This window comes from Buchnera aphidicola (Schlechtendalia chinensis), from assembly GCF_001648115.1.
GTDB lineage: Bacteria > Pseudomonadota > Gammaproteobacteria > Enterobacterales > Enterobacteriaceae > Buchnera_B > Buchnera_B aphidicola_N.
Genome location: NZ_CP011299.1, coordinates 288,358 through 346,028, shown reverse-complemented (window position 1 = coordinate 346,028; position 57,671 = coordinate 288,358). Strand labels below are relative to the sequence as shown.

Here is a 57,671-nt window from a genome sequence, read left to right as displayed (position 1 = left end):
TCTTCTTCTTTAATTAAATCTGTAGTTTTTAAAAATTGTTGTAAAGAATGCAAATCTGCTCCACCTTTTACTAACCAACTGTCTTTCTCAGTAATAATGTCAGGAGTTTCGTCTGCATCTGGAAATTCTCCGGCAATAGCTTCTAAAACATCGAGAGGAGTAATTAATCCTTGAACTACACCAAATTCATTAGTTACAATAACTAAACTTCCTTTGGAACGTCTTAGAACTCCTAATAAATTAATTGGATCAAGAGTATCAGGTATAATTATTGGAGGGGTTGCAGAAGAAAATTTTGCAACATCTATTTCATTTTCGATTTCTACAAGTAACTCTTTAGCTCGAACAATTCCTAACACTTCATCTAACTTTCCTTGGCAAACAGGAAATAGGTTATGAGGTGTATCCAATAATTGATTACGAATTTTAGAAATAGGTTGTTCTACATTTACCCAAGAGATTTCACTTCTCGGGGTCATAATGCTTCTAATAGATCGAACTGCTAATGTTAGGACACCATTGATCATGTATTTTTCTTCTTCTTTGAATTCTCCAATATCTGAAGAAGAAGTATGTTCAGATTTTTTGTATTTAGTATTTTTTGTATTTTTTTTCTTAAAGTTTTTGAATTGATCTCTAACCATCATCCTTAATATAGCTTCTGCAGCTCGTTGTCTCATAGGTCTACGAGATTGATGTCGCATAAAATTTCGGCGAGCAATTTGATTAAATAGTTCTATAATAATAGAAAAGCTAATTGCAGAATACAAGTATCCTTTTGGTATTACAAATCCTAGCGCTTCTGATACTAAACCTATTCCTATTATTAATAGAAAACTTAAGCATAAAACCACTACAGTTTGATGTAAATTAATAAAGTTTATTAAAGGTTTAGATGCTAATAACATTATAACCATAGCAATCACTACTGCCATCATCATGATTGGCAATTTATTTACTATTCCTACAGCAGTAACAATAGAATCTAAAGAAAATACAGCATCTAAAATAATAATTTGAACAACTATAGTCCAAAATCCAGCATAGTTTTTATTATTCTCGTCTTGTTGAACATTATTATCTAATCGTTCGTGTAGTTCTACAGTAGCTTTAAATAATAAAAAAAGTCCACCAGTTAACAATATTAAATCACGTCCTGAAAGAGAAAAATATTTATTACTAATTATTGTTGATGTTAAAGTAGCCATCCATGACATAAACGAAAGTAAACTTAATCTCATTAAAAGAGCTAAACTTAATCCAATTAAACGAGCCTTATCTTGTTTACAGGGTGGTAATTTCTTTGATAAAATTGCTATGAATACTAGGTTATCAATTCCTAATACCACTTCTAGTATAACTAGTGTTAATAGACCTGCCCAGCTTGACGGATCTAAAAAAAGTTCCATTAGAAACTCCGTAAAATAGTAGGACAGAATAAAATGCGCTTTTTTTTAATATTGTTTCGACTAAATTTTTGAAAATGTACTTAAACTTTATTTGTTGATTAAATTTACATATTTTTTACATTACATAAAATTTTTAAAAATAAAGGCCTTGCACAATTATACATGGCCTTTATTAAGCTTTTTAAAAAAATTTAATTTTACAAGAAAATTTTTAGATTTAAAATTTTTAAGAAGCTTTATTACGCTATAAGAATAAGTATTATATATTAAAAATATAAATTAATTAATTTATATTTTTTATTATTTATTTTTTATTACTTTTTATAATAAAATTACAAAAATAATGTAAAATTATTGATATTTATAAAATTAAATAGTTTTTCGCCATTTTTGTTTGTTCATTATGAAGAAAGTTTTTCAGAAACGATATAAATATAGCTATTATTACGGTTGTGATTGAATTATATAATAAATATTTTTTTTTAAAATTTAAAAAAACCACAAATTTTTTTAAATAATTATACACGTTGTACATAGTTTTAATTTTATATATATTCATTGTTATATAGGGCATCAATCCTTTTATCTAATGATGGATGAGACATAAACAAACTTATAAAATTATTAGATTTTCCATTAATGCAAAATGCTATCATACTACTAGATTCTTGTGGTTCATAACTAAGTTTTAATTTTTTTAATGCTGCAATCATTTTTTGCTTTCCTACTAAATTTGCTGAACCAGCATCAGCATAGAATTCGCGATTTCTAGAAAACCACATAGTTATTGTACTAGCGAGTATACCAAAAATTAATTCTAAAATAGTAGCTGTAATTACATATATCCATGTATTTCCATGAGAATTACTATTTTCATTTTTTTCTCCTGAAAAAATATGTGATGCAATATGAGCAACGATTCTAGATGCAAAAATTACAAAAGTGTTAACTATGCCTTGTAACAAAGTCATTGTAATCATGTCACCATTAGATATATGAGTAATTTCATGGGCTAATACTGCTTCAGCTTCATCTTTGCTCATATTGTTTATTAAACCAGTAGAAACAGCAATAAGTGCAGAGTTACGTCGTGCTCCTGTAGCAAATGCATTTATATCAGGAGAACAATATATTGCTACTTCTGGGACATTAAGACCTACTTTTTGAGACTGATTTTTAATAACGTTCATTAACCACATTTCAGTATCATTTCTAGGAATTTCAATTTTTTGTCCATTTACAGATTTTAATGCAATCCATTTTGACATTAGCAACGATATTATAGATCCGCTAAATCCAAATATAGTTGACATAATTAGTAAACCCTTTATACTTTCAGAATTTATTCCTGTAATATTTAAAATTAGACTAAAAATGAGCATTACAGATAAATTAGTTAATAAAAAAAGAACTATACGCATCATAATTTTTTCCTTAACTTTTTTAATATGAATTAGGGCTAAATTTTAAATATTAAAAGTTAAAGTTTAGTTTTCATATTTCGTAACGTATTTTATATATTTTTTTAAAATTTTAATTTTTTACTATTTTTTTTATTTTTTAAAGTTTTTTGTATTCTAAATAGTGACTAACTATAATTTATGTTTTAATTTGATTTGGATCTAGAATTTATAAAATTTTTAGTATGATATTATACATATTAGTAAAATTGTTCTGTAAAGTTAATTACATAAAAATTTTTTATATTTTAAAAAATATATACTATATTATATAGTTGAAATGGATATTTAAAATATTTTTTGTATATTAAATATTAATATTAAGTAATAAGAAAAACGTAGAATGTTATAATTGTGAGCGAGTTTTTTGAATATCTAATTTATGTTATTACAAAATAGTGTTTTAAAATTCATTCCATTTATTTCCATCATAATTTATCATTGAATTTGATAACTCTGGACCCCATGTTCCTGGAGAATATAATATAGGTGACATTTTTCGACCTTTAAAAGAATTAAAAATTGAATCAATCCAAATCCACGACAGTTCTACTTCGTCCCGTCTTACAAACAAAGATCGATTTCCTTTAATTCCCTCTAGTAATAATTTTTCATATGCATCGAATAATATTACTTTTCCAAAATCTTTAGAATAATTAAAATTTAAATTTGCTGTAGTGAGATTATATTTAAGTTCTAATTCTGGAATTTTATTTATAATTTTAATTTGTATTCCTTCGTTTGGTTGAAGAAATATAGTTATTTTATTTTTGTATAAATTGTTGTAATGATTACCGAAAATATTAATAGGAATTGGTTTAAAAAAAATCACTATTTCTGAATATTTTTTAGGAAGTCTTTTCCCTGTTCTTAAGTAAAATGGCACTCCTTTCCATTCCTTAGTATCAATATTTACTTTTATAGACGCAAAAGTTTCAGTATTACTAGGCTCATCACCTATATCTTTAAGATATGAAGAAATTTTTTTTCCTTTCATTATTCCGGAAGAGTATTGTCCCAGTATTACTTTTTTATGTATGTTAACACTATTAAATGGTCGCAATGCTTTTAAAATTTTTATTTTTTCATCTTGAATATTATCCGAACATAAATCGATAGGTTTAGACATTGTAATAATAGATAAAATTTGTAATAGATGACTTTGTACCATGTCTCGAATTTGTCCTGTACTATTAAAGTATTTCTTTCTATCTTCAATACCTATTTCTTCAGCAATAGTTATTTGCATATGATCGATAAATTTATTATTCCAATTGTAATAAAACAAAGAGTTAGCAAATCTGAATGCTAATAGATTTAGTATTGTTTCTTTTCCTAAGTAATGATCTATTCTAAATATTTGGTTTTCTTTAAAATATTTGCTGATTTCATTATTAATTTCTTTAGAAGTTTCTAAAGACAATCCTAACGGTTTTTCTATTATTATGCGATTAGGTTCAAAATTTAAATTCATTTTTCCTAATCCTTTACAAATAGAACTGAATGTATTAGGAGGCATCGCAAAATAATTAATAATTACGCTATTTCTTCTGCATAGAATGTTTTTTAACTTTAAAAAATTATCAGTTTCATTTACGTCAAGATTACAAAAATTTAAGCGAGTAGAAAAAATTTTCCATATGTCTTCTTCAATCTTTTTTTTCATAAATCTTTTTAATGATTTTTGAACTATAGATATATATTCAGTTGTACTCCAATTTGCGCGCCCAACTCCAATTATCCTCATGTTTTTAGATAATTTATTAGATTCTTCTAATTTGTATAGAGAAGGTAAGAGTTTTCTACAAGAAAGATCTCCTTTGGCGCCAAAAATAACTAGATCACATGTCATATCTATATCTTTCACAGTTATTTTCCTTTTTATTTTAAAATATTGACTATTAAAGATTTGTAATTAAACAATTAATTTGATATTGAGATTATAATGTCTTTTTTTAAAGGACATGCTAAAATAGCATTATTATATGCTCGGTACACATTAATTAACATAAGTTATAAAATAAAATTGTTAATGTTTATTTATTAATAGTTATAATATATATTAACATTATACTAAATAAATAAAAAATAAAATTTTTAAGATTTTACATAGATAAAATATAAGATTTTACTTTATCTTTTGAACTTTGTATCTATCTATAATGTCAAAAATTTTTAAACGAGATCAACACAATGATAGATTTTAAAAGAACTAAAATCGTTGCTACTTTGGGCCCTTCTACAGATGACAATAATATTCTTGAGAAAATGATCGAATCAGGAGTGAATGTGGTACGATTAAATTTTTCTCATGGTACTCAAGAAGAACATAAGCGCAGATCTAATAATGTAAAAAATATTATTAAAAAATTAGGCATATATGTTGCACTTCTAGGTGATTTGCAAGGTCCTAAAATCCGGATTGCAAAGTTTAAAAATAGCAAAATAACGTTATGTTCAGGAAATAGATTTACGTTACATTCTTCTTTAAATGTGCAAGTAGGAGATGAACACCAAGTTTGGACAAATTACCAAAAATTATCAGATGACGTTTCTAAAGGAGACATATTATTATTAGATGATGGTAGAATACAATTAAAAGTTATAGATATTAAAGAAAGAAAAATATTGACTGAAGTTATTATAGGTGGAACATTATCCAATAATAAGGGAATAAACAAATTAGGTGGTGGATTATCTGCTGAAACACTAACTGATAAAGATAGAAAAGACATTCAAATTGCATCAGATATTGGAGTAGATTATTTAGCTGTTTCGTTTCCACGTTGTAGTAACGATTTAAAAATTGCTAGAAATTTAGCATTAAAATCTGGAAGTTCAGCAAAAATAGTTGCTAAAATAGAACGAGCTGAAGCAGTAGCTAATAAAAGCATTATTGATGATATTATACTAGCTTCAGATGCCATTATGGTTGCTAGAGGTGATTTAGGTGTAGAAATAGGTGATTCAGAATTAGCAGGAATTCAAAAAATTTTGATTAGAAGGGCTAGGCAACTAAATAAAGTAGTAATAACAGCAACTCAGATGATGGAGTCTATGATTACTAATCCTATGCCCACTCGGGCAGAAGTAATGGATGTTGCTAATGCTGTTTTAGACGGAAGTGATGCTGTTATGTTATCAGCAGAAACAGCTTCTGGAAAACATCCTTTAGAAACGATAAAAGTTACATCTAAAATTTGTAGAGGAGCAGAAAAAGTGCCAAGTATTAATGTTTCTCGTCATAGAATTAACGATAAATTTTATGATATCGAAGAAGCTATTGCTATGTCAGCTATGTATACTGCTAACCATTTAAACGGAATTACTGCAATTGTTACATTAACTGAATCGGGAAAAACAGCTTTAATGACATCTAGGATTACCTCTGGTCTTCCTATTTTTGCATTATCTTCTCATATTAGTACATTAAAATTAACTGCTTTATATCGTGGAGTAACTCCTATACTTTTTGAAAGTAAAAATATAGGAGTATCAGCTGCTAACGATGCAATCGTTTTATTAAAGAAAAGAGGATTTTTAAAAAAAGGGAACTTAGTTATTATTACACAAGGTGACATTATGGGAAAAATTGGAACAACAAATACAAGTAGAATTTTAAAGATATAGTTCTAATTTTTAGTGTTTAAAAAATCTAACAAAAATTTTTAGATATAAGTTAAAGTTTATTAAGATATTCTACTATTTTTTTTGAAAGTTTTAGATAACTCTTTAAAGTTTTTCCTGATAATTGTTCCACGATTGTTATTTTTTCTGGATTAATTACCTTATTTTCTATCCAAATTTCGTAGTGTAAATGTGGTCCAGTAGAACGTCCTGTACTTCCAGACAATCCAATTATTTCTCCCTTATTAACATTATTACCTACATGGACTAATATTTTTTGTAAATGCATATATCTAGTAATACATTTTAAATTGTGTCTAATTTCAATGAATCTTCCAGATACTGAACTAAATTTAGCTTTTATAACTTTTCCATTGCTTATTGATAAGATAGGAGTTCCTATAGGCATAGCTAAATCTACACCTTGATGAGGAGAAAATTTTTTTGTGATTGGATTAAATCTATTTAAATTAAAAGAAGAAGAAACGCGATATTGTTTTAAAGACGGAAATTTTAAAAAAGTTTCCATTAAACTATGTCCTTGAGTATCATAAAATTTACCATTATTAAATAATATTCCATAATAATTTAAATTTTTGTAATATATTTTAAATCCTACAATTTGACTTTGACATTTTTTTTTATCAATCATATTTCTTTTAATTAAAATTCTGAATGAATTATTAATTTTTAATTTGTAATAATCGATTTGGTTCTCTATAATATGCATTATTTTTTTAATTTCATTGACGCTTAATCCATAATTTTTAGAGTTTTGTAAAAAACTTTTATCTAGTTTTCCTTCTATATTTAGATATTTATCATGTTTTTTTGAATAACTCGTAATAATTTTATTAGAATTGTAATTTGCATCTTTTTTTAATATATTATTTACGGATAAAATATTTTTAAAAAATTTACGTAAAACGTGCGTATTACCTTCAACTAAATGAAAAATGCAATTTTTTTTAGAAAAAAATAAATATTTATGGGTGTTATAAAAATTGACAGAATAATTATATATTGGATGATAGATTTTTACACAATAAACATTGTTCTTTAAATTTTTAGATAAACATGCGTTTTTAAGTTTTTTTTTATAATTTTTATAATGAAATAGAGTATTTTTACTGTAATTATCAATAAGATAATTAGATAATGCTATTAACATAAAAATAATTAGCGTGCAGCTAATTAACGACATATAAATTCTTTTTAAAAAATTTAGTAAAATATTTCTATATTTGTTTAACACGTTTTATATTCCTATTTTCTCCTTGTAAATTACATCTTCAATTCTATGATATACATTATTACTTTAAATATTGATTTTATATTCATTATAATTAATTTTATTTTTCAACGTAAATTCAAAATGTTTAATTATTTTTTTAAATACGTTATAAAAATGTTTAATTATCATCAAATTTTACGTTTATGAGTATTTTTAAAAAAAACGATTTTTTATATCAAATTTTTTATTTCAAATAAATGTTAATTTATGATATTATATTTTATTAGTTGTACTATGTACTATTTTAAAATATGTCATTTTGTATTTCTTTAAAAGACATTTCGGTAATTTTTAATAACAAAAAAATACTTTCTAAGATTTCACTAAATTTGATTTCCAATCGTATTTTAACATTAATCGGCCCCAATGGAGCTGGTAAGTCTACTTTAGTAAAAATAATTTTAAAATTATTAAAACCTAGTAAAGGAACAATAACATATAATCAAAATTTGCGTATTGGATATGTACCTCAAAAATTGAATTTCAATTTTACTCTTCCTATAACAGTTCAAAGATTTATGAAGTTATCTAAAAATCAACAGTCTGTTAAAAATGTGTTATTTCGAGTAAGCGCTAATCATTTAAAATATACTTTATTAAGTCGATTGTCTAGTGGAGAAATGCAAAAAATATTATTAGCTCGTGCGTTATTAAACGATCCCCAATTGCTAGTTTTAGATGAACCAACTCAAGGAATGGACATATTAAGTCAAACAACTTTTTACAAATTAGTAACTGAAATTAGGAATGAATTGAAATGTTCTATTGTAATAGTTTCTCATGATTTAAGTTTAGTGATGTCTAATACAGATGAAGTAGTTTGTTTGAATAAACATATTTGTTGTTCAGGATCTCCAAAAATTATATCGAAAGATTCAAGATTTATTGCTATCTTCGGACATTTAAAAAAAAATCATTTAGCCTTATATCATCATAAACACAACCATTATCATGATTTTTAACTTTATTAATTAAAATCAAGAGAACTTAAATAAGTTATGTATAAACCAATTATTTTTGGGTGGTTAGCAAGTGTATTTTTAACTTTTATTACAGGACCCTTGGGATCATTTATAATTTGGCGTCGTATGTCTTCATTTGGTGATACTTTATCTCATTCATCTCTTCTAGGAATTTCATGTGCAATATTTCTAAATGTTCATCCATTTTACACTGTGTTTGTTATAATTTTATGCTTTATAATATTTATTAATTGGATTGAAAATCATTCTTCATTATCTTTAGATACTATTCTCGGAATTATAGGATGTAGTTCATTATCATTGGGAATGATAATAATGAGTATAATTTCAAATGATCAAAAAACACGTTTTGCAAATTATTTATTTGGAAATTTGTTAGAAGTTACTTACGATGATTTGGTTTTTATATTTTTTAGTTGTATTGCGATCAGTATTGTATTATTAAGATATTGGAACAAAATTTTGTTAATCACTGTTAATGCGGATTTAGCTAAAGTAGATGGTGTCGATGTTTGTAAAGTAAATTTCGTTTTATTTTTCTTAGTTTCATTAACTATTAGCATTGCAATAAAATTTTTAGGAACGTTAATTATTATATCACTTTTGTTAATCCCTTCAGCTACTGCTCAAAAATTCTCTAATTCTCCTGAAAGAATGGCTGTTATTTCTACTCTAATAGGAATCGTTTCTTTAACAGGAGGTATAGTATTTTCAATGCTTTTTAATCTTCCTATTAGTCCTTCTATTGTACTATTTGCAACTTTTATATTTTTAGCTAGTAATATTTTGAAATAAATTTCAATAATATTCAAAGTTGCATTTAAAATTTTATCGATATTATATCTTTCTAGTTTTGTAACGATGTAAAATTATCCAAAATGTTATTATTAATAATATTTGGAGCTTCAGTAGTTAAACACGAAGCAGTAGTTGTTTTTGGAAAAGCGATCACATCTCTAATATTATTGTTATTTGTTAATAACATAGTTATTCTATCTAATCCTAAAGCAATTCCAGCGTGTGGAGGGGTACCATAACATAAAGCATCCAAAAAAAATCCAAATCGTTCTTTTTGTTTTTGTTTATTAATTCCTAATATTTCGAATACACTTTTTTGAATATGTTCATTGTGAATACGTACTGATCCACTTCCAATTTCGTATCCGTTTATAACTAAATCATACGAATTTCCGCGAATATTTTCTAAATTTTTTCTTGAAATTAAATCATTTTTGTTTTTAGGGGCTGTAAAAGGATGATGTGTAGAAACGTAGTTATTAAATTCATTTTTTAGAAAAAGTGGAAAATCAACAATCCATACAGGTTTCCAAGAATTTTTATCAATCATGTGTAATTCAGTCCCAATTTTTGTTCTTAATATACTCATAATTTCATTAACTACGTGTTCAGCTTCTGAAACAAAAAATATAATATCTCCATCTTTAGAAAGAGTTCTTTCAAGCAATTTGACTATAAAATTTTTATTGAAGAGATGAATAAATGGGCTGGTAACTTTTTCTTTTTTTATATTATCTACTTTAATAAAAAATAAATTTTGGTTAGTATAATTTTTTACAAATTCTTCATAATGTTTTAATTGTTTATTATTTAAAACAGATCCTCCTGATATGCATAAAGCAATTACTTTGTTTTTTCGCGTTGAATCAATTTTAGGACAAGTCTGAATTTTCGCATCTTGAAAGAGATCTGTAATTTTTGTAAATTTTATAGGGTTTCTCAAATCAGGTTTATCAGTTCCATATTTTTGAATAGCATCGTTGAAAGTTATTGTTGGAAATTTTTGTAAATTAATTTTTAAAACTTTTTTCCATAAATTCTTAATCATTCTTTCTGTAATATTTCGTATTTTATTTCCTGTTGCAAAAGAAGCTTCGATATCGATTTGTGTAAATTCTGGTTGTCTATCAGATCTTAAATCTTCATCCCGAAAACATTTAGCAATTTGGTAATATCTATCTATCCCAGAAATCATCAGTAATTGTTTAAATAATTGTGGAGATTGAGGTAAGGCATAAAATTTATTTTTGTGAATACGACTAGGTACAACATAATCTCGAGCTCCTTCTGGTGTAGATCTAGTTAATAAAGGTGTTTCAACATCTAAAAATTTATTTTTTTTCATAAATAATCTAATTATAGCAGTAATTGTGCTTCTCATTATTACGTTATAAGTCATATTAGGGCATCTGAGGTCTAAATAGCGGAATTTTAATCGTAATTCTTCTAAATTTTTTTTATTTAGATCTAACGGAATGGGTTTTGATGTACTTAGAATAGTTAACTTTAATGCTAAAACTTCTATTTCTCCAGTCAGAATATTATAATTTTTATTTTGTTTATTCCGTTCCTTCACAATTCCTATAATTTGAATACAATATTCGTTTCTTAATTTGATTGCTTTTTGAAACAAATTAGTAGAACGATTTTGAAAAAAAACTTGAACTACACCTTCTCTATCTCGTACATCTAAAAAAAATATTTTTCCTAAATTTCTACATTTATTCACCCATCCGCACAATGTTACTCTTTTATTTACATGACTTAGATTTAATTCTCCACAGTATTTTGTACGCATTTTAAGTTCCTATTTTCTCAGTTTGCAAATGTTTTAATCAAGAATGCAAAAGCGAAAACTTTTAATTTAGACAAAAAAATATTTTTATGTTGTATATTAAAAACGTATTATTTTTTAAAAATTTTTTCAATAAAAAATTAATTTAAATATATTTAAAGATATTGAAAATACTAAGAATATAAGTAAAGTTAATAAAATGTAATGTGATAATACTATATGAAGTCTTAAAATATAAAATTTTAACAACACATTTTAATATTATCTACTTCTAAATGTGATTCTTCCTTTACTTAGATCGTAAGGAGTTAGTTCTAATGTGACTTTGTCTCCAGTAAGAATTCGAATATAATTTTTTCGCATTTTTCCTGAAATATGCGCAATTACAACATGCTTGTTATCTAACTCAACGCGAAACATAGTATTAGGAAGTGTTTCAATTACTGTTCCTTGCATTTCAATATTTTCTTCTTTAATCATTGTTTAAGCCTTCTAAATTTTGTTATCTCATTGCTTTTTAAAATAAGTTTGTTAGCACATAATTATTGACGTTTTGAACATTAAGTAAAACTTTTAAATTTATTAAGATATTTTTCAGCGTCTAAAGCAGCCATACATCCACTTGCAGAAGCAGTAATTGCTTGTTTATAAATATGATCGATTACGTCTCCAGCTGCAAAAATTCCAGGAACACTAGTTTGAGTGTAATTTCCATGAGTTCCAGATTTAATCACGATGTAATTATTTTTTATAGAAAGTTTATTGAGAAATATTTTTGTATTTGGATTATGACCAATAGCTACAAATATTCCGGATACGTTTATATTATTAGAGTCATTTTTAACAATATTGCTTTTTAATGATGTCTTTATTCCAGTTACACCTTTTTCATTTCCTAAAATTTCACGAACTATTCTGTTTTTATGTAATATAATAGTTTTCTCTTTTACTTTTTTTAATAACCTTGAAATTAATATTTTCTCAGAACGAAATTCATCTCTTCTATGAATTACATGAACTATTGATGCTATATTAGATAAATATAATGCTTCTTCTATTGCAGAATTACCTCCTCCAATTACAGCGACAGGCTTATTTTTGTAAAAAAAACCATCACAAATAGCACATGTTGATACACCCTTTCCTTTAAATTTTTCTTCTGAAGGCAAACCTAAATACTTTGCTGAAGCCCCTGTAGCAATAATAACCGAATCACAAGTATATTTTTTATTCGATTCGCTTATTAAAACAAAAGGATTTTTATCAAAAAATACTTCTATAATTTCTTCATGAATAATAGTAGTATTAAATAATTCAGCATGACATTGCATTCTATTCATCAATTCAAATCCAGTTATAGTTTTTGAATCTCCAGGCCAATTCTCAATTGCATTAGTATTTATTAATTGTCCTCCTGGATTTGTCCCAGTGAATAAAACAGGAGACAAATTGGCTCTAGATGCGTAAATAGCTGCAGTATATCCTGCTGGTCCGGATCCGATAATAATTAATTGTTTATGTTGAATGGAATTCATATTTGTTAATGCTTCGCTTTTAACTTTAATATATAATCAATTTTATAAGATATTTTAACATATAAAAAAATTAATGAATTCAAATAACGTTAGTTATTAACATAATTATAATATATATAACTATATTAGTAACATTTTAAAATCTAAAAAATAAATTATTGTATTAAATAAAGTATGAAAAAAATAAAAAGTATTTGTAACATTTCATATATATTTTTTTTAAACTTGAACTACCTGAATATAAATAAAAAATATAAATGTTAAATATATAAATTTTTAAATAAATAATTTTTATTTTTGCTTATAACAAAAATTTTTTTAAAAAGTTTATACGATTTTATTTTTTGTATTGTTTAAGGATCAAAGAAAATTTTAACATACTTTTAAAAATTAGTATTTGATATTATTTTATAAAAAAAATGTAAATTTCATGAGCATCGTAAAGTTCCAATGATTAATGATAAGGTAATAAAAATTATGTTTATTTTTTAAAATTGTTGTAAAAATTTTTTAAAAGAATAATTAAATTAATTTAAATAAAATCAACTTTTCATATTTTTAAAAAGTTTGATCTTAAAACAATAAAAATTTAAAATGTTATAACTATTTTAAATTAGTATGTTATCTATTATACATCGAAATCACATCTGAATAAAAAATTCAAAAATATGCTAAATGTTAAATTGCTACGAAAAGATATTGAATATGTTTCCAAGAAATTGGAAAAAAAAGGTTTTTCTTTAGATATACAATATTTTTCTAATTTAGAAAAAAAACGCAAATTGCTACAAAAAAATACTGAAAATCTTAAATCAAAACACAACATTGTTACGAATCTTATAAAACATAGAAGAAATATTAATCAAGATTTTTCTAATCTTAAAGATGAAGCTAACATAATTATTAAAGAGTTATTACTCTCTCAAAAAGAGTTAAAACATTTGTTAGAAAAAATTAAAACATTTTTAATTCATATTCCAAATCTTCCTGACGATTCTATTCCAAACGGATATAATAGTAAAGACAATATAGAAATTAATAGATGGGGAGAAATACGAAATTTTTCTTTTACAATAAAAGATCATGTAGACATAGGTAATGAACTAGGTGGTTTTGACTGGAAAGCTGCATCTAAAATATCTGGATCAAGATTTGTAGTCATGAAAGGTAAAATTGCTTTATTACATCGTGCATTAGGACAATTTATGATAGACATACATACTATGCATCATGGATATTTAGAAACTTATGTACCTTACTTAGTATCAAAAAAAAGTCTATATGGTACAGGACAATTACCAAAATTTAGCACGGATTTATTTCATATTCAATTGTTATCTCATCAAAATGAAAATGATAATTATGTACTGATACCAACAGCAGAAGTGCCATTAACTAATTTATTTCAAAATTGTTTATTAGAAGAAAGTAAATTACCAATTAAGTTAGTAGCTAATACACCATGTTTTCGTTCAGAATCTTCTTCATATGGAAGTGAAACTAGAGGTTTAATTAGGTTACATCAATTTGAAAAAGTTGAAATAGTGCAAATTGTACATCCAAAAAACTCTATGGAAAAATTAGAACAATTAACAACTCATGCAGAAAAAATTTTGACTTTGTTAGAATTACCATATCGAAAAGTATTATTATGTTCAAGGGACATTGGGTTTGCTTCTTCAAAAACTTATGATTTAGAAGTTTGGTTTCCATCAAAAAATTCTTATCGTGAGGTGTCTTCTTGCTCAAATATGTTAGATTTTCAAGCACGTCGTATACATGCACGATTTCGTTCAAAAATTGATAAAAAAAATTATTTTGTCCACACCATCAATGGATCAGGATTAGCTATTGGAAGAACATTAGCAGCAATTTTAGAAAATTATCAACAATCTGACGGTCGAATAAAAATACCTAAAATTTTACAAGATGATTATATGCATGGATTAAAATTTTTGTAAAAATTAATGGTTAAATTTAGCTTTGGAAAACGTATGGATAAAAATAAAGACGTAGTTTACAATTTTAGTGCAGGCCCGTCTATGTTACCAAAAGAAGTTTTGAAAAAAGTACAAATGGAATTATGTAATTGGAAAAATTCTGGAAAATCTATAATAGAAGTTAGTCATAGAAGTCAAGATTTCGAACTAGTTTTAGAAGAATTAGAATACAATTTTCGATTTTTATTAAATATTCCTAAAAATTATAAAATAATTTTTTGCCATGGTGGGGCAAGAGGACAATTTTCTGCTATACCTTTAAATTTGCTGGGTAATTATACAAATGCAGACTATATTAATAGTGGGCATTGGTCATATGCTGCTGCTGTAGAAAGTAGAAAATATTGTACTCCTAATATCATTAATATAAAAAACAAATGTAATAAAAAAATTCTTATATTTTCAATGAACGATTGGAAAATTAACTCTAAAAGTGCATATCTTCATTATTGTCCTAATGAGACTATCGAAGGAATAGCAATTCATGAAGAACCGAACTTTGAAAATACTGTTATAGTGGGAGACTTTTCATCAACATTGCTTTCTCGTGTTATAGACGTTAGAAAATATGGCGTTATTTATGCTAGTTTTCAAAAAAATATAGGTCCTTCTGGAACAACTGTAATTATTATACGAGAGGATTTATTGCACCGATCTAAAAGTATATGTCCTTCTATTTTAAATTATTCAAAATTATTGCAAAGTAATTCAATGTTTAACACACCTACTACATTTTCTATATATGTATCTAACTTAGTTTTGAAATGGATAAAGAAAAAAGGTGGATTAAAAGAAATTGAAAAAAAAAATCAAGAAAAGGCGAATTTGATATATGAAATGATAGATAATACTGATTTTTACGTTAATAATATAATAGAAAATAATCGTTCTTTTATGAATGTCACTTTTTCTATATCAAATCATAGTCTTAATCATCTATTTTTAAAAGAATCTTACAGTTTTGGATTACATTGTTTAAAAGGACATAGCATTGTTGGCGGATTTCGTGCTTCAATTTATAATTCTATGCCAAAAAAAGGTATAATAAAATTAATAAAATTTATGAAAATTTTTAAAAAAAAATATAAAAAATTTAATAAGACTTAAAAAGTTTTTTACATATTACATAAAATGATTTTAAATTAATTTAATAATTAATTTCAGAGAAATTCATAATGGAATCTATTTTAACATTGAACCCAATTTCACTTATCAACGGAATCATACATTTACCAGGTTCAAAAAGTATTTCTAATCGAATATTGCTATTATCTGCTATGTCACAAGGAACAACATGTTTAAAAAATTTTTTATTAAGTGATGATACTCAACATATGATAAATGCATTAAAAATTTTTGGAATAAATTTCGTTTTATCAGAAAATAATACTTTTTGTAAAGTTGAAGGAAAATCTGAACCACTATACGTAAATAAAAGAATTTCTCTATTTTTAGGAAATTCAGGAACTTCTATGAGATTTTTAGCAGCAATTTTATCATTAAGTAATAATGATGTATTATTAACGGGTGATAAAAGAATGAAGGAAAGGCCAATAGAGCATTTAGTTAACGCTTTACGAAAAGGAGGTGCGAACATTCAATATTCTGAAAAAGAAGGTTGTCCTCCTATTTATGTAAAAGGAGGATTTCTTGGAGGAAATATAACAATTAATGGATCAATTTCCAGTCAATTTTTGACAGCTTTGTTGATTGCATCACCACTTGCTATCTTAGATTCTAAAATTATAATAAAAGGGAAATTAGTATCAAAACCTTACATAGATATGACTCTTCAGTTAATTAGTCAGTTTGGAATTGATATAGTAAATGATTCTTATAATTGTTTTTATGTTCAAGGACGTCAAAAATATAAATCTCCAGGAAATTATCTAATAGAGGGAGATGCTTCTTCTGCTTCTTATTTCCTTGCTGCAGCTGCTATTAAAGGAGGAACAGTGTGCGTCACTGGAATTGATTCAAATAGTATTCAAGGAGATTATAAATTTTCGGAAGTACTTAAAAATATGGGTGCGTTTATTACTACAGGAAAAAATTTTGTTTGTTGTAGAAGAGGAGATTTACATGGAATCGATATGGATTTAAATGATATTCCCGATGCTGCTATGACAATTGCTATAGTTGCCTTATTTTCTACAGGAGATACTGTTATTAGAAATATTTATAATTGGAGAGTAAAAGAAACAGATAGATTGTCAGCAATGTCTGTTGAATTAAGAAAAGTAGGAGCTATTGTAGAAGAAGGTAATGATTATATTCATATTTCTCCGCCAAAAAAGTTTTTACATGCTAATATTAATACTTATAATGATCATAGAATGGCTATGTGTTTTTCTTTAATAGCATTATCTAATTCGAAAGTTACGTTGTTAAATCCTAGTTGTGTGAATAAAACGTTTCCAAATTATTTTAAAAAGTTAAAACATGTTAGTTTTTAATAAGTTGCTTTAAAATTCTGCTAATACTAGAATTAAACATGTTAAAAAATATATTGAAATGTAATTTTTTAGATCAAGGTTTTTAAATGAATGTTCCTGTGATTACTATTGATGGTCCTAGTGGATCTGGAAAAAGTGAATTATGTAAACAACTTTCTAAAAAATTAAATTGGAACTTTTTACAGTCTGGATTGTTATACAGAATTTTAGCGTTACATGTATTGAAGAATCAACATTGCATTAAAAAAAATATAAATATATTATTAAAATCTTTAAATTTTTTTGAAATCATTAATAAAAATATTTCAAACAAAGAAAATTCCAATTCTAATATTCTAAACGTTATTAATAAAGAAGAAATAGGAAATTTCGCTTCTAAATTAGCAAGTTTTTCATACGTCAGGAAATATCTTTTAATTAAGCAAAAAATGTTTCGTCAATTTCCAGGTTTAGTAGCTGATGGAAGAGATATGGGAACTATAGTTTTTCCTGATGCATGTATGAAATTTTTTTTACAAGCTAGTTTAAAAGTTAGAACGAAACGACGTTTATTAGATTTACAAAATACAACAAAGATTAATTTTGATCAATTACTTATTATTATGAAAGAACGAGATTATCGTGATATTAATAGATCAATATCACCTTTGTTTCCTTCAAAAGATTCTATTATAATAGATTCAACTTATATGAATATGTCACAAGTTCTTGATATATGTATTAAACATATAACGACGTTAAAGAACGTTACAATTTTTAATATTTAAAAATGTCTATGATAAAGGAGATATCTTAGAATTTATAAAAAAAACACTATTTTACATGACGTTAACAATAGATGTTTTAAACTAATATTTGAAGATCATAAATATGACTGAATCGTTTGCACAATTGTTTCAAGAATCTCTAAAAACAATAGAAACCAAACCAGGATCAATCATTAAAGGTATTGTCATTGCTATAAACAAAGACACTGTATTAGTAGATGCTGGATTAAAATCTGAATCTACTATTTCTATAGAACAATTTAAAAATACTAAAGGTAATTTAGAAGTTAAGATAGGAGATAAAGTTGATGTTGCTTTAGATGCTATTGAAGATGGTTTTGGTGAAACCATTTTATCTCGTGAAAAAGCAAAACGTTATGAAGCATGGTTAACGTTAGAAAGAGCTTATAAAGATTCTAAAACAGTTATTGGAACGATAAATGGAAAAGTAAAAGGAGGATTCACTGTAGAATTAGAAAATATTCGAGCTTTTTTACCTGGCTCCTTGGTAGATATTCGCCCTGTTAGAGATACAAACTTTTTAGAAGGCAAAGAACTAGAATTTAAAGTTATTAAATTAGATCAAAAAAGAAATAATGTTGTTGTATCTCGTCGAGCTGTTATTGAATCAGAACATAGTATAGAACGCAATTTACTTCTTGAAAATTTACAAGAAGGTATAACATCAGAAGGTATAGTAAAGAACTTGACTGATTACGGAGCTTTTGTAGATTTAGGTGGAGTAGATGGACTACTTCACATCACTGATATGGCTTGGAAAAGAGTTAAACATCCAAGTGAAGTTGTTAATATTGGTGATAAAATAAAAGTAAAAATATTGAAATTTGATCGAGAAAAAATAAGAGTATCTTTAGGACTAAAACAATTAGGCGACGATCCATGGACAAATATTTCTAAAAAATATTTAGAAGGTAAAAAGTTAACTGGAAAAGTTACTAACTTAACTGATTATGGATGTTTTGTAGAAATTGAAGAAGGTGTAGAAGGATTAGTTCATGTCTCAGAAATGGATTGGACTAATAAAAATGTTCATCCATCTAAAATAGTTCATGTCAATTCTATTATTGAAGTTATAGTACTGGACATTGATGAGGAGAAGAGACGTATTTCTTTAGGACTAAAGCAGTGCACAACAAATCCGTGGAAAAAATTTTCAGAGGAAAATGTTCAAGGAACTTGTGTACAAGGAAAAATAAAGTCTATTACTGATTTCGGAATATTCATTGGATTACATGGTGGCATTGACGGATTGGTTCATTTATCTGACATATCTTGGAACTTATCAGGAGAAGAAGCAGTTAAAACATATAAGAAAGGAGATGAAATTTCAGCTATGGTTTTGCAAGTTGATTCTGAAAGAGAAAGAATATCTCTAGGAATTAAACAGTTAACGAATGATCCTTTTGATCAATACGTTTCTAATTATAAAAAGGATGATATAGTTTCTGGAATTGTTGATAAAATAGACAATAAAGTAATTACTGTCCAGTTGTCTAAGCTAATTAAAGGATATATTAAAATTTCTGAACTATCTACTTCTTATAATAATAATTTTTCAAACTTATCCAACTTTGTTATAGGAAAACAAATAGACGTAAAATTTAGTAATATAGATCGAAAAAATAAAATTATTAATTTATCAATTGTTGTATTAGAAAATTTAGAAGATAAAGATAAGATTGATGATCAAAATGCTAATAAAAGTAATGAAAACTTTTCTAATGCTATGACTGAAGCTTTTAAAGCTGCTAAAAATTTAGATTTGACATAGTTTTTAAATTAAAAACATTTTCATAAAGTTTCTAACTATTCAATCATACTGAATATGATATGTTATTACATTGTAATACTTTAAAATTTAATATTACTTTAGACAAAAATTTTTAATAAGATAAATTAAAATATCTAATTCTAAGTTACTAACTAGTAATTTTAAATTAGTAACTTAGTTTAAAATATTACGAAGGAATAAAATGAAAAACAAAATTATTACAGCTAATTGGAAATCTAATGGAGATACAAATTCATTACATAATTTATTGATACCTATAATTGATTTTATAAAAAAAAAAGAAAGTATGTTAAAACTAATTGTTGTTCCTCCGTTTGTATATTTAAATCAAGTTCATAACATAATTATAAATACTAACATCATGTTAGGAGCCCAAAACGTTGATATACATTCTAATGGGGCATTTACTGGAGAAATTTCAGTAGATATGTTGAAAGATGTTCACGTTTGTTATGTTATTATTGGACATTCGGAAAGAAAAATATATCATAAAGAAAGTGATTTATTAATTTCAAAAAAAATTCAAATAGTTCAAAATGCTAAATTAATCCCAATATTTTGTATTGGAGAAACTGAACAAGATTATAAAAACGGTATAACAAATCAAATATGCCAAAAACAAATAGATTCTGTTTTTAATGTCATTGGAGAAAAAGCATTTAATAATATGATTATAGCTTATGAACCTGTTTGGGCTATTGGTTCTGGAAGAACTCCATCAATTGATTTTATACAAGATACTTGTGGTCATATAACAGATTATATTTTAAACATTCAAAATGTAAAAAAGAAATCATTTTTTATTCAATATGGCGGTTCCGTAAATGAAAGTAACATTGAAAAATTATCAAAAGTTATTGAAATAGATGGTTTTTTAATAGGTTCTGCGTCACTGTTCATTTCTCGATTTTTAAAAATATTAACTAAGTATTCTTAATTTATCAACATCTGTCTAAATTAATGATTTATAATATAGTTTTTATATATTTGTAAAAATATACAGAAGTTACAGATCCAAACATCGTTCCTAAAATAGGTGCAATAAAATAATAGATATTTAATCCACCTGTAAATGCTATTTTACCCCAACCAAATAAATATGCAAAAATTCGGGATCCAATGTCATTCGCAGGATTTAATGTAAATGAAGTTAATGGAGAAACAATAATATTTATTATGCATACTATTACTCCTATTAATATAGGAGAAAAAGTAATTTTAAAAAAAAATAAAGATTTATTGTTATTTAAAAAAATAATTATAGACATAAAAATAAAAGAAATTATAAATTCTATTGAAAAAATTTGTATTACACTAATATCCTTATTTGGAAAAAAAGAAAAGATAGAAGCTGAACGCAAACTTTCTAAACTTCCTCTTAAAATTCTATTTTGGCTTTCAAAATTTTTTAACAAATTATAATATAGCTCATATACTGTTACTGAAGAAAAAAAAACACCTAATATTTGAAACGTAATATATGGTACTACCTTTTTGTAATTAAAATTAAAAAACAAAAAAAATGATAAGGTAACAATTGGATTTAGATGTGCTTCAGATACGATTAAACTGATGTAAATAGCTATGCATGTGCTTACTCCTAGTATAATACTAATTTTCCAAGAATCAACAAATTCATCTGTTAATTGAAACGATGCCGTATAACTAGTATTAATAAATGTTATTAATCCTGTACCAAGAAATTCAGAAATACATTCTACTAATAACATGTATTTCTTCCTTAAATTTTTCATTTTAAAATTCCTTTGGTATAGGATTAAATTTGAAGTTAATATAAATTAAATTAATGAGTTAAAATGTTTAAATATCAAAAAATTATTTTTAATACAATTTTTTTGCAGTGATTAACCAATCAAATTTGAATGGTCTTTTCATGTTTTCAAGAGCATCGGAAATATCGTGATGTACTATTTTTTCATTTTTAATGCCAATACATCGTCCTTGATATCCTTTCAGCAATAGTTCTACTGCATACTCTCCCATTCTAGAAGCTAGAATCCTATCAAAAACTCCTGGTGCTCCACCTCTTTGTATATGTCCTAAAATCGTAGCTCTTGTTTCCCTCTTCGTTTCATGTTGAATATATTTCGCTAATTTTTCAACGTCACAAATGTATTCAGTAATAGCAACTATTGCGTGTTTTTTTCCTTTTTTAATTCCGGCTTTTATTTCTTTTATTAAATCTTCTCTTATATATTCGATTTCTGGTAATACTATAAATTCGCAACCTCCTGCTATAGCTGCGGCCAAGGTTAAATCTCCACAATTTCTCCCCATAACTTCTACTATAGAAATTCTTTGATGAGATGAAGATGTATCTCTTAATCTATCAATTGCTTCTACTACTGTTTCTAGCGCTGTAAAGTATCCTATAGTATAATCAGTACCTGCTACATCATTATCTATGGTACCTGGTATACTAATACATGGAAATCCCATCTCTGTTAACTTTTTTGCACCTACATACGATCCGTCACCTCCAATTACTACTAAAACGTCTATATTACGTTTTTTCATATTTTTGATAGCTTTTAATCTCATATTCTCTTGTAAAAATCCAGGGAAACGAGAAGATCCAAGAAAAGTACCACCTTTATTAATTATATCAGAAACGCTATATCGGTCTAAATTAATCATTTTATCTTCATATAATCCAAGATATCCATCATATATCCCGAAAACTTCTAAATTTTTGCTTAATGCAGTTCTTACTACTCCTCGAATTGCTGCATTCATTCCTGGAGAGTCTCCTCCACTAGTTAAGACTCCGATCTTTTTAATCATATTTTTCTCTGACGTTATTACTTAAAAAAAATGCGTAAATACGTAATTTTTAAAATAATATTAAAAAATTAAATTGTTATAAATTATAATTATCTTAGAAAGTTTTAATATGTTATTAAGATATAATTATTTTATACGTTATATTGTTTAACATAATTTAATTAACGAAAATTATAAATAGTAATATTTTATAGGTTCAAAATAATTATTAAATTCATATACCATCGGAATTCCAGTAGCAATATCTAATTTCATAATATCCGCATCATTCATGTTGCTTAAATGCTTAATTAGTGCACGAAGAGAATTTCCATGTGCTACTATAATAATATTTTTTTTTGCTTTTAAATTTGGATAAATGTGAGTTTTCCAAAATGGAATAACTCTTTCAGAAGTATTTTTTAAACTTTCGGATAAAGGAATATCATCAATGTTGATATGAGAATATTTTGGATCTAATGCTAACGTTTTTTTTTCTGATAAGGTAATTTGAGGAAGAGCAACGTCGAACCCTCTTCTCCATTTTTGAACTTGCTCATTACCATATTCTTTTATCACATCATCTTTATTTAATCCTTGTAAAGAACCGTAATGGCGTTCATTTAAATGCCAAGATTTTTTTATTGGAATCCATGATTGATTCAAATGTTTAATTATAGTCCACATAGTATGAATAGATCTTTTTAATACTGAAGTATATGCATAATTAAAATTAAATTCTTTAGATTTTAAAAGTTTAGCACATTCTTTTGCTTCAGAAATTCCTGTTTCAGATAGATCTATATCTTTCCATCCAGTAAATTTATTTAATTTGTTCCATTTACTTTCGCCATGTCGCATCAAAATTAATTTGTATATTTTCATGAAGATATCGCCTCGAAATTGCATATTTTAACGAATATTTTTTAATTTGAAGAATATAATAGTTTTGCCTTTTAAAAGTATCGAATATTTAATATTTCTACTTTATAGTATTTTAATTCTATTCATATTAAGATATTTTGTATATGATAATATTTACTATCTTACTTCCGTTTTTTAAATATTTTAAATACGAAATTTAGATTCTTAAAATGTGTTTTTATTTTATTAAAAAACAGTCATATTTAAAAAAGATATTCTTTTTTAAAATTCTACTAAACATTATTCTTAAGTTTTTTTATATATTTCAAAAGATAAATATTTAAATGTGTTTTATATAAATATATTTAAGAATTAAATAATAGTTTTTCTATTTTCAATTTATTTAAAAAAATTAATATTATAATGTTTATAAAATTATATTATAAAAGATATCTTTAAAAAAAATAGAAAACGTATTATTATTTATAAATATGTGTTATATATTTGAACTTAATCTAAAGATTTAAAATAATAAAAAATATAATTTACTTCATATAAGAGATTTTATCATATAAAAGAATTTTTATGATTTTATTATAGCTAATAAGAATTGCATTTCAGATTACAAAAAATGAAAGTTATTTTATTAAATTTACTTTTGTTTTTTTTGAAAATTTAATATAAGGTCATGTTTAAAAACACTCAATTATAGGACATATGAATGAAATTAAATAAAATAATAAAAATTGTAATTTTAACTATTCCGATCATAACAGCATTTTCGTGTAGTTTTCAGAAAAATAAAGCAGAAAAAAATTCTTACAATCAAAATAGTCCAACTGAAAATGTTCAAATAGATTCAAGTATTCCTGTACAATCAGATGTATCAAAAGAAAAAGGCATCGTTTATTTTGATTTAAACAAGTCCAATATTAATTCAAAATTTTCTCAAATTTTAAATGAAACTGTAACTTTCTTATATGAAAATCCTGAAATTAACGTGGTTATTGAAGGACATGCAGACAAAAGAGGTACGGATAAATATAATATCGAATTAGGAAAACGACGTGCCAATTCAGTAAAATTATATTTAGAAAGTAAAGGAGTACCTTCTAAACAAATTTCTATAATATCTTATGGTTCTACCAAACCCGTTGAAGTTGGAGAAACAGAAGATGCTTATTCAAAAAATCGAAGAGCAGTCATAGTATATTAAAAAATATATTTTCATTTTATTGGTGCTAAGATTTATCATAGCACCAAAAAAATGTTTTTGATCTTTATGACTAATTTGAAAAATATATTATATGTTGAGTATAATTCTGTTAAAGTCTTCTAATAACTCTTTTATTCTTAATACAAATCCTACCGATTCTTGTCCGTCTATTAATCGATGATCATACGTAAGTGCTATATACATCATAGGAAGTACTTTTATACTACCATCAACTACCATTGGTCTTTCTTTAATAGCATGTATTCCTAAAATAGCTGATTGAGGATAATTAATTAATGGAGTAGAAAATAATGATCCAAAAATTCCGCCATTAGTAATGGTAAAGTTTCCACTTTTAAAGTGATCGATGGTTAATGTAGCATTTTTCCCTTTTAATGCTAACATTTGAATTTCTTTTTCAATATCTGACATACTCATTAAATCTACATTTTTTAATATCGGTGCTATTAATCCTCTAGGCGTTGATATAGCAATATTAATATCAAAGTATTTATAATAAATAATATCATCTCCCTCAATTTTAGCATTAATTTTAGGAAATTGTTTTAACGCTTCTACTACTGCTCTTATACAAAAAGACATTAAACCCAACTTAACCTGATATTTTTTCTTGAATAATTCTCCATATTTTTTTCTCAAGTTTAAAATAGATTCCATATTAACTTCATTAAAAGTAGTAAGTGAAGCTAAATTATTTTTTGTTTTTAACAATTTTTCCGAAATTTTTTTCCTTAATGCAGTCATTTTTATACGTTCAATACTACGACTAGAATATTTGTCTTCTTTTACTTTCTCATTTTTGAAATTGTACGTTGTATCTGAAATAGACTTTTCATTTTTTTGTGTTATATGTTTTTTTACATCATCACACGTAACACGACCTTTTACTCCAGTTCCTTGAATATGAGCATTCTTTAAATTATGCGCTAGTACTAACCGTCTGACAGACGGACTAAAATGATTTTTAAAAAAAGATGTTTTTGTTTCTCGTTTTAAATTTATTTCTTTATTTAAATTGTTAATTAATGTATCGTTTTTAGAATCTGTTTTAATTAAAGTTCCTATAGTTTGTCCTGAAATAACTCGTTTACCTTTATTTTCAATAATACTTTTTAATATCCCATCAAATAGTGATGGTATTTCTAATACTATTTTATCAGTTTCAAGATCTACTAATACATCGTTTTCTTTTAAAATATCACCAGGTTTCTTATACCAAGATATAATCGTAGCTTCAGTAACTGATTCTGGAAGGTTAGGAACAAGAATGTTAACTATGTTCATCATATTTCTCTTATTTTAACTTATGTTTAAAGCATCATTTACTAATTGTTGTTGTTGTTTTTTATGAACACTAATATATCCAGTAGCTGTAGATGAAGATTCAGAACGTCCTATATAATTTAAAGAAGAATTTTTAGGCAATATCTTTTTTAAGCAATATTGGCTGTAAAACCACGCTCCTTGATTGAAAGGTTCTTCTTGACACCATATAAAATCTTTAACATGTAAATATGACTGCAAAATTTTCAATAAAATATCGTTAGGAAATGGATACAATTGTTCTATTCGCAAAATAACTATATTATTTTGTCGATTTTCTCGTCTTTGATGTAATAAGTCGTAATATATTTTTCCAGAACATAGAATAATTCTTTTAACTTTCTCAATGTTTATGTCATCGATTTCATCAATAATTTCTTTAAAAATAATTTTTGAAAATTCATGAAGCGGAGAAGAGGCTAATGGATGTCTTAAAAGAGATTTGGGTGTCATAATAATTAAAGGTTTTTGAATATTATTTAATGATTGTCTGCACAATACGTGATACATTTGAGAAGCAGTAGTAGGTATGCAAATTTGTATGTTGTTTTCTGAAGATAGTTGAAGATATCTTTCTATTCTTGAAGAAGAATGCTCTGGACCTTGCCCTTCATATCCATGAGGTAATAGCATAATTAAATTGCATGAAACATCCCATTTTGTTTTGCTAGAACAAATAAATTGATCAATAACAATTTGAGCTCCATTTGCAAAGTCTCCAAATTGAGCTTCCCAAATAGTTAATGTATTTTTTTGATTAATAGAATATCCATATTCAAATGCTAATACTGCTTCTTCAGATAAAGTAGAATTCCAAATATAAAATTTTCCTTGTTTATTATGTATATTTTGTAATGGAATATATATTTTGCCATTTTTTTGATCATATATAGTTGCATGCCTGTGAAAAAATGTTCCTCTTTCAACATCTTCCCCAGATAATCGACAAGAAATTCCTTGATTTAGCAAAGAAGCGTATGCCAAAATTTCTGCTGCACCCCAATCTAGAGGTTTTTCTCCATTTATCATTTTAAGTCTATCTTGATATATTTTTATAACTTTTTTATGAACAACGATATTAGAAGGAATAACGTTGATTTTTCGTCCTAACTCTTGTAATTTTATTTTTTCTATAATTTTTATTTTTTGTGAACATGATGTATGAACATTGTATTTACAGTATGAACTATTTTGAAGATATTCTTTTTGTTTGTACGCTGAATATTGCTCATTTAGCATTTTTTGATATTTTTTAGTCTGCTCATCAAGATAACTACAATCAATTATTTTTTCAGACATTAATTTTGTGTTATAAATTTGGCAAATAGTAGGATGTTTTTTAATTTTTGAATACATCATTGGTTGTGTAACGTATGGATCATCTACTTCGTTATGTCCGTGTCGTCTATAACATACCAAATCTATAAACACATCTTTTTTAAAATTATTTCTAAATTCTAAAGCTAATTGAATTACAAATAGTATTGATTCAGGATCATCTGAATTAACATGAAATATAGGAGATTCAACCATCTTAGCAATATCAGTACAATATTTACTACTTCTTAAATCTTCTAGGTAGGAAGTAGTAAAACCAATTTGATTGTTTAAAACTATATGAAGAGTTCCATTAACTTTATATCCTCTGACCATAGACATGTTTAATGTTTCTTGAACTATACCTTGCCCAGAAATTGCGGCGTCTCCATGCAGTACTACGGCTAAAATATTAGTTTTGTCTTTTGAATGAACATTATCTTGATGTGCTCGAACAGATCCTGCTACTACTGGATTAATAATTTCTAAGTGCGAAGGATTAAATTTTAAGTCTAAATTGACAATTCCTAATTTAGTAACTTTGTTTTTATTGAAACCCATATGATATTTAACATCACCATTTTTTAGTGTTTTCTTATCATATACTTCAGAAAATTCATTAAATATCTCTTTTATAGGTTTGTTCAAAATGTTAATTAATACGTTTAATCTGCCTCGGTGAGACATTCCTAATACTATTTTGTCAATTTTTAATTTAACGTTATAGTTAGAAACTGCTTGCAACAAGGGTATTAAAGATTCAGCGCCTTCTAAAGAAAAGCGTTTTGAACCGGGAAATTTATAACCAAAATATTTTTCTAGTGCTTCTGCTGAAATTAAATCATTTAATAAATTTTTTTTTTCTACATTAGTCAATAAATTCTTTTTAAGGTCACGTTCAATATAATTTTGAATCCATTTTTTTTCATTTTCACAATCAATATGCATATATTCATATCCTATATTACTGCAATATATTTTGTGAAAAATTGAATATAATTTTTTTAAAGTGATTATTTCAAAAGATAATTTTGATAAATGCATTGCAAAATTTGTATTGATAAGTTTAGAATCTATTCCATTTAAAAAAAAATCTATTTCTGGAAAAGATTCACGATTTTGTAAGTTTAACGGGTCTAAGTACGAAAATTTATGTCCATATCTTCGAAAGGTATCGATTAAAGTAGACGATATATATCTTATATGTGTATGAGTATCAAAAATTTTATTTTCGCAAAATTTTGTTTTATCATTACTACTAGTATAAAAAGATTTATTAAAAAAGTATTTCCAAGATTTATCTATAGAATTCGGATTTTCTAAAAATTTTTCATACATATTTTCGAAATAACATCTATTATCATTCATTAACAACAAGAAATTTAACCTGTTTTTAAATTCATCTTCTTTCATAGTTTCCCTTAATACGTAATAATATTTTAAAGATGACATTTAATACTAATATTACTTTAAAATTTTAGAGATCAAGTCAATTCCTAAAATGTATAACGCTTTATTCTTATAATTGAGAAATTTGTACATAAAATGTATACTTTTCTCTTAGTCAAATTTTATTCAAATCAATAATAAAAAATTTTGAAATATCATATACTAATATTTTAACATCACTATTTTCAATAGTAGAAATATTCTATTATCTTAAAAACATATATTTAATAAAAACAACTAAATAAGAAATTTGCAAAATATTTAAAAAACCTCGTAAAATACATTAAATCTTCATATAATAAGACGTTAACAAAATTAAACGGGGTTATAAACATTAATAAAGGTAATGTCTAAATTACTTACGTTTCTAATCCATTCAGTTAGTGCTATTATTCCTCCGCATTCACTAGCATGATGACCAATTGAAAAAAAATGAAAGTTATTTTCTTTAGCAACGTGGATTGTTTCTTCTGATACTTCACCAGTTAAAAATGCATCAATTCCAAATTGTGCAGCTGCATTAATAAAACTTTGTCCCTTTCCACTACACCATGCAACTTTCATAATTTTTTTAGACGCATTACACTCATAATGGAAAGGAATTCTTCCAAATCGTTTTGTTATTGTTGCAATCATTTCTTTTGCAGTAACTTTTTCTTTTAATATACCCCATGGAACTAATGGTAGTATGTATCCTTTTAATTTTATATCTAACATCTTTCCAATTTGAACGTTATTTCCTAATTTTGGATGGTAATCTAAAGGTAAATGCCAACAATATAAATTAATATTGTTTTCGAGTATAGTTTTTATTCTGATTCTAAGCATACCTTTTATAGTTTTTTCGCTATTATTCCAAAAATATCCATGGTGTACTATTACAGCATCTGCTCTCTTTTTAACCGCAATATTTAACAACTCTTGGCATGCTGTTACTCCAGTTATAATTTTTTTAATTTTCTGAGATCCTTCTATTTGTAATCCATTAGGAATACAGTCATTAAATTGTGCAGAATTTAATTTTTTGTTAATTACATTTTCTAATACAGTATTTTTCATATTTTGTATGCATTTATGATGTGAATTTTGCCAATTTAAAAATTTTTATTGCTATTTTTCTGGAACTAATAAGATTGACTATCGGTTCAGGATATTTAATTGTTGCTTTTATGCTATTACTCCATAAATGAGGATCATGAATTATACTTATAGGAACTTTTTTTAATTCAGGAACATATTTTTTAATAAATATTCCCATATTATCAAACTTTTTAGATTGTACTATAGGATTAAAAATACGAAAATATGGAGCACTATCGTTTCCGATAGAAGCAATCCACTGCCAATTTCCATTATTTAATGCTAAATCACCGTCAATAAGTTGCGAAATGAAATATTTTTCTCCATTTCTCCAATTTATTAATAAATTTTTTACTAAAAAACTAGCAGTGATCATACGAATACGATTATGAATCCAACCTATTTTATTGAGTTGTCGCATTCCAGCATCTATAATAGGAAATCCTGTTCTTCCATTTTTCCACGCATGAAAATGTTTCTCATTATTTTTCCATTGTATACGTTTTTCCCAGTTACATAGTACTTGATTCTTGCTTAACAATGGATAAAAATATAGTAAATGTTTAAAAAATTCACGCCAAATCAGTTCATTGATCCAATTACATGTTCCAACCGTATATGTATTTATATTAGAATGATATTTTAAAAAGATAGATAAACATTGTATGGGAGATAGTACTCCAATAGATAAATAAGCAGAAATCATACTAGTGCTATTTAAAGATAAGCAGTTTCGGTTAATGTTGTAACTTTGTATTTTATTTTTAAGAAATAATTTTAATTTTTTTAATATCTTCTTTTCTCCTATTGGAAATAGCTGTTTATAGAATTTTTTAATGGGAAATTGCAATAATGAAATTTTAAAATTGTTTTTTTTTACAAAAATTTTTCGCTTTTTTGGTATTGAATATTCATTAAAATTGTTTTCGGATAACGACATTATACATTTTTTTTTGAAATGACTATATTTTTTATACATTTCTCCTTTTTTATTAACAATTGATCCAGGTTCAAATAGTGTAGAATTATGAAATCCTTTTGATAAAATAAAATTTTTTTTAAGTCTTTTCGCAACTATATTGTCCCTTTTTTTTTCAAAAAATTCGTATTCATAATTATAATATAATTTTTGTACTTTGTTCTTTTTACAAAATGTAATAAGACAATCAATAGATTTTAAAAAGGTAGAAGATTTACAATAATGTAAAAAAATATTTAATTTCATTAACTCCTTTCTTAAAGAAATAACATGTTCATGTATTAAAATAGCTTTTCTATCAGAAATTAAATTTGTCTTCCATTGTTCAAGAACTGAAATAAAAAGAGCTAAAACAACTGATTTTCTATTTTTACATGCAGAAGCAAGCGCTAGATTATTTCGTATACGCAAATCGTTACGAAACCATACAAGATTAATTGTCATTATACTTTTACACTTAATAATAATTAATTAAAATATTAAACTCAAGAATATAATTTTTATATAAATATTTTTATGATATAATTGCACTGTTTTTATGTGAAATACAATTTCATAATTGATTGTTGTTATTTAAAAAAACAAAGTTATAGCGTATTATATTCTAAAATGTCTTTTAAAAGATTTCGTTCAATATAATGTCATGTGTATATGTTCTGATACGCTCAAAATATTATCACAGATATAAATTCAGAATATATAAATACTGTACTCTATCACATGTGTAAATTTTAAAAACTTTTATAGTAAAATAATTTTTACTATATTCAAAGTAAACAAAAGGTTATATATGACAAAAGATATAGGAATTTTTTATGGTAGTGATACAGGTAATACAGAAAAAACAGCGAATAGTATTCAAAAATGTATAGGATATAATATCTCTACTATTTATGACATTGCGAATTCTAAAAAAGAAGATTTAGAAAAACATAGTTGCATTATATTAGGAGTTTCTACATGGTACTATGGAGAACTTCAATGCGATTGGGATGATTTTCTTCCAATTTTAAAAAAAATTAATTTTAATAATAAAACTGTTGCATTTTTTGGATGTGGAGATCAAGAAGATTACTCTGACTATTTTTGCGATGGAGTGGGGATATTATTTAATGCTATAAAAAAATCAAATACTAATTTTATTGGAAAATGGCCTTCTAGTGGTTATTCATTCGAAAGTTCTAAAGCGCTTTATGATAAAAACAATTTTTTAGGGTTGATTATAGATGAGGATCGACAACCAAATAAAAGTCAGGAAAGAATAGAAGAATGGACAAAAAAAATAAAAATAGAATTAAAAATAGAATAAAATTTTGTTACAAAGTAAGCTTTTATAAAGCGCTTTTAAATTATAAAAAATATAACGAATATTTCATATGACATTATGATTATAATGTCAATATGAAATATTTAAATTTTACATGAATAATTATATAAATAATTTGTAATTATTAGCTTATTAGCTCAACTAGATCTAACACTTTACTAGAATATCCATTTTCATTGTCATACCAGGCTATCAATTTTGAAAAATGTTTATTTAAACACAAACCAGCAGAAGCATCAAAAATAGAAGTGAGTTCACTTCCATTAAAATCTGATGATACTACTTTTTCGTCGGTATAACCTATTACATTTTTCATATTAGTTTCAGAAGCTATTTTTATTTTTTGACATATTTCTAAATAAGTAGCTGGTTTTTTAGTACGAATTGTTAAATCTATTACAGAGACATTAGCTGTTGGAACACGAAAAGCAATTCCTGTCAATTTATTATTTAGTTCGGGTAATACTTTTCCTACAGCATTCGCCGCTCCTGTAGTAGAAGGAATAATATTTTGTAAAGCACTTCTTCCTCCTCGCCAGTCTTTAGATGATACTCCATCAACTGTTTTTTGAGTAGCTGTAGTAGCATGAACTGTTGTCATCAATCCTTCTATGATTTCAAATTCATCATTTATAACTTTTGACAAAGGAGCTAAACAATTTGTGGTGCAAGATGCATTCGAAACTATTTTTTGACCTGAATATTTTTCAAAATTAGCTCCTCTTACAAACATAGGAGTATCATCTTTAGATGGACCAGTTATTATCACTTTTTTAGCTCCAGATTTTATGTGTTTGTAAGCTTCTGAGGTAGTCAAAAACACTCCAGTAGATTCTATTACTACATCAATATCTAAATCTCCCCAACATAAATTTTCTGGATCACGTTCATTTGTTACATGTATTTTTCTATTATTTACAATAAGAAAGTCGTTTTTGCTGTTTATAGTTCCATGAAAACTACCGTGTGTAGAATCGTATTTTAACATGTATTCCATATATTTTGTGTCAATAAAATCGTTTATCGCTAATATTTCGATGTTAGAACGCAATTGAGCTAATCTAAACACCATTCTTCCTATTCTTCCAAAACCGTTAATACCTATTTTAATTGTCATATGTTTACCAACTGTTTTTAAAAAAGCGTTTCATAAAAATAAAATTATGTTAAATAAAATAATGTTCTTTAATAAATTTTAAAATTGTACATATTTTTTAAAATTTTTGATAATAGCAATGTTTTATTTTTAATTATAATTTAAATATAATTCATATTTATACAATATAATATTTTATCTTGTTTAAAAAATTCGTATCAAAAAATATTTTTTTAATCTTACGTTCAAAAATAGTATTTCTAAAACGTTGATGAATTTTGCGTTTGTGTTTTTTATAACGCACACTTTTAAGTCTTTTATTAGTTACCTGCATTATTTACCTTAATAAATTTTACATAAAAATTTAGTGAAGCTTTCAATAAGTACTTACAAATTTTAAGTGTGCTTTAATCTTAAATTACATTTCTAATATTTTTTAAAAATTTCATTAAATTAATTTTACTAATATAGTAATGAGAATAGAAACTGATTGTACATTCTATAAAAATATTTTTATAAAAAATTATTAATTTTTAAAACTTTAAGCATAGTAGTACTATTGACATTTTTTAAAATTCTATGAAGGTTATATACTATTAATGAAAATTAATAGTGATTGAAATAATATTTAAGAAATATCAGATACTATTAATGTCTTGATATTATGTGGTATGTATTACTGTAATTTAAATACTAGATCTTTATATAAATATTTCAAGTACGTACAATTATAAATTTATAAAATTTTAGTTATTTAAATAAATGTCTAAAAAAGATTTCTATTTTTGAAATGTTTTTATTTCATATTGAGATATTTTTGAAAATTTATTATAAAGTTATAAACAACGTCATATCTATGTTATTTATTTTAAAAAAATACTTTTAAAGAAGCATTTCTAGAAATCGATATTTTAAAATTGCAATTACTGATAATAATTAAATTTATTATTTTTTTTAGTGAGAAAGATGTTTTTATAATTTTTTGAAATTTAATTCAATTTCTAATGGTATATTTTAAAAAAAAGTAAAACTATATACGACTATTGTAAACATTGTTTTACATTTTAAATTAAATTTTAGAATTAATTTTAAAAATTTTTTAAAACTCTTTGTATTCATATCTAATATAGATCCATTAAAATAACCGAATTAGATTTTATAACAAATTTTATAACATTAATATTTCTTATTAGTTGGTTACTAATTTATTTAAACAACGTTTTCGCATTTAAATGTCTTGCAAAAACTGATGTATATATTTAAATTTTCATAATTTTTTCTTGATTAAAGTAAATAAGAAACGAATTGCACTTTAGTTATATTAAAATTTAATAATTAATACAATTAATATATAAATTCTAAGTATCTATTTTAAAAAATGAATTAGATTTGGTTTTATTTAAAAATTATACATATTATTACTTAAAAATGTTACTAAATTGAGATAATCTAACTACTTTTATAATGTAGGTAACAAAATCGTTTTATCTAATTTAGAAAATTGATTATAGATTATATCTTGTGATTTTTCATGAGAATAGAAAGATATTTTCTAAAATATTGTTTTGACCTTTTTTATTAATTTAAAATTTATATATACGCTTTAAATGTCAATAAACAAATTTTAATTATACACTGATTTTTTTAATAAATATATTGTAGTTATTTTACGATAAAGACAAAAAATAAAAAATATGTTATAGAAAATGTGTTAAAAAATTACTATAAGACAGTAAAATAGAAAAATAGAAAGTTTAAAAAATATTTTTAAAATTAGTAGTAATCATAAATATTTATATATAATTATAAAATTATAGAAAATATCTGTAAACATTTTTGTGTACAGTTAAATAAATCTTAAAATTTAAAAATTAGTATAGTATTAAATTTGAATATTACTAACATTTGAAATACAAGAACATATTTTTAAATTTATAATATACAAATTAGTAAAGACAACTGAATTAAAGTAAAAATTGTAATAATCTAATAAAATAATAACTTTTTTATGTATTTTCTACGTATATAGATTTTAATAATTCACATTATTTGCATTTTAGTTTTTGCTTTAAAATTTTTGAAATAATTATAATGTCTAATAAATTTTAAGTCACAATGCAATTTTTATAGTATGATTCTTAAAATTACGTAAAAATTGAAATAAACTTTTTAATTTTATAAAATTTAAAAAATTTCACTTTTATTATTTACAAAAAGTGTCTACCAATTTAAATATGTTATTTTTAAAAGAAAATATTTGAATGTTGAAAGTTAATTAAAACTTATGCTCTTTTTTTTAAAAATATTATAAATATCAACGTATTTTTTTAATTTTTCAAATGATTGATTACATAATAGTTTTTAATTTCTGATAATATATAATTATTATGATTTTCTGAGTAAAAGTTAGATAAATCGTTTTCCAAATTTATAGATAATATTAGCACAATACAAATTTTAATGCGGATTTAAATAATAACGCAACTAAAATAATTTCAGAAATTTTATGTGTTATTTTAGAAAATTTTAAAATTGAATCTTAATAGACATTAGTTCATAAATTTAAGTATAGGATTTAAACTCAATAATTTATATGATCTATATCATTTCTCGAGATTTTTCAAAGAATCATATTAATATTAATAAAAATTATTTTAAAAAGTACAAATTTTAAAATAATAAACAATTTTTAATTGTAAAATTAAACAAGAACTAAACTTACACTTTTTCAATAAAAGTAATTTAAATTTTCAATCAAAAATTTTAGCTCTTTCTCAAAAAAACAAACTATATATATCGTATAAACAAAAAATAATAATATGAAAGTTTTAAAAGATGTTTACAATGTTAATATTCATCACGATCTTAGAATCTTTCAAAAAAAATTATAATTAAGCATACGAATAAAAATATGAACATTTTTTTAATTATGTTTTAAATGTTTTAAAAATTTTGAGAAAATATAATTTTTATATTAGAAATTTCATATTTCATTACCATTGAATAAATAGTAATTAGTATTGTATTTTTTATAGTAAAAATACAAAGTAAGAAAAATTTTACGTCAAATTAAAATTTGATTTTTTTTAAATGAGATTTAAAACAATATGAAAAATATAGTTTATGTTTCTAGCGCAAATAGTCAACAAATCGAAGTATGGGAGTTAAACCCAGATTCGTCTTTATATTTAATTCAAATATTAAAATTAAAAGGTGAACCTCAACCCATCTTAATTTCAAGTGATAAGAAGCGTTTATATGTAGGTATACGTCCAAAATTTCGAATTTGTTCACACATAATTAATTCGAATGGAACGTTAGAAGAAATTGGATATTCTAATATTTCATTCAGTGTTAATCATTTTTCTATCAATGAATCTGAAACGCATCTGTTTTCTAGTTCTTATCATTACAATTGTATTAATGTTTCTCCAATTGACTCATCTGGATTTATACATCCAGTAATACAAACAATAAATGAAATAAAAGGTTGTCATTCATCTCTAGTCTATAACAAAAACGTATTTGTATCATCTTTAAAAGACAATCGAATATATTTGTATAATTTCACAAAAGAAGGAATTCTCGTAGAACATAAAAAAAAGTTTATATCTTTCAAAAAAAACTGTGGACCAAGACATATTATTTTTCAAAAAAATATGAATCGATTATTTAGTATCAATGAAATTGATGGAACTTTAAGTATTCTAAACGTTAGTTCATTATGTAATCGAATTACCTTTAAAAAAAATATTGATATTATCCCTAATAAAAATCAGAAACCCGCATGGTCTTCAGACATTCATATATCTCCATGTACAAAATTTTTGTATGCGTCTGATAGAGGAAATAATAGTATAACAATTTTAAAAAATCACAGCGATATCAATTCTATAAAAATACTAGGATATGTTCAAACAGAAGTACAACCAAGATCATTCGACATTAGTAAAAATGGGAAAAACTTAATTGTTGCTGGAGAATTATCTAATAGTATTAGTGTGTATGATCGCAATAAGGTGACAGGATTCTTAAAACTTAAAAATAGGTATCCAACAGGAAATAGACCTGTATGGATATCTATTCATGAAATTTCTTAGGACAATAAAAAGTTCTAGAAATAATATTTTTAAAAAAATAAAATTCAACGTTATCTTAAAAAGGAATATTCGTAATTTAATGCAATAGAAATACAATAGATAAGTTTTTTAAGAGATTTCATATCAATAATATATGGTGGAATTAAATAAATTACTTTCTTAAATGGTCGAATCCAAACATTATTTTTTACGAAAAATTTTTGAATATTTGCAATATCTATAAATTTTATACATTCAACAACACCAATAGCGCCTAAAACTCGTATGTTTTTTACCTCTGGATGATTTAGTAATGGAAATAAATTTAATTTTAAGCACTGTTCAATGTCATTAACTTGTTTTTTCCATTTGTTTTCTTGTAACATTTTTATATTTTCATTTGCTACTGCGCATGCTAGTGGATTAGCCATAAAAGTAGGTCCGTGCATAAAACATCCCGATGAACTATTACTAATAGTTTTCGAAATTTTTCTTGTAGTTAATGTTGCAGATAATGTTATAGTTCCTCCTGTCATAGCTTTTCCGATACAAAGAATATCTGGAACAACATTAGAATGTTCAAAAGCAAAAAGTTTTCCAGTTCTTCCAAATCCTGTAGCAATTTCATCTAAAATTAGTGGAATTTCAAATTTATCGCATAAATATCTAACTTTTTTTAAAAATGTAGGATGATAAAAATGCATTCCTCCAACACTTTGCACAATAGATTCTAAAATTACAGCAGCAATATCATTTTGATATTTTTCAATTAAAATTTTAAACGAATGTATGTCTTGTTCATCCCATTTACTATAAAATGAGCATCTAGGAGAATCGGAAAATAAATTAGTTGGAATAAAATTTTTATACAAATTATGGAAAGAATTATCTGGATCACATACAGAGATAGCAGAAAATGTATCACCATGATAGCCATTTTTAATAGTTAAAAATAATACTTTATTTTTTCCTAATGATTCCCAATATTGTAATGCCATTTTCATTGCTACTTCAATAGAAATAGATCCAGAATCTGAAAGAAAAATACATTCTAAATTTTTCGGTGTAATTTGTATTAATCTTTTACATAATAAAATTGCTGGACAATGCGTTATACCACCAAACATGACATGCGACATTTGATTAATTTGTTTTTTTAAAGCATAATTTAATCTAGGATGATTATATCCATGAATTACTGCCCACCACGAAGACATACCATCAATTAATTTCTGTCCATTCTGTAAATTCAAAAAAATTCCTTTAGCTGACTTTATTAAATAACAAGGAAATGGACGAATCATCGAACTATAAGGATGCCAAATGTATTTTTGATCAAACGCTAGTTTAGATTTACTCATAATATGTTTTATTAAAAAATTAAACGATCATTATAAACCTTTATGTATTTAAATAAATAATTAATTTTTGGAATTAAAAATGAGAAAACAATGGAATTTTAGCCAAGTAAAATCGTTATTTGATTTGCCTCTTTTTGATGTTTTATTTACTGCTCAAACTGTTCATAGAAAAAACTTTAAGAAAAATGAAATTCAAATTAGTACTCTGCTATCTATAAAAACTGGTTCATGTCCAGAAGATTGTAAATATTGTCCGCAAAGCTTTAAATATAAAACTCATGTGAAGAAAGAAAAATTATTAGATATACAGAAAATATTAAGCTACGCTAAAAAAGCTAAAAAAATTGGATCTGAACGATTTTGTATGGGAGCAGCTTGGAAAAATGTTAAAGATAAAGATATACCATATTTAGAAACAATAATTAAAGAAATAAAAAAAATGGGATTAGAAACATGTATGACTTTAGGAACTTTAAATAAATATCAAGCAGAAAAATTATCAAAAGCAGGATTAGATTTTTATAATCATAATTTGGATACCTCAATGAATTTTTACAAAAATATTGTAACAACTAGAAACTACCAGGATCGTTTAAATACTCTAGAAATTGTAAGAAAATCTGGAATAAAAGTTTGTTCAGGGGGAATAATAGGATTGGGAGAACAAGTTAATGATAGAATAGAGTTATTATTACAGTTGTCTAATTTGTCTGAAGTTCCAGAAAGCATACCAATAAATATGTTAGTAAGAATTAAAGGAACTCCTATGGAAAATAATCGAGAGGTAGATGTGTTTGATTTTATAAGAACTGTTGCAGTAACTCGAATAATGATGCCTAAATCATATATACGATTGTCAGCCGGAAGAGAAAACATGAATGAACAAACTCAAGCTATGTGTTTTATGGCGGGTGCTAATTCTATTTTTTATGGGTGTAAATTGCTTACAACATCTAATCCTGAACAAACAAGTGATTTAAATTTATTTAAAAAATTAGGATTACATTCGAAAAATAATCAAATTGATTTTAAAAATTACGAAAATTTAAATAACGTTCCACAAAAAAATGAAACGATTTCTAATAAAAATTATTATAATGCAGGAATACTGTAACATATAAAATGTTATGCGATAAATATTTTCTCTGAAAAGTTTAAAATACAAATTGAATTTTTTTAAAAACTGAAATCAGTGATTTTATTTTTTTAAATAATATTTTTTATTGAAAAAATAAACATAATAAATTTTTGCAAATTTTGAATTTGCTAATGTGAAATTGGATCTAAATAGATCTAATTTCATGATCTAACGTAATATTATTAAATTTATCTAAAAAATTAATTTATTTTTTAAGAAAAATTTTTATAATAATTAAATTATCAAGTATTATTTTTTGGAAGAATGTTTATGAATAATTGTTGGTTTGTTACTGGCACAGATACTAATGTTGGGAAAACAATTTGTAGTATATTTTTATTAAAATTAGCACGTCAATACGGATATAATACATCTGGATATAAACCTATTGCTTCTGGAACTAAAAATCATAGTTATAAAAATGACGATGCAATTTTTTTACAGAGGTTTAGCACTGTAAAATTAAGTTACAAAGAAGTTAATCCATTTTCTTTTCTAGAATTTACTAGCCCAAATATTTCTAGTAAAAAAAATTTTATGCCTATTTGTACTAATGTATTATCTTTGGGCTTAAAAAATTTAAAGAAAAAATCTAATTATATATTAATAGAAGGAGCAGGAGGATGGTTTACTCCACTATCAAAAAAAAAACTTTAGCTGATTGGGTTGTAAAAGAACAATTAAATATTATTTTAGTAGTTGGAATAAAGTTGGGATGTATAAATCATGCTATTTTAACACAAAAAGCTATACTGGATTCAGGTTTAACATTTTCTGGTTGGATTGCAAATCACATACACCCCAAGAACGAATATGACTTTGAATATGTTGACACTTTAAAAAACTTTTTAAAATCTCAATTTTTGGGTTGCGTAAAATATTTTCGTTATCCAAAAACGTTCTATAATTCAAAAATTACGATATCATTACCAAATACTTTTTAAAAAGTAATTTTTGTTATTTACAAAAGTTGTACTAATTTAGTGTAAGTGTATATAAAAAATTTATACTACTGATAAATTATAAAAAATATAAATTTTATAAAATTCAAATCATTGTGATTTGTAAACAGGAAATGATTTGCACAAATCCAAAATTTTACTTTTTATTTTTAGAATTTTATGAGTATTTTTAACATCGTCTAATATATCACTAATCCAATGCGATAATTTATATACTTCCTTTTCTTTTAAACCTCTTCGAGTGATTGCTGGAGTACCTATTCGAATTCCTGAAGTAATCAATGGACTTCTAGGATCGTTTGGTATACTATTTTTATTTACTATAATATTTGCCATATTTAATGCATCTTCTGCTTTTTTACCTGTTAAATTTTTTTTAGAAAGATCTAAAAGTAACAAATGATTAAATGTATTTTCTGAAATTACTACATGCTCTCGATCTTTAAAAATTTTTGTCATAAGTTTAGCATTTTTTATTACCTGACTTTGATACTCTTTAAAAGAAGGGTCCATAGCTTCTTTAAAAGCAACTGCTTTAGCTGCAATAATATGCATTAATGGCCCACCCTGGCTATAAGGAAAAACTGAGGAGTCTAATTTATTATGCAAAAATGTGTTTGTATCTCCCTTGGATAGTATCAATCCACCTCTTGGTCCAGAAAGAGTTTTATGTGTAGTAGCAGTAACAACATGAGCATGCTTTAACGGGCTAGGATACAAATTTGCGGCTACTAATCCTGCAACATGCGCCATATCTACGAAAAGATATGCTTTTACCGTATTTGCAATTTTTCTGAGTAATTTCCAATTACAAATACCAGAATAAGCAGAAAAGCCTCCAATAATCATTTTTGGTTTATGAATATTAGTTAAACTTTCTATTTGAGAATAATCAATATTTCCATTACAATCTAATCCATAAGTAATCGCGTTATATAACTTTCCAGAAAAATTCACTTGCGACCCATGTGTTAAATGTCCACCATGAGAAAGACTCATACCTAATATAGTATCTCCTGGATTTAATAATGCACTATATACAGCAAAATTAGCTTGTGATCCAGAGTGGGGTTGTACATTAGCATAGTCTGCATCAAACAAAACTTTTGCTCGTTTAATAGCTAATTGTTCTACCATATCAACATATTTGCAACCTCCATAATATCTTTTTCCAGGATATCCTTCGGCATATTTATTCGTTAATTTAGATCCTTGTGCTTCCATAACACACGGACTAGCATAATTTTCTGAAGCAATTAATGCAATATGATTCTCTTGACGATTTTCTTCTTTTTTCATAATTTCCCATAAATCTGAATCATATTTCTTAATATTTTTAGAAACGTCGAACATAAACATATCCTTTTTTAAATTTATAATTATTTAAAAATGTATTTTCAATTTAAAGTTTAGACATTTCATCAAAATTATTTTTACCAGTACTCGTGGCAAAAAAAAGTATTGAAATTTTATAGATAATGTTTTTCAAAAAATAACTTTAATTCATGAATTACATTTTCAAATAAAGATATTTTCTGTTTTTTAAACTTTAAATCTTTTATTAATATTGTTTTATTTTTTTCTTCTATAGATCCTAAAAGTAGTACTATTCGAGCTCCTAATTTATTTGCTTTTCTAAACTGTTTATTTATGCTACTTTGTGAAAAGTTTACTTGAACCTTTTTACAAGGTAATTCTGTACGTATATTTTCAGACAACTGTATTGCACGTAATTCTATACTCTTTTTTAAAAATATAATGAAAATGTCTACAACATTTTTTATTTCTAAAAATTTATTATATGATTTTAAAACCATTATTAAACGTTCCATGCCAATAGCGCAACCAACAGCAGGAACAGAAGGAATTTTTAAAAAATTTGATAAATAATCGTATCTACCACCAGCACAAATAGTACTTTTTGATTTTAATGTATCTATTGTCCATTCAAAAACTGTGTTATTATAATAGTCTAATCCTCGAACTAATTGATAGTTAGTTATGTAAGATATTCCAACTTCATCCATATACTTACACAACTTTTCAAAATGTTTTAAAGAATCGTCATCGATGTAATTTATTAAAGAAGGAGCACAATTAATAAGTTCTTGTATATTACTATTCTTACTGTCCAAAATTCTCAACGGATTTGTATACAATCGACGCTTACAGTCTGTGTCTAATAAAGATTCATGTCTTTTGAAATATAAATATAATAATTTTTTATAATGAGATCGAGTATTAATTGACCCTATAGTATTTAATTCCAATTTAACAAAATGAGAAATTTTTAAGACTTTCCAAATTCTTTGAATTAACATAACAATTTCTAGATCAGCATGAGGACTAGACAAACCAAAATACTCAATTCCCAATTGATGAAATTGCCTATATCTCCCAAATTGGGGTTTTTCGTAACGAAACATTGGACCTAAATACCATAATTTTTGCTCAGAATTTCTTAGTAATCCATTTTTAATACAAGAACGCATACATCCCACTGTTCCTTCTGGTCGAAGTGTAAGACTATTACTGTTTTTATCTTTAAAAGAATACATTTCTTTTTCAATTATATCAGTAATACTTCCAATTCCATGCTTAAATAATTCTGTTCTTTCTATAATAGGAAAGCGAATTTCTTGATAATTATAACTATCTAGTATATTAAATAAAATTTTCTCTACGCATTGCCAAATATTAACATCTTTTGGGACATAATCATGCATACCTTTTACAGACTGAATTATTTGATTCAATGTATTTTACCTTTCTAAAAAATTTGAGTATTAAAATATACAATTCATAATTTAAAATAGATATATTTTAAATTCAAACTTTATCTTAACTTGAAATTAATTATGTTGAGAGTATTAACTCTCTAGATTTTTTTCGTATTTTGTGTTCTAACTCGTCAATTATTTCATCATTATTAATACGTTTTAATTGACGTATTCCATCTTCATATAGAACGCTATTCTTTCTATAACCAGTAATACCTATAGTAGAAGTAAGTGCCTCTCCTAAACCGTTTACGATACATCCAATAATGGAAACGTTCATTGGAGTGTTTATGTCTTCTAATCTCTTCTCAAGTATCTTAACTACCTTTATAACATCAAATTCTTGACGAGAACAAGTTGGACAAGCAATAAAATTAATACCTTTTAAACGAATATGCAAAGCTCTAAGAATATCAAACCCTACTTTTACTTCTTCAATGGGATTTTCTGCTAATGATACCCTAATAGTGTCTCCAATTCCGTCTAATAAGAGCAATCCAATTCCTATTGAAGATTTTACTGTACCATTTCGAAAACCACCAGACTCAGTTATACCTACATGCAACGGTTGACTAATTTTTTCTGCTAACATTTTATAAGATTTGACGGCTATAGATATATCAGATGATTTTATGCTAACTTTAAATTTATCAAAATTAAAATTATCAAGATAATTAATATGTCTCATAGCCGATTCTAATAACGCTTCAGATGTTGGGAATTTATATTTTTCTAGTATATCTTTTTCTAATGATCCTGAATTAATTCCAATTCTAATTGGTATATTATTATATTTTGCACAATCTATTACTTGTTTAATTCTATTTTTATTTCCGATGTTTCCAGGATTTATTCTTAAACAATCTGCACCATCATTTAATACTTTTATTGCAATTTTGTAATTAAAATGCACATCCGCAATTAATGGAATATCTACTTGTTTTTTAATTTTTTTAAAAGCTTCCGCAGCTTCTAATGTAGGAACAGAAATTCTTACAATATCTGCTCCAACATTTTTTAATTTAATAATTTGGGATACTGTAGAAGAAATGTCAGTAGTCTCAGTATTCGTCATTGTTTGAACAGAAATAGGTGCATTATTCCCAATTGGAACATTTCCAACATTAATTCGATCTGATGTTCGTCTTTGAATATGCTCTTTCATATTTTTTTTATCCGTTTCCATATAAAAGTGTTCTATTAAATGATTGCATTTTTATAGCTTCCATATACATATTGTTATTTTCCGCAATATAGTAATTTTTTAAAAGCAACCATAACAAAATATATTATTTCAAATAATCCTATAATTTTTTAATATCAATTAAATGTCCTGTTAGTTGACCACAAGCAGCATTAATGTCATCACCTCTTGTTTTTCTAACTTTAGTAATATAGCCTTTTTTAATTAAAGTATTAGAAAAATTTTGTATATTATCTTTATTACTAGGACTATAAGAACTATTTGGGAAAACGTTCCAAGGAATTAAGTTGATTTTACTAGGAATATCTTTCAATAAATTAGCTAGTTCTATTGCATGATGTAATTTATCATTTACATCATGTAGCATAACATATTCTATTGTCACTTTTCCTCTATTAGCAGAAGAAGTTTGAAGATATGATTTTACTGAATGCAACAAAGATTTAATATTATATTTTTTATTAATTGGCATTAACATGCTTCTAATTATATCATTAGGTGCGTGTAAAGAAATAGCTAATGAAACATCAATCATGTTTTTTAATTTTTCTAACGCAGGAACAATTCCTGCAGTAGAGACAGTTACACGATTTTTCGAATAATTAAATCCTAAATCATCCATTATAATAGACAAAGAATTAACGACATTATTTAAATTTAACAATGGTTCTCCCATTCCCATCATGACTATATTAGTAATTTTACGTAAATTTTTTAATTTTTTTTTGTATATTAGTTTTCCAATGTACCAAATTTGCCCTATTATCTCTGACGTAGTTAAATTTCTATTAAACTTCTGTCTTCCAGTAAAACAAAATTTACAAGATAAAGCGCATCCTGATTGAGATGAAATACATAGTGTTGCACGCTTTTTTTGAGGAATATATACTGTTTCTATAAAATTGTTATCAATAGATACGTACCATTTTATTAATCCATCAATCGAATTAATTTGATTACAAAAAGTAGGAGGAGCTATACAACATAATTGTGACAATTTTTTTTTTAAACTCTTACCTATATTTGACATTCTTTCAAAATCATCACAATAATGTTTGTATATCCATTGCATAACTTGATTAGCACAAAATTTTGGTTCCCCTATTGATGAAAAAAAGTTACGCATCTGAACTAAATTGAGATTTAACAAATTTATTTTAAAATTATTAGAAATATTAAAAGAATTTTTCATAAATTATCCTTATTTAATGTTTTTTAAACAATTTATTAAAAAATGTGAATTTTTTTTGCAATTTAATATATTTGATTGAGTACAATATTTAAATTTTAAAGTGTAAAGTTCTAAAATTTAGTTTTGAAATTAAATTGTGCGCTGCTTCGAAATTTTTTTAAAAAATAAATATATTAACTTGTAATATAAAAGACAAAATTATAAATTCATTATATAATTAATTTTTACCTTAAAATAAGAAAAAGTTATGCATCCTATTCTCAATATTGCCATTCGTGCAGCCAGAAAAGGTGGTAACATACTCATCCAAAACTATGATAAACAAAAAGTTAATCATGAAAAACAAATTGAAAAAAGATACGCCATTTCAAAAATAATTAAAATATCAGAAACGTATATGACTGATATAATTCAGAAATCTTATCCAAAACATATCATTATTACTACAAGAAATACAAATTTAGATTTTAAAATGTCAGAGATAATATGGTTTATTAATGCATTAGATGGAATTGATAATTTTTCGAAAAACTTACCGCACTTTTGTGTTTCTATCGCTATTATAATACGAAATATCACTGAAATATCTGTAATATATGATCCTCTTAAAAATGAACTATTTACTTCTGTTAAAGGACAAGGAGCACAATTGAACGGATATCGGATGCGATGTAGTAATGTTAACTTTTTGAGTGATAGCTTAATTGGAATAACTCTTTCACATAAAAAATCAAATTTTGATAATAACATTTTTGAAATTGTTAATATATTTTTATCAGAACGCGTTAAAATAAGATCTACGGGTTGCATAAATTTAGATTTAAGTTATATTGCTATTGGAAGATTAGACTTTTTATTCAATTTCTGTGCAAATCCATTTTCTATTGCAGCTGGATCATTACAAGTGAGAGAATCAGGAGGATTAATTAGTGATTTTAACGGAGGGAACAATTATTTTACATTAGGATCTGCATTAATTGGAAATCCAAAACTAATGCGAATTATTCTTGTAAAAATTCGAAAATTTTTTAATAATTAAAATTAAGATTTCAAAGATGTTGATTTAATAATGTCTTAATTTATTTTAATGCATGAAATTTTGCATTTTTAAATATATAATGCACCATGATTATGATATAAGTATTTTAATAAATTTCAATAATTAAACTTTCAATTTTTCAAAATTTCAATATATACTATCAATTTTTTAATATTGTTATTTTAAAGTTTGAAGTAAAAATTTGTTTTTAGAATTTAATGTTTTTTTAAATATTTACGTTTCTAAAATTTTGAATACTACGTTTTTCACATAGTTTTCTATTTTTAGCAAAAAAGAATCTAACATTGTTTTGTTAACACTATATTTAATTTTTAATACGGAAAATTTGTGTATTCTAGATATAATAAAATCATCACTAGTCTCAATTTTATCTATTAGTTTTTTTTCAAGAGCTGTAGTTCCAAACCAATGTTCTCCAGTAGAAACTTCATCTATATTTAATGACGGTCTCATGCTATGAACAAATTCTTTAAATAAAACATGAGTAAAATTAAGGTCTTTGCAAAATTTCTCGCGTGCTTCTTTCGTATTTTCTCCAAAAACAGTCAATGTTCTTTTATATAAACCAGATGTATGTAGTTCCATATCAACATTATTTTTTTTTAACAGTTTATTAAAGTTAGGTATTTGAGCCACTACTCCAATAGAACCAATAACAGAAAATGGAGCAGCAATAATATAATTAGCTACACAAGCCATCATATATCCTCCACTAGCTGCAATTTTGTCTACAGAAACTGTTAATCGTATGTTTTTTTCTCTTAATCGAGACAATTGAGAAGATGCTAAACCATATCCATGTATTACTCCACCTCCACTTTCTAAGCGTAATAAAACTTCATCGTTTTCTTTTGCTGCTAGAATAATCGCAGAAATTTCTTCACGTAATGATGTTACTTCGGATGCACTAACGTTACCTTTGAAATCTAATACGTATAAAATAGGATTATTTTGATTTAAATAATATTTGTTCTTTTTTAAAAATGTCATATTAATTTTTGACCGTGTTTTTTTAAATAGTTTATTACTTTTATTCCATATTTTTTTTTCATATGTTGACATTGTTGATAAAATAATTTTGTTTTTAACATGTTCATAATAACTGTTTAACGATACAATATCTAACTCATATTTTTTTTTACTTTTATGTCTTGCAACATTTACAATTATTAAAAATATTGTTAAAATTAACGCAAATAAAGTAAAAATTTTAAAAAAAAATAACGCGTAATTTAAAATAAAGTCCACAAATTTCCCTTAAAAATTTATTAATTTAAAATATTAAATATTATTCGTATATAACATGATAATATCTATTATATTTATTTTAGTTTAAATTTGTCATAATAATATATTATACATTTTACAAACTTTAACTGTTTTTAAAAATTTAAAAATAATAAGAACATTTTTAAAATTTTAAAAATTAGTATATTATTTTCATTTACGTACATGATTTCATTATTCAAAAAATATAGTAATTATATTAGATTTATAATATTTTGAACAATTGAACTTAATAATTTTAAGATACAAAAACTTATCTAAATTTTAAATTTCATTGTATCAAAAGGTACATGAAATGTTAAAATTATTTTTTAAAATTTTTTATAAATCGCATAAAATTTTTTAAATCAAACGGAACAATAGTTATTAATATACTACTCATCAAAAAAACAATGAGTTGCAATTGATCTATTCCAATAGAATTTCCCCATACAAATTCTTCTAACATTAAATTAATTATTGGGAATATAAAAAATATAGTAGAAGCTTGAAAAGCACTTACTTTTTTTTGCAAATAGAAATAAGATAAAATACCAAATACTCCAGAAAAATAACTCAAATAAAACGTTGCTAAAATTGAAATATTAGAAAAATTGTCAAACTTAGGATGTTCTAAAATGTTAGAAATAACTAAAAAAAATAAACCAGATAATAATGACGGTAACGCATTAAAAGTTAGTATAGATATATTTGAATATTTTTCTTTAGAATATAAATATATTATTGCATGACTAGTCATAGCTAATAGCAAAGCTATTACTCCTTTTATTGTTTTTTCATCTCCTAACTCAATTTCTTTAAATAAAATTATTGATAAAAAAATAATAGCTAATACTAATCCTATAAATTGAAAAAAATATAATTTTTTGTTAAAAAAAATAAATGAAAGAAATAATACTATTATTGGCATAATAGCAAAAATGACAGACGCAATTGTAGAATTTACGTAACGTCCACCATACAATATTAATAGAAAAGGCAAAGAAAAATAAAATATACATATAATTAATTGAAATATTTTTTTATTAGAAGGAAATAGTAAAGGAGTTTTAGTGTAAAAACAGAGAAATATAAGAAAAAATGATGCTAATAAAAATCTCATACCAGTAATACATAAAGGCGGAATAGTATCTGAAGCGATTCTTATAGCTATAAAGGTAGTTCCCCAAGTTATTGATACTATTATGAATAGTAATAATATTATAGTTTTCCGAATCATATATATTTCCAAGACATTAATGTAAATTGAAAAATTTTAAACAATTTAATTGTTGATATTTTTAAAAATATGAAAAACATTTTAAGAAATAATGGAATTAAATTAAGTATAATGAACGTTTGATATATAATTAATAATATATATAAACTATAAAACTTACCATTAATTTTGATACATGTTAGAACTGTAAATATATCTTTAATATGAGATATAAAATGAACACTATATTAAATCAAATTTATTTAGGTCATTCTTTGACTGAATCAGAAACATATAAATTATTTAAATTGATCATGACTGGGAAAATTAATGATATACAATTATCTTCTATTTTAACAGCTATAAATATTAGAGGTGAATCTGAAAACGAAATAATAGGGGCTGTTCGTGCTTGTTTAAAATATTCAAAATCATTTCCTAAACAAAATTATATGTTTTCTGACATTGTAGGAACAGGCGGAGATTCAAGTAACAGTATTAATATATCCACTGCCAGTGCTTTTGTTGGAGCAACATGTGGTCTTAAAATAGTCAAACATTGCAATACTAGTATTTCTAGTATGACTGGATCATGTGATCTTTTGAAAGAATTTAACATTGATTTGCATGCATCATGCGAAAAATCTCAAAATATGTTAAATAAATTAAATATTTGTTTCTTATTTGCTCCTAAATATCATGCTAATTTTAAATATATTTCGTTAGTCCGAAAAACTTTAAAAATAAGAACTTTATTTAACATATTAGGCCCCTTGATAAATCCATCAAAACCACCATTATCTCTCGTAGGAGTGTATAGTACTAAATTAATGGTACCTATGGCAAATGTATTAAAAAAATTAAATAGTTATCACGCAATTGTTGTACATAGCGATCATACTGACGAAGTTACATTACATGATTCTACAAATGTCACTGAATTAAAAAATAATAATATTATTTCGTACACGTTGTGTCCAGATGATTTCGGGGTAAAATATTACAATAAAAACGCAATCTTAGGTGGAACGCCTAAAGAAAACTATGAAATTATTAAATATGTTCTAAAAGGAAAAGGTCCACATGCAATTTCTGAAACAATAGCAGTTAACGTTGCTTTATTGCTTAAATTGTACGGGAACGAAAATTTAAAAAAAAATACAAAATGTGCGTTAAAAATAATTCAAAGTGGGAAAGTATACGAAAAAATTATTGCGCTTTCTAAATTTTAAAAAGGAAATATTGTTTTGGAAAATATATTAGAAAAAATTGTAAAAAGTAAAATAAATTGGATTAAGCATCGAAAAAAAATACAACCATTATCTTCTTTTCAACATAATATTACTTTATCAGATCGCAACTTTATCCAAGCACTAAAAAATATTCACCCCGCTCTCATACTTGAGTTTAAAAAACACTCACCGTCCTTAGGAATATTAAATGATTTTAATCCAGAATTTGTAGCAAAAATATATAAAAAATATGCTTCAGCTATATCTGTATTAACTGACGAAAAATATTTTCATGGAAAATTTGAATTTATACCTATTATTCGGAATATTGCTGTTCAACAACCCATTTTATGTAAAGACTTTTTTATTGATCCATATCAAATCTATTTAGCACGATATTATCAAGCAGATTCTATATTACTTATGTTATCTATATTAAAAGACAACCAATATCGTGCTCTTGAGAAATTAGCGTATTCTTTAAATATGGCAGTTTTAACTGAAATCAATAACAAAATGGAATTAGATAGGGCTATTAATTTAAATGCAAAAATTATTGGAATTAACAATCGAAATCTAAAAAATTTCTCTATTTCAACATCTAATACATACAAATTGGCATCTAAAATTTCAAAAAATACTATCGTAATCAGCGAATCTGGAATAAATAGTTATAATCAATTAAGAAAATTTAAAAATCTTGTACAAGGATTTTTAATTGGTTCTGCGCTTATGTCAAAGAAAGATTTAGAACATGCTGTCCATAAAATAATTACAGGAAATAATAAAATCTGTGGACTCACAAGAGTAGAAGATGCTCGAATGTCAAAAGATTTCGGAGCAATTTACGGAGGATTTATTTTTTGTAAATCGTCTAAAAGATATGTCAATCTTAAAAAAGCTATGAATATAACTAAAAATGTACATATGAAGTATATCGGAGTATTTTGCAACGAAAATATTTCAACTATTTCTTATATAATAGATAAAATTCCACTTTATGCTATTCAACTTCATGGAAATGAAAATCAATTTTACATTGATTGTTTAAAGAAAAAAATTCCAAAATGTGTAAGAGTATGGAAAGCAATATCATTAAATGGCGAAAAAAAGCATGCAAATAATTTATTTGATAATGTTAACAAACATGTTTTTGATAATATTCACGGTGGTAGTGGTACTCCATTTAATTGGTCTTTATTAAAGAATTATAACTTAAAAAATGTGATTTTAGCTGGTGGACTAAACATTAAAAATTGTATTTCAGCATCTGATTTAGGTTGTTTTGGTCTCGATTTTAATTCTGGAATAGAAATTTCTCCTGGATTAAAAGATAAAAAGAAAACTTTCCTTATTTTCCGTTCATTAAGAGAACATAAAACTATCATTCATTAAAAAAAATTTATAATGGAGATTATATTTTATAATGACTTTATTAAACTCATATTTTGGAAGTTTTGGTGGAATGTATGTACCACAAATTTTAATGCCAGCATTATATCAATTAGAAAGCGAATTTGTTCTTTCGTTAAAAAATCTTCAATTTAAAAAAAAATTAGCTAATCTTTTAAAAAATTATGCAGGTAGACCCACACCACTAACTCTATGTCGAAACTTAACAAAAGGCACTAATACACGTATTTATCTTAAACGTGAAGATTTACTTCATGGAGGAGCACACAAAACAAATCAAGTGTTAGGACAAGCTTTATTAGCTAAACAAATGAAAAAAAAGGAAATTATTGCAGAAACAGGAGCTGGTCAACATGGCGTCGCAGCTGCTCTATCGTGCGCTTTATTAAATCTTAAATGTCGTATTTATATGGGAATAAAAGACATTGAAAGACAAAAACAAAATGTTTTTCGAATGAAACTTATGGGAGCTCAAGTAATACCAGTAAAATCTGGCAATGGCACTTTAAAAGATGCTTGTAATGAAGCTTTACGAGATTGGTCAGAAAATTATATCAATGCACATTACATGCTTGGAACTGCTGCTGGACCACATCCATATCCAACAATAGTCAAACAGTTTCAAAGTGTTATTGGAAAAGAAACAAAACAGCAAATTTTTGAAAAAGAGCATTGTTTACCAAATTCTGTTATAGCATGCGTTGGCGGAGGATCTAATGCCATTGGAATATTTTCTTCATTTATTGAAGATACATCTGTTAATCTTATTGGTGTAGAACCAGGTGGCATAGGAATTCACACTGAGAAACACGGAGCTTCTTTAATATGCGGCGAAACGGGTATTTTCTTTGGAATGAAATCAAAAGTTATGCAAACACATGAAGGTCAAATCAAAGAGTCGTGGTCTATTTCTGCAGGATTAGATTTTCCGGCAGTAGGTCCAGAACACGCTTGGTTAGATAGTATCAAACGTGTTACATATGTATCTATCACTGATAGCGAAGCAGTGCATGCATTTCAACATTTGAGTAAACTAGAAGGAATTATTCCAGCATTAGAATCTTCTCATGCTTTGGCTTATGCAATAAAGTTAATGAATAATTATCCCAATAAAAATCAAACTTTAATTGTAAATATTTCAGGAAGGGGTGATAAAGATTTAAAAACTGTTGAAAAATTTTTGAACAAATAAGGTAATACTTACAATGAATCGTTATCAAACATTGCAAAAAAAACTTGTTCCTTTTAAGAAAGGTTGTTTTATTCCTTTCATAATTCTCGGAGATCCATCTATCGAGATGTCATTAAAAATTATTGATGTTCTTATTGAAAATGGAGCAGATGGATTAGAATTAGGTTTTCCATTTTCCGATCCTTTATCGGATGGAAAAACTATACAAAAAGCTCATTTGAGAGCTTTTAGTTCTAAAATGAATATTTATTTATGCTTTGAAATGTTACAAAAAATAAGAAAAAAATATAATACTATTCCAATAGGATTATTATTATATGCAAATTTAATATTTAAATTTGGAATTAATAATTTTTATTTAAAATGTTTCAATGTTGGAATCGATTCAGTATTAATAGCAGATCTTCCCGTTGAAGAATCAAATGATTTTCGAAAATGTGCTATTGCTAACAATATATCATCTGTTTTTATATGTCCGCATGATGCTAAAAAAAATGTTATCAAAAAAATTTCACTTTATAGTACAGGATATATTTATTTGTTATCTAGGTCTGGAGTTACCGGAACAGATAAAAAAATCATTGTGCCCTCATTAAATTTAATTAAAAATTTAAAAAAGATAACTGAAAAACTTTTAATACAAGGTTTCGGAATTTCTAATTCAAAACAAATACAAAAAATTATATTATCAGGAATATCTGGTGTTATTTGCGGATCAGTTATTATTAAATTAATTGAAAACCATTTTCAAAATGAAAAAAAAATGTTAAAAAACATTAAACGTTTATCACGATCTTTGAAACAATCCACAATAATTTTTTAATGTTTTAAAATATATTGTTGATGCAAATTAAAAATAAAACTTTTTACGACTATTTATAATAATATTTCATATAATATTGATTATATAATAACGTTCTATATTTTACGTTAAAATATATTTTTCAAGGAGAACTCATGCATATTACAGCAAATTCGTTATACCATGATACTATTAATTTTTTAAGAAAAAAAAAAATAATAGTGTGTATTATCGTACTTTTTGCTTCTAGTATAACTGTTACTTTAGACAATATTTTGAATACAAATTCAGATATTTTAAAAATATTTTATGAATCTAAAATGCATCAATATTATTCGATTTTTGACTTTATTAAAACGTTAACACTCAGTCAACAAAAAAAATTATTATTTTATTCCATGATGAAATTGTTTTCATCTTTAGTCGGAACTACTGTTTTAATAGGAATCTTAGAAATTTTCATTAAATCACTTTCCTTTAAAAATCAAATTCTTTCTTTAGAGTTTAAAAAAAATATTCCATACTTATTTATAAATATTTTTATATTAATGTTCATTATAACAACAGTTGTTCAATTAGGATTTGTATTTTTAGTCGTACCTGGAATAATAGCTTTTGTATTCTTTTCTTTATCTCCAATTATATTAGTATGTGATAATAAAACTATAATTCAATCTATTTTTTCCAGTTTTAAAATAACTTTTCAGAATTTTAAAACAATTTTTCCAGCTATTATGCTTTGGATATTATTTAAATTAGTTGTTTTAATGTTGTTTTTAAATATAAAAATAGTTTCAGAATCTTTTGCATTATTTTTATTGAACGTAATGATTAACTTTATTTCTGCTGCATTAATTATATATCTGTTTCGATTTTATATGTTATTCTCTTCATCAAGAAACCTTAACTAATACAAAAACAGGTTAAATATTTATGAAATATTTTTTAAATTTTTTGCCAATGTTTATTTTTTTTATAATATATAAGTTTTATGATATTTTTATTGCATCAACCGCATTAATGATTTCAACAGTTATATCATGCATATTAATTAAAATTATATTTCATAAAATCGATAAAAGTGATTATATTAATTGTGTTTCATCATTATTTTTTGGATCTTTAACATTACTATTTCATAATGGTAATTATATTAAATGGAAAGTTACAATAATATATTTATGTCTATCTGGTTTTTTATTAATTAATCATTTTTTTAGTAAAAAATTATTAATTCAAAAATTGTTAGAAAAAAAAGTAACATTATCTAATTCGACTTGGAGTAAAATTAATGTTGCTTGGACTATTTTCTTTTTAGCATGTGCTAGTGCTAATTTGTATGTTATGTTTTATTTATCAGAAAATACGTGGATAACTTTTAAAGTATTTGGGTTAACTTTGATCACTTTATTATTTATATTTATTAATTGTATTTATATAAATTATTCAATATCCAAAAAAAAATAGCTGATTATATTACTTAGAGAAAATTTATCTATGAATAAGAAACATAAATTGCCAAAAGGGAAGATAGTTCTTCGTACTTTAGCTATGCCAGCAGATACTAATGCTAATGGAGATATCTTTGGAGGATGGATTATGTCTCAAATGGATATGGGTGGAGCTATTTTAGCTAAAGAAATTGCAGGAGGTAAAGTAGTTACAGTAAGTGTTAATGGTATGACATTTCTAAAATCAGTTACTGTTGGAGACGTTGTTAGTTGTTATGCTCGTTGTATAAAAATAGGTAATAGTTCAATAACTATAAGAGTTGAAGTTTGGGTAAAAAAAGTAGCTTCTGAACCGCTTGGATTACGATATTGTACTACAGAAGCAGTTTTTGTCTACGTTGCTGTAGATGCATCAGGAAAACCAAGAAATTTGTTACCATTAAGTATCATTTAAAACGTTATAACTACTAATTTCGTAAATAAATGTTTTAATTTTTATAATTAAATAATAGATATCAAAGTATTACAATACTTTCCAAACATAACAAAACGTTTATAAATGTTTGTATTACATGTCAAATTATATATTCTTGTATCTAAATTGTTATCATTAATATTTGATAGTTTTTAAAGTTAATAGAAATTTTTATTATCAGAACTTTTATTTAACAAACATTCTAAAAAATAGAAAATTATCAAATACTTAATTCTCCTTTAGTTTTTGAATATTAAAATTCTTATTGGATTTTTTTAAGATGATTCATTTTTACCCTATAACAACTTTATTAACTTTCTTAGGATATTGGTTATTAATTATTACTATAACATTGCGTATATTTTCTAAACGTCGAGAAATACCATCAGCAATGGCATGGTTATTAATAATTTATGTATTCCCTATAATAGGAATAATAGTTTGGTTTTTCTTAAAAGAATTTTATCTTGGGAAAAGACGGTTAAAATTAGCAAATTCTATGTGGTCAAATAAAAATACATGGTTAAAAAATTTAAAATCGCATAATTGCATTTTTGAAAATAAAAATAGCGAAGTTGCTACTTCAGTATTTCAGTTATGTAAGCATAGGCAAGGAATATCGGGAATTAAATATAATAAATTAAAATTATTAAAAAATACAGAAGATATCATAAAAGATTTAATAAAAGATATTTATTTGGCAAAAAATAATATAGAAATTGTATTTTATATTTGGAAACCCGGTGGATTAGCAGATGATGTAGCAAGAGCTTTAATAAAATCTTCTAAAAAAGGAATAAAATGCAGAGTTATGTTAGATTCTGCAGGAAGTATAGAATTTTTCCGAAGTAAATGGGTTTATATTATGAAAAATTCAGGAATACAAATAGTTGAAGCATTAAAATTAAATTTGTATAAAATTTTTTGTAGAAGAATTGATCTTAGACAACATAGAAAATTTGTTCTCATAGATAATTACATTACATATGTAGGAAGTATGAACTTAGTAGATCCAAATATTTTTAAAAAGCAATTGAAAATAGGAAAATGGATAGACCTAATGATTCGTATAGAAGGTCCAGTTGCAACTACCATGGGAATGGTATATTCTTGTGATTGGGAAATAGAAACAGGAAAAAAAATATTTCCAAAAAAATTTGAATGTAAGAATTATAACTTTCCTAAACGTAATCATTCTGCTATACAAATCATTGCTTCTGGTCCTGGATTTACTAAAAATATTATTCATCAGGTATTGCTAACTTCTATTTATTCAGCACGCAAAAAAATAATAATGACTACTCCTTATTTAGTACCAAGTGATGATTTATTATATGCAATTTGTTCTGCTGCTCAAAGAGGGATAGAAGTTATTTTAATAATTCCAAAAAGCAACAATTCTATATTAGTAAAATGGGCTAGTCGTGTTTTTTTTAGCGAACTATTAGAATC

General features: G+C 25.0%; 44 protein-coding genes and 1 pseudogene (2 of these 45 only partly in view). 23 read left to right on the top strand and 22 right to left on the bottom strand.

The features are described from left to right. The 3 genes from XW81_RS01515 to zwf all read right to left on the bottom strand — a co-directional run. On the bottom strand, positions 1 to 1,409 hold the 5' portion of the coding sequence (locus tag XW81_RS01515; protein WP_075474199.1) for a TerC family protein. The gene continues 163 nt to the left of window position 1, outside the view; 1,409 of the gene's 1,572 nt are visible here — the first part of the coding sequence; its start codon is at positions 1,407 to 1,409; its stop codon lies beyond the left edge, outside the window. 545 nt (positions 1,410 to 1,954) lie between these two features. Further along, positions 1,955 to 2,833, bottom strand: coding sequence for a protease HtpX (htpX, locus tag XW81_RS01505; RefSeq protein ID WP_075474197.1), 879 nt, complete (start codon positions 2,831 to 2,833; stop codon positions 1,955 to 1,957). A 439-nt stretch (positions 2,834 to 3,272) separates the two neighbouring features. Then, the gene (gene zwf / locus XW81_RS01500) at positions 3,273 to 4,742 is read right to left on the bottom strand and encodes a glucose-6-phosphate dehydrogenase (RefSeq protein WP_416377905.1); all 1,470 of its coding nucleotides are present in this window, start codon (positions 4,740 to 4,742) and stop codon (positions 3,273 to 3,275) included. Between the two features lie 320 nt (positions 4,743 to 5,062). Here zwf and pyk point away from each other — a divergent pair, with 320 nt between their 5' ends. Then, positions 5,063 to 6,499 (top strand): pyruvate kinase, encoded by a 1,437-nt coding sequence (gene pyk / locus XW81_RS01495; RefSeq protein ID WP_075474196.1) that lies wholly within the window; start codon positions 5,063 to 5,065, stop codon positions 6,497 to 6,499. A gap of 49 nt (positions 6,500 to 6,548) precedes the next feature. Here the strand turns inward: pyk and XW81_RS01490 are convergent, their stop codons facing one another. After that, on the bottom strand, positions 6,549 to 7,667 hold the full coding sequence (locus tag XW81_RS01490) for a peptidoglycan DD-metalloendopeptidase family protein (RefSeq protein ID WP_195182273.1): 1,119 nt from the start codon (positions 7,665 to 7,667) through the stop codon (positions 6,549 to 6,551). Between the two features lie 374 nt (positions 7,668 to 8,041). Here XW81_RS01490 and znuC point away from each other — a divergent pair, with 374 nt between their 5' ends. Both znuC and XW81_RS01480 read left to right on the top strand, forming a co-directional pair. Continuing rightward, positions 8,042 to 8,752: a zinc ABC transporter ATP-binding protein ZnuC gene (znuC, locus tag XW81_RS01485; RefSeq protein WP_075474194.1), complete on the top strand. Its 711-nt coding sequence runs from the start codon at positions 8,042 to 8,044 to the stop codon at positions 8,750 to 8,752. Positions 8,753 to 8,788: 36 nt separating this feature from the next. Next, complete coding sequence (locus XW81_RS01480) at positions 8,789 to 9,568, top strand: iron chelate uptake ABC transporter family permease subunit (RefSeq protein WP_075474193.1); 780 nt, start codon at positions 8,789 to 8,791, stop codon at positions 9,566 to 9,568. Between the two features lie 52 nt (positions 9,569 to 9,620). Here XW81_RS01480 and aspS read toward each other — a convergent pair whose 3' ends face one another. From aspS to trxB, 3 genes are all read right to left on the bottom strand, one after another. After that, positions 9,621 to 11,369, bottom strand: a complete 1,749-nt coding sequence (gene aspS, locus XW81_RS01475; RefSeq protein WP_075474192.1) for an aspartate--tRNA ligase — start codon at positions 11,367 to 11,369, stop codon at positions 9,621 to 9,623. Positions 11,370 to 11,627: 258 nt separating this feature from the next. Continuing rightward, complete coding sequence (gene infA / locus XW81_RS01470) at positions 11,628 to 11,846, bottom strand: translation initiation factor IF-1 (protein ID WP_075474191.1); 219 nt, start codon at positions 11,844 to 11,846, stop codon at positions 11,628 to 11,630. A gap of 80 nt (positions 11,847 to 11,926) precedes the next feature. Further along, positions 11,927 to 12,901 (bottom strand): thioredoxin-disulfide reductase, encoded by a 975-nt coding sequence (gene trxB, locus XW81_RS01465; protein ID WP_075474190.1) that lies wholly within the window; start codon positions 12,899 to 12,901, stop codon positions 11,927 to 11,929. A 668-nt stretch (positions 12,902 to 13,569) separates the two neighbouring features. On the opposite strand from trxB, the gene serS reads away from it, so the two are divergent. The 6 genes from serS (at position 13,570) to tpiA (ending at position 20,874) form a co-directional block, all read left to right on the top strand. Continuing rightward, positions 13,570 to 14,862, top strand: coding sequence for a serine--tRNA ligase (gene serS / locus XW81_RS01460; RefSeq protein WP_075474189.1), 1,293 nt, complete (start codon positions 13,570 to 13,572; stop codon positions 14,860 to 14,862). A 33-nt stretch (positions 14,863 to 14,895) separates the two neighbouring features. Continuing rightward, positions 14,896 to 16,008, top strand: coding sequence for a 3-phosphoserine/phosphohydroxythreonine transaminase (gene serC, locus XW81_RS01455; protein ID WP_075474188.1), 1,113 nt, complete (start codon positions 14,896 to 14,898; stop codon positions 16,006 to 16,008). Positions 16,009 to 16,076: 68 nt separating this feature from the next. After that, positions 16,077 to 17,357 (top strand): 3-phosphoshikimate 1-carboxyvinyltransferase, encoded by a 1,281-nt coding sequence (gene aroA / locus XW81_RS01450; RefSeq protein WP_075474187.1) that lies wholly within the window; start codon positions 16,077 to 16,079, stop codon positions 17,355 to 17,357. Between the two features lie 86 nt (positions 17,358 to 17,443). Further along, positions 17,444 to 18,124, top strand: coding sequence for a (d)CMP kinase (gene cmk / locus XW81_RS01445; protein WP_075474186.1), 681 nt, complete (start codon positions 17,444 to 17,446; stop codon positions 18,122 to 18,124). Positions 18,125 to 18,227: 103 nt separating this feature from the next. Then, the gene (gene rpsA, locus XW81_RS01440; protein WP_075474185.1) at positions 18,228 to 19,916 is read left to right on the top strand and encodes a 30S ribosomal protein S1; all 1,689 of its coding nucleotides are present in this window, start codon (positions 18,228 to 18,230) and stop codon (positions 19,914 to 19,916) included. 202 nt (positions 19,917 to 20,118) lie between these two features. Next, positions 20,119 to 20,874: a triose-phosphate isomerase gene (tpiA, locus tag XW81_RS01435; RefSeq protein WP_075474184.1), complete on the top strand. Its 756-nt coding sequence runs from the start codon at positions 20,119 to 20,121 to the stop codon at positions 20,872 to 20,874. Between the two features lie 28 nt (positions 20,875 to 20,902). On the opposite strand, the gene XW81_RS01430 is transcribed toward tpiA, so the two are convergent. From XW81_RS01430 to gpmA, 3 genes are all read right to left on the bottom strand, one after another. Next, positions 20,903 to 21,691, bottom strand: a complete 789-nt coding sequence (locus tag XW81_RS01430; RefSeq protein WP_075474183.1) for an aquaporin — start codon at positions 21,689 to 21,691, stop codon at positions 20,903 to 20,905. An 88-nt stretch (positions 21,692 to 21,779) separates the two neighbouring features. After that, on the bottom strand, positions 21,780 to 22,742 hold the full coding sequence (gene pfkA, locus XW81_RS01425) for a 6-phosphofructokinase (RefSeq protein WP_075474182.1): 963 nt from the start codon (positions 22,740 to 22,742) through the stop codon (positions 21,780 to 21,782). Positions 22,743 to 22,913: 171 nt separating this feature from the next. Then, positions 22,914 to 23,606: a 2,3-diphosphoglycerate-dependent phosphoglycerate mutase gene (gpmA, locus tag XW81_RS01420; RefSeq protein ID WP_075474181.1), complete on the bottom strand. Its 693-nt coding sequence runs from the start codon at positions 23,604 to 23,606 to the stop codon at positions 22,914 to 22,916. Between the two features lie 700 nt (positions 23,607 to 24,306). Here gpmA and pal point away from each other — a divergent pair. After that, on the top strand, positions 24,307 to 24,801 hold the full coding sequence (gene pal / locus XW81_RS01415) for a peptidoglycan-associated lipoprotein Pal (RefSeq protein ID WP_075474180.1): 495 nt from the start codon (positions 24,307 to 24,309) through the stop codon (positions 24,799 to 24,801). Between the two features lie 87 nt (positions 24,802 to 24,888). On the opposite strand, the gene sucB is transcribed toward pal, so the two are convergent. The 4 genes from sucB to phrB form a co-directional block, all read right to left on the bottom strand. After that, positions 24,889 to 26,106 (bottom strand): dihydrolipoyllysine-residue succinyltransferase, encoded by a 1,218-nt coding sequence (sucB, locus tag XW81_RS01410; RefSeq protein WP_075474179.1) that lies wholly within the window; start codon positions 26,104 to 26,106, stop codon positions 24,889 to 24,891. Between the two features lie 15 nt (positions 26,107 to 26,121). Then, on the bottom strand, positions 26,122 to 28,875 hold the full coding sequence (locus XW81_RS01405) for a 2-oxoglutarate dehydrogenase E1 component (RefSeq protein WP_075474178.1): 2,754 nt from the start codon (positions 28,873 to 28,875) through the stop codon (positions 26,122 to 26,124). A 351-nt stretch (positions 28,876 to 29,226) separates the two neighbouring features. Then, positions 29,227 to 29,970, bottom strand: a complete 744-nt coding sequence (locus XW81_RS01400) for a Nif3-like dinuclear metal center hexameric protein (protein WP_075474177.1) — start codon at positions 29,968 to 29,970, stop codon at positions 29,227 to 29,229. A gap of 13 nt (positions 29,971 to 29,983) precedes the next feature. After that, positions 29,984 to 31,414 carry a deoxyribodipyrimidine photo-lyase gene (gene phrB / locus XW81_RS01395; RefSeq protein WP_075474176.1) on the bottom strand — a complete coding sequence of 477 codons (1,431 nt, stop codon included), beginning with the start codon at positions 31,412 to 31,414 and terminating at the stop codon, positions 29,984 to 29,986. A gap of 346 nt (positions 31,415 to 31,760) precedes the next feature. Here phrB and fldA point away from each other — a divergent pair, with 346 nt between their 5' ends. Next, positions 31,761 to 32,279 (top strand): flavodoxin FldA, encoded by a 519-nt coding sequence (fldA, locus tag XW81_RS01390; RefSeq protein WP_075474175.1) that lies wholly within the window; start codon positions 31,761 to 31,763, stop codon positions 32,277 to 32,279. Positions 32,280 to 32,421: 142 nt separating this feature from the next. On the opposite strand, the gene gap is transcribed toward fldA, so the two are convergent. After that, positions 32,422 to 33,414: a type I glyceraldehyde-3-phosphate dehydrogenase gene (gap, locus tag XW81_RS01385; RefSeq protein WP_075474174.1), complete on the bottom strand. Its 993-nt coding sequence runs from the start codon at positions 33,412 to 33,414 to the stop codon at positions 32,422 to 32,424. A gap of 3,086 nt (positions 33,415 to 36,500) precedes the next feature. On the opposite strand from gap, the gene XW81_RS01380 reads away from it, so the two are divergent. Further along, positions 36,501 to 37,493: a beta-propeller fold lactonase family protein gene (locus XW81_RS01380; protein ID WP_075474173.1), complete on the top strand. Its 993-nt coding sequence runs from the start codon at positions 36,501 to 36,503 to the stop codon at positions 37,491 to 37,493. Between the two features lie 50 nt (positions 37,494 to 37,543). On the opposite strand, the gene bioA is transcribed toward XW81_RS01380, so the two are convergent. Next, positions 37,544 to 38,833 carry an adenosylmethionine--8-amino-7-oxononanoate transaminase gene (gene bioA / locus XW81_RS01375; protein WP_075474172.1) on the bottom strand — a complete coding sequence of 430 codons (1,290 nt, stop codon included), beginning with the start codon at positions 38,831 to 38,833 and terminating at the stop codon, positions 37,544 to 37,546. A 79-nt stretch (positions 38,834 to 38,912) separates the two neighbouring features. Between bioA and bioB the strand changes: the two genes are divergently transcribed. Then, entirely contained in the window at positions 38,913 to 39,947 is a 1,035-nt protein-coding gene (gene bioB, locus XW81_RS01370) for a biotin synthase BioB (RefSeq protein WP_075474171.1), read from the top strand. A 288-nt stretch (positions 39,948 to 40,235) separates the two neighbouring features. Then, positions 40,236 to 40,915: pseudogene (gene bioD / locus XW81_RS02970) on the top strand (dethiobiotin synthase). Between the two features lie 108 nt (positions 40,916 to 41,023). Here bioD and glyA read toward each other — a convergent pair. The 4 genes from glyA to rlmN all read right to left on the bottom strand — a co-directional run bounded on the left by glyA (position 41,024) and on the right by rlmN (position 46,109). Next, on the bottom strand, positions 41,024 to 42,292 hold the full coding sequence (gene glyA, locus XW81_RS01360; protein WP_416377904.1) for a serine hydroxymethyltransferase: 1,269 nt from the start codon (positions 42,290 to 42,292) through the stop codon (positions 41,024 to 41,026). Between the two features lie 110 nt (positions 42,293 to 42,402). Continuing rightward, positions 42,403 to 43,689 (bottom strand): histidine--tRNA ligase, encoded by a 1,287-nt coding sequence (gene hisS, locus XW81_RS01355; RefSeq protein ID WP_075474169.1) that lies wholly within the window; start codon positions 43,687 to 43,689, stop codon positions 42,403 to 42,405. 100 nt (positions 43,690 to 43,789) lie between these two features. After that, the gene (gene ispG, locus XW81_RS01350) at positions 43,790 to 44,878 is read right to left on the bottom strand and encodes a flavodoxin-dependent (E)-4-hydroxy-3-methylbut-2-enyl-diphosphate synthase (protein WP_082252581.1); all 1,089 of its coding nucleotides are present in this window, start codon (positions 44,876 to 44,878) and stop codon (positions 43,790 to 43,792) included. Between the two features lie 139 nt (positions 44,879 to 45,017). Then, on the bottom strand, positions 45,018 to 46,109 hold the full coding sequence (gene rlmN, locus XW81_RS01345) for a 23S rRNA (adenine(2503)-C(2))-methyltransferase RlmN (RefSeq protein WP_075474167.1): 1,092 nt from the start codon (positions 46,107 to 46,109) through the stop codon (positions 45,018 to 45,020). A gap of 247 nt (positions 46,110 to 46,356) precedes the next feature. Here rlmN and XW81_RS01340 point away from each other — a divergent pair, with 247 nt between their 5' ends. Then, on the top strand, positions 46,357 to 47,148 hold the full coding sequence (locus XW81_RS01340) for an inositol monophosphatase family protein (protein WP_075474166.1): 792 nt from the start codon (positions 46,357 to 46,359) through the stop codon (positions 47,146 to 47,148). 234 nt (positions 47,149 to 47,382) lie between these two features. Here the strand turns inward: XW81_RS01340 and sohB are convergent, their stop codons facing one another. After that, complete coding sequence (gene sohB / locus XW81_RS01335; protein ID WP_075474165.1) at positions 47,383 to 48,417, bottom strand: protease SohB; 1,035 nt, start codon at positions 48,415 to 48,417, stop codon at positions 47,383 to 47,385. Between the two features lie 343 nt (positions 48,418 to 48,760). Continuing rightward, a complete protein-coding gene (locus tag XW81_RS01330; protein ID WP_075474430.1) occupies positions 48,761 to 49,672 on the bottom strand; it encodes a DMT family transporter in 912 nt (303 codons plus the stop codon). A gap of 218 nt (positions 49,673 to 49,890) precedes the next feature. On the opposite strand from XW81_RS01330, the gene trpD reads away from it, so the two are divergent. The 8 genes from trpD to cls form a co-directional block, all read left to right on the top strand. Continuing rightward, positions 49,891 to 50,886, top strand: a complete 996-nt coding sequence (trpD, locus tag XW81_RS01325) for an anthranilate phosphoribosyltransferase (protein WP_075474164.1) — start codon at positions 49,891 to 49,893, stop codon at positions 50,884 to 50,886. A 15-nt stretch (positions 50,887 to 50,901) separates the two neighbouring features. Then, on the top strand, positions 50,902 to 52,281 hold the full coding sequence (gene trpCF, locus XW81_RS01320) for a bifunctional indole-3-glycerol-phosphate synthase TrpC/phosphoribosylanthranilate isomerase TrpF (protein ID WP_082252561.1): 1,380 nt from the start codon (positions 50,902 to 50,904) through the stop codon (positions 52,279 to 52,281). 31 nt (positions 52,282 to 52,312) lie between these two features. After that, positions 52,313 to 53,491 (top strand): tryptophan synthase subunit beta, encoded by a 1,179-nt coding sequence (gene trpB / locus XW81_RS01315; RefSeq protein ID WP_075474162.1) that lies wholly within the window; start codon positions 52,313 to 52,315, stop codon positions 53,489 to 53,491. Positions 53,492 to 53,504: 13 nt separating this feature from the next. Next, positions 53,505 to 54,314, top strand: coding sequence for a tryptophan synthase subunit alpha (gene trpA / locus XW81_RS01310; protein WP_075474160.1), 810 nt, complete (start codon positions 53,505 to 53,507; stop codon positions 54,312 to 54,314). A 134-nt stretch (positions 54,315 to 54,448) separates the two neighbouring features. Next, on the top strand, positions 54,449 to 55,204 hold the full coding sequence (locus XW81_RS01305) for a YciC family protein (protein WP_075474158.1): 756 nt from the start codon (positions 54,449 to 54,451) through the stop codon (positions 55,202 to 55,204). Positions 55,205 to 55,226: 22 nt separating this feature from the next. Then, entirely contained in the window at positions 55,227 to 55,760 is a 534-nt protein-coding gene (locus tag XW81_RS01300) for a septation protein A (protein ID WP_075474156.1), read from the top strand. 30 nt (positions 55,761 to 55,790) lie between these two features. Beyond that, positions 55,791 to 56,198 (top strand): acyl-CoA thioester hydrolase YciA, encoded by a 408-nt coding sequence (yciA, locus tag XW81_RS01295; protein ID WP_075474154.1) that lies wholly within the window; start codon positions 55,791 to 55,793, stop codon positions 56,196 to 56,198. Positions 56,199 to 56,499: 301 nt separating this feature from the next. Further along, positions 56,500 to 57,671 carry the 5' portion of a cardiolipin synthase gene (gene cls / locus XW81_RS01290; protein ID WP_075474152.1) on the top strand. 289 nt of this gene lie beyond the right edge of the window, so only the first 1,172 of its 1,461 coding nucleotides appear in the window; the start codon lies at positions 56,500 to 56,502; its stop codon lies off the right edge, out of view.

What these genes read in the sequence shown, in the direction of transcription:
- ispG (WP_082252581.1), bottom strand. Translation starts at nt 44,878, where the DNA reads ATGAAAGAGCATATTCAAAGACGAACATCAGATCGAATTAATGTTGGA.
- znuC (WP_075474194.1), top strand. Translation starts at nt 8,042, where the DNA reads ATGTCATTTTGTATTTCTTTAAAAGACATTTCGGTAATTTTTAATAAC.
- aroA (WP_075474187.1), top strand. Translation starts at nt 16,077, where the DNA reads ATGGAATCTATTTTAACATTGAACCCAATTTCACTTATCAACGGAATC.
- glyA (WP_416377904.1), bottom strand. Translation starts at nt 42,292, where the DNA reads ATGTTTATGTTCGACGTTTCTAAAAATATTAAGAAATATGATTCAGAT.
- XW81_RS01405 (WP_075474178.1), bottom strand. Translation starts at nt 28,875, where the DNA reads ATGAAAGAAGATGAATTTAAAAACAGGTTAAATTTCTTGTTGTTAATG.
- rlmN (WP_075474167.1), bottom strand. Translation starts at nt 46,109, where the DNA reads ATGAAAAATTCTTTTAATATTTCTAATAATTTTAAAATAAATTTGTTA.
- trpA (WP_075474160.1), top strand. Translation starts at nt 53,505, where the DNA reads ATGAATCGTTATCAAACATTGCAAAAAAAACTTGTTCCTTTTAAGAAA.
- XW81_RS01300 (WP_075474156.1), top strand. Translation starts at nt 55,227, where the DNA reads ATGAAATATTTTTTAAATTTTTTGCCAATGTTTATTTTTTTTATAATA.
- XW81_RS01490 (WP_195182273.1), bottom strand. Translation starts at nt 7,667, where the DNA reads ATGTTAATAGCATTATCTAATTATCTTATTGATAATTACAGTAAAAAT.
- gap (WP_075474174.1), bottom strand. Translation starts at nt 33,414, where the DNA reads ATGACAATTAAAATAGGTATTAACGGTTTTGGAAGAATAGGAAGAATG.
- pal (WP_075474180.1), top strand. Translation starts at nt 24,307, where the DNA reads ATGAAATTAAATAAAATAATAAAAATTGTAATTTTAACTATTCCGATC.
- XW81_RS01305 (WP_075474158.1), top strand. Translation starts at nt 54,449, where the DNA reads ATGCATATTACAGCAAATTCGTTATACCATGATACTATTAATTTTTTA.
- serC (WP_075474188.1), top strand. Translation starts at nt 14,896, where the DNA reads ATGGATAAAAATAAAGACGTAGTTTACAATTTTAGTGCAGGCCCGTCT.
- infA (WP_075474191.1), bottom strand. Translation starts at nt 11,846, where the DNA reads ATGATTAAAGAAGAAAATATTGAAATGCAAGGAACAGTAATTGAAACA.
- trpB (WP_075474162.1), top strand. Translation starts at nt 52,313, where the DNA reads ATGACTTTATTAAACTCATATTTTGGAAGTTTTGGTGGAATGTATGTA.
- rpsA (WP_075474185.1), top strand. Translation starts at nt 18,228, where the DNA reads ATGACTGAATCGTTTGCACAATTGTTTCAAGAATCTCTAAAAACAATA.
- yciA (WP_075474154.1), top strand. Translation starts at nt 55,791, where the DNA reads ATGAATAAGAAACATAAATTGCCAAAAGGGAAGATAGTTCTTCGTACT.
- fldA (WP_075474175.1), top strand. Translation starts at nt 31,761, where the DNA reads ATGACAAAAGATATAGGAATTTTTTATGGTAGTGATACAGGTAATACA.
- XW81_RS01380 (WP_075474173.1), top strand. Translation starts at nt 36,501, where the DNA reads ATGAAAAATATAGTTTATGTTTCTAGCGCAAATAGTCAACAAATCGAA.
- htpX (WP_075474197.1), bottom strand. Translation starts at nt 2,833, where the DNA reads ATGATGCGTATAGTTCTTTTTTTATTAACTAATTTATCTGTAATGCTC.
- XW81_RS01340 (WP_075474166.1), top strand. Translation starts at nt 46,357, where the DNA reads ATGCATCCTATTCTCAATATTGCCATTCGTGCAGCCAGAAAAGGTGGT.
- XW81_RS01400 (WP_075474177.1), bottom strand. Translation starts at nt 29,970, where the DNA reads ATGAAAAATACTGTATTAGAAAATGTAATTAACAAAAAATTAAATTCT.
- pfkA (WP_075474182.1), bottom strand. Translation starts at nt 22,742, where the DNA reads ATGATTAAAAAGATCGGAGTCTTAACTAGTGGAGGAGACTCTCCAGGA.
- aspS (WP_075474192.1), bottom strand. Translation starts at nt 11,369, where the DNA reads ATGCGTACAAAATACTGTGGAGAATTAAATCTAAGTCATGTAAATAAA.
- pyk (WP_075474196.1), top strand. Translation starts at nt 5,063, where the DNA reads ATGATAGATTTTAAAAGAACTAAAATCGTTGCTACTTTGGGCCCTTCT.
- tpiA (WP_075474184.1), top strand. Translation starts at nt 20,119, where the DNA reads ATGAAAAACAAAATTATTACAGCTAATTGGAAATCTAATGGAGATACA.
- serS (WP_075474189.1), top strand. Translation starts at nt 13,570, where the DNA reads ATGCTAAATGTTAAATTGCTACGAAAAGATATTGAATATGTTTCCAAG.
- XW81_RS01480 (WP_075474193.1), top strand. Translation starts at nt 8,789, where the DNA reads ATGTATAAACCAATTATTTTTGGGTGGTTAGCAAGTGTATTTTTAACT.
- gpmA (WP_075474181.1), bottom strand. Translation starts at nt 23,606, where the DNA reads ATGAAAATATACAAATTAATTTTGATGCGACATGGCGAAAGTAAATGG.
- trpD (WP_075474164.1), top strand. Translation starts at nt 49,891, where the DNA reads ATGAACACTATATTAAATCAAATTTATTTAGGTCATTCTTTGACTGAA.
- phrB (WP_075474176.1), bottom strand. Translation starts at nt 31,414, where the DNA reads ATGACAATTAATCTTGTATGGTTTCGTAACGATTTGCGTATACGAAAT.
- bioA (WP_075474172.1), bottom strand. Translation starts at nt 38,833, where the DNA reads ATGAGTAAATCTAAACTAGCGTTTGATCAAAAATACATTTGGCATCCT.
- bioB (WP_075474171.1), top strand. Translation starts at nt 38,913, where the DNA reads ATGAGAAAACAATGGAATTTTAGCCAAGTAAAATCGTTATTTGATTTG.
- trxB (WP_075474190.1), bottom strand. Translation starts at nt 12,901, where the DNA reads ATGAATTCCATTCAACATAAACAATTAATTATTATCGGATCCGGACCA.
- XW81_RS01430 (WP_075474183.1), bottom strand. Translation starts at nt 21,691, where the DNA reads ATGAAAAATTTAAGGAAGAAATACATGTTATTAGTAGAATGTATTTCT.
- cmk (WP_075474186.1), top strand. Translation starts at nt 17,444, where the DNA reads ATGAATGTTCCTGTGATTACTATTGATGGTCCTAGTGGATCTGGAAAA.
- sucB (WP_075474179.1), bottom strand. Translation starts at nt 26,106, where the DNA reads ATGAACATAGTTAACATTCTTGTTCCTAACCTTCCAGAATCAGTTACT.